A 56,898-nucleotide genomic window follows, 5' to 3' on the forward strand; every position below is an offset into this window, starting at 1 on the left:
CCTCGGTCCGGGGTACCGCCTGGGCGTCCGCGTCGATGGAGCGGCGCAGCGCCTCGTGGAGCCGGGCCGGGGTGAGCACGCCGAGGAAGCGGCCCCGTTCCTCGCGGTCGATCACCGCGATCCAGCCCGCGTCGTGCTGGAGCATCGTGGCGAAGGCCTGCTTGAGGGACGCGCCCACCGGAAGCCAGGCCTCCATGCGCCGGGCGTGCTCGCGGACCGTGCCCTTGCCGGCCCGGGCCTGCTCGGCGGAGATCCAGCCGTGCAGGTTGTCCTCGCGGTCCAGGACGACCGCCCAGCGCGCGATGTCGGCGGGCAGCGGGTCGTCGAGGTGCACCACGGGCGGCTGCTCCAGGTCGCCCTCCTCGATGGGGGTCACCGAAAGGCGCTTGAGCCCCCGGTCGGCGCCGACGAAGTCCGCGACGTACTCGGTGGCGGGGGCGCCGAGCACGGCGGCGGGGGCGTCGAACTGCTCGATGGCGCCCTGCCCGTAGACGGCGATGCGGTCGCCGAGGCGGACCGCCTCCTCGATGTCGTGGGTGACGAACAGGACCGTCTTGCGCACCTGCGACTGGAGCCTGAGGAACTCGTTCTGCAGCCGCTCGCGCACCACCGGGTCGACCGCGCCGAACGGCTCGTCCATCAAGAGCACCGGCGGGTCGGCCGCCAGCGCCCGTGCCACGCCGACCCGTTGGCGCTGGCCGCCGGAGAGCTGCTCCGGGTAGCGCGAGCCGTACGTCGTCGGGTCGAGCCCGACGAGGTCGAGCAGCTCGGCGGCGCGCTTCTGCGCCGCGGCCTTCTTCACGCCGAGCAGATGCGGGACGGTCGCGGTGTTCTCCAGGACCGTCTTGTGCGGGAAGAGACCCACCTGCTGGATCACATAGCCGATACGGCGCCGCAGTTGCACGGGGTCGACGGTCGATATGTCCTCGCCGTCCAGGAAGATCCGCCCGCTGGTCGGCTCGATGAGCCGGTTGACCATTTTCATCGTCGTGGTCTTGCCGCATCCCGACGGGCCGACCAGGGTGACCAGTTCACCTTCGGCCACCTCGAAGGAAAGGTCGTCCACCGCGGTGGTCCCGTCGGCGTACCGCTTGGTGACGTGCTCGAACCGGATCATGGTTCCCCATTTTGAAGGCTGGCTGGCGCGCTTGTGTGAAGCCCATGTTGCTGTACTGCGAAGGCCCGAGGCGATTGTCAGTGGCCGGGGATAGGGTCGTCGGGAACGAATCGAACACCAGGGGGAGGTGGGGGAGTGGCGCAGAACTGTCTGGCGGCGAACGACTGGATCTGCTGGGAGTACGTCAGCTCCCGGAGCCAGGAGCTGACCGACGCGACGGTCCAGCACGTGTGGATCACCGCGGTGTCGGTCCTGATAGGCCTGCTCATCGCCTTCCCCCTCGCGCTGCTCGCGCGCGGGCGCAAGGGCGTGGCGGCCACCGTCCTCGGCTTCACGACCGTGCTCTACACCGTGCCGTCGCTCGCGATGTTCGCCCTGCTGCTCCCGGTGTTCGGCCTCTCGGCGGGCCTGGTGATCACGGGGTTGGTGCTGTACTCGCTGACGATTCTCGTACGGAACATCCTGGCCGGGCTCGAATCGGTGCCCTCCGACGCCCTGGAGGCGGCCCGCGGCATGGGGTACGGGCGGATACGGCTGCTCTTCGAGGTCGAGCTGCCGCTCGCGCTGCCCGCGCTGATGGCCGGCCTCAGGATCGCCACGGTGGCCACCGTCGCGCTGACCACGATCGGCTCGCTCGTCGACCACGGCGGCCTCGGCAACCTCATCGAGCAGGGCCTGCCCACCTTCTTCAAGGCGCAGATCCTCACCGCCTCCGTGCTGTGCGTGGCGCTCGCGATCGCCGCCGACCTGCTGCTCCTCGGGATCCAGTGGCTGCTCACGCCGTGGACCCGGATCCGTACGGCGAAGGCGGTCTGAGCGATGGGAGTCTTCACACAGGCCTGGACGTGGCTGACCACGGGTGCCAACTGGTCCGGGGACGACGGCGCCTGGCACCGGCTCGGTGAGCACGTGTACGTCAGCGCGCTCGCGCTGGTGGTCTCCTGCCTGGTCGCCCTGCCGCTCGCGCTGTGGCTCGGGCACATCGGCAAGGGCGGTGCGCTCGCCGTCAACATCTCCAACGTCGGCCGGGCGATACCCGTCTTCGCGGTGCTCGCCCTGTTCATGGTGACGCCGCTGCGCAACGCGGGCTATCTGCCCACCGTGATCGCCCTGGTTCTCTTCGCGGTGCCGCCGCTGCTCACCAACGCCTACGTCGGCATGCGCGAGGTGGACCGGGCGGCGGTGGAGGCGGCGCGTGGCATGGGGATGTCGGGGCGTCAGCTCTTCCTCCAGGTGGAACTGCCGCTCGCCTACCCGCTGATCATGACCGGGCTCCGCTCGGCGGCGGTCCAGATCATCGCGACCGCGACGATTGCCGCGATGGCCGGGCTCGGCGGGCTCGGCCGGATAGTCACCGAGGGATTCGCGGTGTACAACACCCCCCAGGTGGTGGCGGGGGCGATGCTCGTGGCTGCGCTCGCCCTGCTGGTGGAGGGCGTCCTGGTGGCGGTCGACCGCCTCTTCAGCCCCTTGCGCAAGCGTTCGTGACCCTGTTCGTGACCCTGCGATCCGGCAACTCCCCGATCCCGCAGCACCTGTGATCCCTCAGTACCTGTGATCCCGTGACGTCTCCTGAATGGTGAACCCTCAATGAGCAAGATCCTGCGTACGACCGGCCTGGCCCTCGGCACCCTGGCCCTGGCCGGCACGCTCGCCGCGTGCGGCGGCGACAGCCTGGAGAAGAGCAAGGACAAGAGCGGTTCCGGCGGGTCCGGCAGTACGGGCGGCGGAAAGAAGGGCTCGCTGGTGATCGGCGCGGCGGGCTTCACCGAGTCCGCGGTCCTGGCGGAGCTGTACGCGCAGGTCCTGGCCGACGCCGGTTACTCGACCTCGGTCACCACCGTGAAGAACCGCGAACTGTACGAACCCGCCCTGGAGAAGGGCGAGATCGACGTCGTGCCGGAATACGCGGCCACGCTCACCGAATTCCTCAATGCCAAGGCGAACGGCGCCAACGCCAAGCCGCTGGCCTCCAGCGACGTCGCCGCGACCGTGGGCGAACTGACCAAGCTCGCCGGACCGCGCGGACTGAAGGTTCTGCCCGCCGGTGAGGCGGTGGATCAGAACGCGTTCGCGGTGACCAAGGAATTCGCCGCCAAGAACAACCTCAAGACCCTTTCGGACCTGGGCACTTCCAAGGCCGAGGTGAAGGTCGCGGCCGGTGACGAGTGCAAGATCCGGCCATTCTGCGCGCCGGGTCTGACCTCCAAGTACGGCATCGACGTCACGGGCATCGACCCCAAGGGCGTGGGCACCCCGCAGGCCAAGCAGGCCGTGAAGGACGGGGTGGACCAGCTGGTTCTGACCACCACGACCGACGCGACCCTGGACACCTACGGACTCGTGCTGCTCCAGGACGACAAGAAGCTGCAGAACGCGGACAACGTGCTGCCGGTCGTCAATGCCAAGGACGCGGGCGGCCAGGAGATAGCCGATGCGCTCGGCAAGCTGACCAAGGCTCTGACGACCGCCGATCTGGTCGATCTCAACCGCAAGGTCGATGCCGAGCGGGCCAAGCCGGCCGATGTCGCGAAGGCCTATCTCCAGTCGAAGGGACTGATCAAGAAGTAGCCGAATTTGGCGATTCGAGTAACTACAGGGGAACAGATTGACGGGCGGGGGTCCATATGAGGTCTACGCACGGTAAATTTCAGGCCATGCCACGTGGACGCCACCGTCATTCCCCTCCGCTGCACCGGCTCCTCCAGCCGTCGGCCGTCGCCGGCGTCTCGGTCATATGCGCCGGTGGCGCCTGGCTCTTCGATCAACCCACGGTGCTGCGGGCGTTGGCGGCCGCGGCCGCGGCCGCCTGCGTCACCGGCTCCGTGCTCATGCGCGCCTGGGACCGGGCCGCGGGCCGTCGCGTCGCCGAGCTGACCCGCTCGCGCGCCGCCGACCAGTGGCGCACCGAGGAGCGGATCGCCGAGCTGGAGACCGAGTTGGAGGAGTCGCGCGAGCTGCGCGGCCGCCTCGACGCCAAGCTGCGCACCAAGCGCATGGAGCTGGCCGGTCTGCGCGGCGAGCACGCGGCCCTGCTGCGGCGTTACGCCAACGCCGAGACCGAGCGGGCCAGCGCTCTGGAAGGCCGGCGTCAGCTCGCGCTGGAGGCAGGGCCCAAGGCGCTGATGCCGTCGGGCAGCACGCCGACGCCCGCCTCCTACCTCGCGGCCGCCCGCGCCCTGGAGTCCCTCTCGCTCAACGCCGAACGCCAGGCGAAGGCGCGGGCCGCCGCGTCCCGGGAGGCGGAGGAGCCGCAGGGGAAGCCCGCGGCGGCCCTCGGCAGCGGGGAACACACCCGCCCGGCGGCCGCCCTCACCGCCAAGCCCCGCCAGGCCGAACTGCCCGCGGCCCCCGCGCCGGTGGCCTCCGCGGTGGTGCCCTACCTCGCCCGCCGCGCGGCCCGGCCCGAGGGCCACTTCGACTTCTTCGGCACGGGGGGTGGCGGCGAGCGGAAGGCTGCCGCCGCGATCGAGGCGGTCCAGAACGAGGACCTGGCCGATGTCGTCGGCGCCGAGGCCCTGGCGGACCGTGCCCAGCAGGGCGGCCCGGACAGAACGGTGGGCGAGGTCATCGACCTGACGGCCCATGACGAGACGGAGCAGCTGGACGTGGCGGAACTGAGAACGGCCATCTCGTAGCCCGGGCTGCCCTTGGGGCTCCGCTCCGCCCCACCCCTTCCCGCTGTGACACTCTGCGGCTCCGCCGCGTGGCCTCCGGGGGTCGGGGAGGGTGAAGCCGGGTTTCCCAGGGCTCCTCCCCAGACCCCGTTCGCGCCTGAAGGCCGCTCGTCCTCAAACTCCCCCAAGGCCCCAAGGGCCAGGGGGACCCCCGTGACGGGCTTAGGGGCGCGGGGAACTGCGCGATCAGCCCAAGGCGGCCCGCAGCGAACCGAAGACATCCGGGAGGGGGCAGGGTCCGCAGGCCCCGGGATTGATGGGGGCCGGGGGTGCGACAGCCCCCGGAACGAGGTCTGCGGCCGGTACCGAGGCCGCGCGTCGTGGCGAGTGTCGGTACCGTCCGCAGAGTCCGGATGCACGGGGCAGCCGGCATCCGGGCGGGCTCCTCCCCCGAGTGGGCCCGCGGAAAAGATTGTTGTCGGGAGCCCGCCCTCTTTCCAGGGGGCACGGATGCAGATAATTGCTCCGGCGCCCGCACCGCGCCCCGCGACCGCCCCCACCGACCGCCCCCACTACGGAAGGCGCTCCCCTTGCACCTCGCCGCCCCCGACCGCGATGCCCTGCGGGCGCTGCTCCGGGAGCGGCGCGCGGCCGTCAGCCCCGGATCCGCCGGCTTCCCGCCGCGGCGTCCCGGCCCGGGCCGGCGCGCGGCCGGGCTCAGCCAGGAGCAGATGGACCTGCTGCTCGACCGTACGCCGGGCACGTACAACCGGTTCGAGAACGGCCAACTGGCGACTCCCTCGGCCGAGTTGCTGACCGCTGTCGCCACCCTGCTCAGGTTCGACGAGCAGGAGTGGACGTTCCTGTGGCGGCTCACCCGGCGCGAGGCACCGCCGAACCCGCTGCACCGCGACTCGGGCCTGTCCGTGCCCGGCGAGTGGCGGCGGGCCGTCGACGGCATCAGCGGGGCGCTGGCGTACATCAACGACGCCGAGTGGAACCTGCTCGCCCACAACCAGGAGTTCGCCGCGCTCTTCCCGGGCGGCGAGCCCCCGGCCAACTCCATGCGCTGGATGCTCCTCGACCCCGAGGCGCGCGAGGTGGTCCTCGGGGACTGGGCCAACTCCTGGGCTCCGGTGGTGATGCCGCAGCTCCGGCACGCCGTGGAGCTGCATCCGCAGAACACCGCGCTGGCCCGCCTGGAGGACGACGTACGCCGTGATCCGGTGGCCGGCCCTCTGTACGCGGTGGCCTCGGCGGCGCCCATCGGCTATCCCGACGGAACGGAGCGGCCGATCAACCACGCCCTGTACGGCCCGGGTTGGGTGACGACGTGTGTCGCCGAGCCGGTCACCTCGCCGGGCGCCCGGGTCATGCTCCTGCTCTACACGGCGGGCGACTCCCTCGCGAGCCGCAGCCCGCTCGGCCCGACACCGCCGACGAGTTGACCAAGTTTTTGGATTTGAAGGATTGATTCAAGACATGTGACGTATGGTGATGATCCGCCTGATTTCGATTGGTGAGGGAGATCGTCCGTGCCCGCTCACATAGCCCCTCCCTGTGTCGTTCTGCCGGGGAACGTGGTGACGACCGACGAGATCTGCGCTGACATCCGCCGGGCTCATCCGGAACTTCCGCGTCTGGAAGCCGTGTTGCGGGTCGCCCGGGCGACGACCGTGCGGACCCGGCACTTCACCCGCCCGCTGGCCTCCCCTACTGTGGCCGGAAACGCTCTGGTCGAGGAGCGCAACAGGGCTGCGTACGAGGACGCGTTGGGCCTGGCGGCCGAGGCAGGGCGACGGGCGCTGGCCGCGGCGCGGCTGCGGCCCGCCGACATCGACGCGATCGTCGCCAGCCACACCACGTCCTGGACCGTGCCTTCGCTCGACGTCCACCTGGTCGCCGAGCTCGGCCTGAGGCCCGACGTCCGGCGCCACCCCATGGGCACGGTCGGCTGCGCGGGCGGCGCCCAGGGCCTGGTCCGCGCCCACGAGGACATCGCCGCCCACCCCGGCGCGAACGTCCTCGTCGTCACCTCCGAGTGCCTGTCGGCGGCGACGTACAACCACGAGGACACCAGCCTCGAATCCATGGTCTACAAGGTCCTTTTCGGGGACGGCGCCGCCGCCGCGGTGGTCTGCGAGCGCCCGGGCTGGGACGGGCCGAGCTTCGTCGTCGAGGACACCTTCGAGTACGTGCTGCCCGACAGCGCCGACCGCTACCGGGGCCGGCTGAGCGGCGCCGGGCTGCACTTCGACTCCACCCGGGCCGCGACCGCCGCCTTCAACGACTGCCTGCCGGCGTTGCTGGAATGGCTCGGAAACGACGCGCTCGACTTCGCGGTGGTGCACCCCGGCGGCCCGCGCATCCTGGACGACACGGCGGCGGGCCTCGGCCTCGACGGCGGGGGCGGCGCCCTGCGGCACGCCTGGGAGAGCCTGGCCGCCAACGGAAACCTGGGCGGCTCGGCGGTCCTGGACGTCCTGTCCCGTACGTCCGCCCAGGCCCCGCCCGCCGACGCCGCGGGCCTGATCATCGCGTTCGGCCCGGGCTTCGTCCTGGCGGCGGCGAGAGGGCACTGGTCCGACTAGCCCGACGGGACGGCTACTTGTCGATGTCCCCGACGACGAAGAACAGCGATCCCAGGATCGCCACCATGTCGGCGACGAGCGTCCCCGGCAGCAGCACGGCGAGCGCCTGGATGTTGTTGTACGAGGCCGAGCGCAGCTTCAGCCGGTACGGCGTCTTCTCGCCCTTGCTGACGAGGTAGTAGCCGTTGATGCCGAGCGGGTTCTCGGTCCAGGCGTACGTGTGGCCCTCGGGCGCCTTGAGGACCTTGGGGAGGCGCTGGTTGATCGGGCCGGGGGCGAGGCCGTCCATCCTGTCGAGGCAGGCGTCGGCGAGATCGAGCGCGTTGTGGGTCTGCTCCAGGAGGCACTCGAACCGGGCCAGGCAGTCGCCCTCGGTGCGGGTGACGACCTTCAGGGTGTCCTGCAGCTCCCCGTACGCGAGGTAGGGCTCGTCGCGGCGCAGGTCGAAGTCGACGCCGGAGGCTCGGGCGATGGGCCCGCTCACGCCGTACGCGTGCACCGCCTCGGCGGGCAGCACGCCGACGCCCCTGGTGCGGGCCCGGAAGATCTCGTTGCCGAGCACGAGCCGGTCGTAGACGTCCATGCGCGAACGCACCGAGGCGACGGCGTGCCGGACCCGGCCGAGCCAGCCCAGCGGCAGGTCCTCCTTGAGGCCGCCGACCCGGTTGAACATGTAGTGCATGCGGCCGCCGGAGACCTCCTCCATGACGGCCTGGAGCTCCTCGCGCTCGCGGAAGGCGTGGAAGACGGGGGTGATGCCGCCGAGCTCCAGCGGGTACGAGCCGAGGAACATCAGGTGGTTGAGGACCCGGTTCAGCTCGGCGAGCAGGGTGCGGGTCCACACGGCGCGCTCGGGCACCTCCATGCCGAGCATCCGCTCCACGGCCATGACCACGCCGAGCTCGTTGGAGAACGCGGAGAGCCAGTCGTGGCGGTTGGCCAGCATCACGATCTGGCGGTAGTCGCGGGCCTCGAAGAGTTTCTCGGCGCCGCGGTGCATGTAGCCGATGACCGGTTCGGCGTGCTGGATGCGTTCGCCGTCGAGCACGAGCTTGAGGCGTAGCACTCCGTGGGTGGAGGGGTGCTGGGGGCCGATGTTGAGCACCATGTCGGTGCTCTCCGCCCCGCCCCCGATCCCGACCGTCGTCTCCGTCATGCGGGCCAGTATCCCCTGCGGCGGGGCAGCGGCGGTGCGCTGGGGCTCCGCCCCGGGCCCGGGAGGCCCCTCCCCGCCCCTTCCCGCTGCAACCCACTCTGCGGCTCCACCGCGTGGCCGCCGGGGGCGGGTGGGGTCGGCGCCGGCCGCTGTTCTGCTGCGGACCGTGCGTGGCTGGTCGCGCAGTTCCCCGCGCCCCTGGCAGGACCGACCCCGGCCAGTACCCCTTCGGCAGGGCACCCGCGCCCGGGGCGGGATCCGGCGCCCACCCCGCCGGGTCAAACCCTCTGGATCAGCCACCCGAAGTCCCCCAGCCCGCCCCGCGAGGTGAGTTCGGCCGCCTCACCCGCCGCGGCCAGCGCCCGCACGTACCCCGCCGGGTCGGAGGACGCCAGGGACAGCGGGGGGCGCGCCCCCGAGACCCCGAGGCGGGCCAGCGCCGAGCGCTGCGGAACCAGCTCCGCCCCCGGCAGCGCGCACGCGTCCAGGGCGACATGCGCCGTGATGTCGCAGGACCCGTCCGGCACGGGCGAAACCTCCCGCCCGCCCCGGAACCCGCTCAGCGTCCCGAACGGCGGCCGGGCCCCCGACGCATGCGCATAGTCGACGGCCACGGCGACCCCCGCGTCCAGCGAGCCCACCGCCCCCGCCCACGCCTCGTCCCGCGGCCACCCGATCTCGGCCCGGGAACCCGGCTCGCTCAGCGGCCACCAGCGCGCGAGCCACTCTGCGTCCGCCCCCGACACCGGCGCCCCGAGCGTCTCGGTGCCGTCCGGCCGTACGAGGACGAGCCTGGCCACCCCGTCCGGGTCGGCCTCCGCCACGTCCACCGGCACGTTGTCCAGCCACTCGTTGGCGAAGAGCAGTCCCCGGATGCCCGAAGGGATGGTCCCGCGCCAATTGATCCGGTCGTCGAGACCGGCCGGGCGGGGTGCGCGTTCCACGGCGTACGCCCGGACCGGGAACCCGGCCGGCAGCGCGGCCAGCACCCCGCTCAGGAGCTCCCCGCGTCCCGCGCCGACGTCCACGAGATCGACCGGCCCGGGCCCGAGCCCGGCCGCGACCTCTTCGAGGAGGCGGGCGACAGCCCCCGCGAAGAGCGGCGAGGCATGCACCGACGTGCGGAAATGCCCGGCGGGGCCCTCGGGGCGCAGATAGAAACCGCCCTCGCCGTACAGCGCCCGCTCGGTGGCGGCCCGCCATCCACAAGGGTCCCCGGGGCCGCTCGGACCAGGGGCCTGCTGACACGTCTCATCCGTCACGGGGCCAAGTCTCCACCTTGCGGAGTACGCCGCCGGGGTCAGGATCGCCCCGGCGGTTGACCCCTGCACCTATCCGCTTTCCCTACGCTGGGTTACGTGCAGCGCCTCTATGACTTCATCCGCAGACACCCGACCGGGGTCGACACCTTCTGGGCCGTCATCCTGTTCGGGTTCTCCGGCCTGCAGATCACGGCGGCCGCGCACGACCCGAAGCAGGCCTCCTGGGGCATCCAGGTCCTGGTGGCGCTCGGGATGGCCACGGCCGTGGCGCTGCGCCGCAGGGTGCCCGAGAAGATGCTGCTGCTCGTGATCGCGATGGGCCTGGCGCAGCTCGCGCTGAACGTCCAGCCCCAGATCCAGGACTTCGCGATGCTGGTCATCGTCTACACGGTGGCCTCCGCGGGCGAGCGCTGGGCCTCGCGGGTCGCGTTGGTGGGCGGGCTGTGCGCGGCGCCGCTCGCGCATTTCCGGTGGATGGACACCGGCGGGATCAACACCGCGACGGAGAAGGTCTTCTTCGTCATCATCATGACCGTTCCGTTCGTCCTCGCCTGGGTGCTCGGCGACTCGATGCGTACCCGCAAGGCCTACTTCGCGCAGCTGGAGGAGCGGGCCTCGCGCCTGGAGCGGGAGCGCGAGGCGCAGGCCAAGGTGGCCGTCGCGGCCGAGCGTGCCCGGATCGCCCGCGAGCTGCACGACGTGGTCGCGCACAACGTGTCCGTGATGGTCGTGCAGGCCGACGGCGCGGCATACGTGATGGACACCTCGCCGGACCAGGCGAAGACCGCCCTGGAGACCATCTCGATGACCGGGCGCCAGGCGCTCGCCGAGATGCGCCGGCTGCTCGGCGTGCTGCGCACGGGCGAGCACCAGGAGGCGGGGGAGTACGTGCCGCAGCCGGACGTCCAGCAGATCGAGGACCTGGTCGAGACGGTCCGCGGGGCCGGCCTCACCGTCGACTTCAAGATCGAGGGCACCCCGCGCCCGCTGCCCAGCGGCGTCGAGCTCACGGCGTACCGCATCGTGCAGGAGGCGCTCACCAACACCCGCAAGCACGGCGGCCCGGACGCGGGGGCGAGCGTGCGGCTCGTGTACTTCGACGACGGGCTCGGCCTGCTCGTCGAGGACGACGGCCGCGGCGCCGCCCACGAGATGTACGAGGACGGCGGCGCGGACGGCCAGGGCCACGGCCTGATCGGCATGCGCGAGCGGATCGGCATGGTCGGAGGCACCCTGGACGCGGGCCCGCGCCCGGGCGGCGGCTTCCGCATCAGCGCGCTGCTGCCCCTGAAACCGGCCCACTGATACGGGCCACTGATTTCCTGTACGTACGCGACTACGTACTCGACCAAGTGCTCGATTCGACTCGACTCGACCGCTGTACGCCGTGATGGAGAGGGAACGATGACGATCCGCGTGATGCTCGTCGACGACCAGGTGCTGCTGCGCACCGGGTTCCGGATGGTGCTCGCCGCCCAGCCGGACATGGAGGTCGTCGCGGAGGCGGGCGACGGCGCGGAGGCGATCGACATCCTGCGCGCGACCGCCGTCGACGTCGTCCTGATGGACGTGCGCATGCCGAGGCTGGACGGCGTGGAGGCCACCCGGCGCATCTGCGAGGCGCCGAACCCGCCCAAGGTGCTGATCCTGACCACCTTCGACCTCGACGAGTACGCCTTCTCCGGGCTGAAGGCGGGCGCCAGCGGCTTCATGCTGAAGGACGTGCCGCCCGCCGAACTGCTCGGCGCGATCCGCTCGGTGCACAGCGGCGACGCGGTGGTCGCCCCGTCGACGACGCGGCGGCTGCTCGACCGGTTCGCCCCGATGCTCCCGGCCAGCGGCAAGGAGCCCGAGCACAAGCAGCTGGAGAAGCTGACCGAACGCGAGCGCGAGGTCATGCTCCTGGTCGCGCAGGGCCTGTCCAACGGCGAGATCGCCGCCCGTCTCGTCCTGTCGGAGGCCACGGTCAAGACCCACGTGGGCCGCATCCTGACCAAGCTGGAACTCCGCGACCGCGTCCAGGTCGTGGTCCTGGCCTACGAAACGGGCCTGGTCCGAGCCGGGGGCGGCGCGCTCTGACCCGCCTGGAGCGGCTGCCCGGCCCCGAGCGGCGGCGCCGGGCGCCCTACAGGGGCGCGGGGCCGTGACATCGCGCGGCTCCGCCACGTGAGCATGAGCGACGGTGCGGGGTCACCTACAGGGGCGCGGGGAACTGCGCGAGCACCACGCACGGTCCGCGGCCGAAGGCGGGTTCAGGGGCGCGGGGAACTGCGCAAAGGCGCCCCGACGGCCCGGCGTCGAAAACCCCGGCCCCCCAACCCCCGCGGAGCTATCGCAGCACCCCCTCCAAAAAGTCACTCCCCAGGCGGGCCACGACCGTGAGGTCGAGCTGGTGCAGCACGTACCGCCCCCGGCGGCGCGTCGAGATGAGCCCCGCCCTCTTCAGGGCGGACAGGTGCCGGGACACCTCCGGCGCCGTGATCCCGTGTGAGTCGGCGAGCTCGCTCGTCGTGTACGGGGAGCGAGCCAGGTTGCGGCACAGGCGCATCCGCATGGGGTGGGCCAGCGCCTCCATCCGCAGCTTGAGGATCTCGACCGAGGCGGGCGAGGGCAGTTCGGGCCCGTGCACCGGGTAGTGGATCACCGGGCGCCACCCCGGCGCGTGCAGCACCATCAGATGCGGCCAGCCGAACGAGGTGGGCACGAAGGTGAGCCCCGCCCCGGGCTCGGGGTCCGTCGCGGTCGTACGGCCCTCGGTCAGCTTGTCCACGCTGATCCGCGTCCCGCCCTCGTCCAGGCTGAGCGCGGCCGACACCGAGGCGACGGCCTCGTCGAGCCCCTTGCGGCGGAGGATCTCCGCCTTGTGCCGGGCGTCCGCGGCCAGCTGGACCCGGATCCGCTGCCAGGTGTCCGCGAAGAAGGCCTCCTGGCAGTCCTCGAACAGGCGCCGCAGCCAGGCCCGTATGGAAGCCGGGTCGCTCAACAGGCGCTCGGCGAACTCCACTTGGCGTGGGCCCCGGACCGCCGCCATCTCCAGGGCGCGCGCCCGCATCGCCGGATCGTGCAGCGGGGACGGCGTCTTGACCGAGTACAGGCTGGAGCAGGTGAACTCCAGGGCGGCGGAGGCGAACCGCTCGTCGGGGAGGCGGTCGAGCAGGTCGAGATCCTCGGCGAGCGTGGAGCCGGGCGTGCCGTCCCAGCCGGGTATGCCGGCGAACGGCATGAACACGTCGGAGAACGTGTTGCGCCACAGGAACTCGGCCTCGTGCAGCCGGTCCGCGAGGTCGGGCTTCAGGGAGGCCGCGGTCGCCGTGACCCAGCCGTGCAGGCCCGGGTGGTGGCCGGGCTCGGAGAGCGCGTGCAGGGCCAGGCCCAGCTCGGCAAGCGGCGAGATCGCGAAGCCGATGCGCTCGGGCGGCAGGCCCGTGATGTCGATGGTCACGCTCATGGCCCCATGGTGCACCGCGGCACTGACAAAGCGGCCGCCGATTGACGGTCCCGGTCAATCGGCGGCGCTGGTCAGGGCTTCGGGCGCCCCGGGCTCCCATTTGACGGGGCTCGTCAATCGGCGCGCGGCCCGGCCGGAACGGGTTCACCGTGGAGGCATGGACGTGATGCAGCAGCACATGATCGACAGCTACCGCGCGGCCCGGCTCGGCGCACCCGCCCCTCCGGTGCCGGGCACCCACGACGTGGCGGTCCTGCGCGGGATACGGGACTACCGCCGCTTCGAGGCGGTCCTGGCGGGCCGGCTCGCCACGGGCCGGCTGCGGGCGGCCCTGGCCCGCCTGTTCGCCCCCCACCACCCCCGGAGTCACCCGCCCGCCTGCCGCTGACCCCCGTTACGACAGCAGCCGTACGAACTCCGCGACCGCCGCCCGTACGTCCCCGGCGCTCCACGCGAGGCCCGGGGCGTTCACCGTGACCTCGGTGACGGCCAGGCCCGCCGGACCCGAGGGGTTCGGGAACCAGCGCCGGAACAGGCAGACGCCGCTCTCCTGAGCCTGCCGCAGGGACGCGGCATTGAGGACCTCGGCGTCGTACGGCAGCCACACCTGGAACTGGTGGGTGTGCGGCGGCTCGGGGTGCACCCGGAACCACGGCACGCCCGCTTCGGCGAGGCCCTCCTTCATGGCCGCGGCGACGACCTTGGCGTGGGCCACGTACGAGGGGAGTTCGGGCAGCTCCTTGCGCAGGCCGATGAGGCCGGCGAGGGCGGCGGGGAACTGCTGGAAGAGCTGGCCGCCGTAGCGGTGGCGCCAGGTGCGGGCCTCCGCGATCAGCGACTCGGAGCCCACCAGGACGGCGCCGGACAGGCCGCCCATCGTCTTGTAGAAGGACACGTACACGCTGTCCGCGAGGCCCGCGATCTCCGGCAGGGGGCGGCCGAAGTGGGCGGTGGTCTCCCAGATCCTGGCGCCGTCGAAATGCACCACGGCGTCCCGTTCGCGGGCCGCCTCCACCACGGCCACCAGCTCGTCCCAGGTCGGCAGCACGAACCCGGCGTCGCGCAGCGGGAGCTCCAGCATCAGGGTGCCGAACTGCTCCTCGAAGCCGAGCACCTCCTCCGCGGTGGGCAGCCGGGGCTCGTCCGTCGGGTGGACCGGACGCAGGCCGCTGACCTGGCTGAACGCCTGGCGTTCGTGCACCTCGGGGTGGGCGAGCGGGTGCAGGGCGACCGTCGGGTTCCCGGTGCGGGCCGCCCAGCAGCGCAGCGCGACCTGCTGGGCCATCGTGCCGGTGGGAAAGAAGGCGGCGGCCGGGAAGCCGAGCTCCTCGGCGGTGCGGCGCTCCAGCTCGGTGACCGCGCCGTTGCCGTAGATGTCGGTGAACTCGTCCAGGTCGTAGACCTCGGCGCCGTCCGCCAGGAGGGCCGTCAGGCGCTCCGCGAGGGTGTGGTCGACGCCATGCTCCGCCAGGGTGCGCTTGGCGCCCCTGAAGACGGCCAGGCGGTGTCGCAGGGTCTGTTCCGGGGTTTCCTCCGGCGCCCCGCCCGGGGTGTCGGCGGTGGATTCGGAGGGGGAGTTCCACTGGGTTTCTGGCATGGGGGGATGATCGCCCACACCCTGTGGACAACCAAAGGGGTTTCCAGGGCCTGGGCGTAGCATGACGGGGCCGTTTGATTTTGGTTTGGCGTCCGGTACCCCTCGCGGACTGGAACGGAAGGCCCCCACCGCGTGAACGCACCATCAGAGCACCGCCCCGAGCACAGCCCGGCGGACCGCCCCGCCCGCCTCACCGTGGGCGTCGTCGGCGCGGGCCGGGTCGGCCCCGCGCTCGCCGCGTCCCTCCAGCTGGCCGGGCACCGCCCGGTCGCGGTCTCCGGCGTCTCCGACGCGTCGGTGCGCCGGGCCGCTGCCCTGCTGCCCGACGTGCCGCTGGTCCCGCCCGCCGAGGTCCTCCGGCGCGCCGACCTCGTCCTGCTCACCGTCCCCGACGACACGCTGCCGGGCCTCGTCGAGGGCCTCGCCGAGACCGGCGCGATCCGCCCGGGCCAGCTCCTGGTGCACACCTCCGGGCGGTACGGCACGGCCGTCCTGGACCCGGCCCGGCGGGCCGGCGCACTGCCCCTCGCGCTGCACCCGGCGATGACCTTCACCGGCACGGGCGTGGACGTCCAGCGCCTGGCGGGCTGCTCGTTCGGCGTGACCGCCCCCGAGGAGCTGCGGCTCGCCGCCGAGGCGCTCGTCATCGAGATGGGCGGCGAGCCCGAGTGGATCGAGGAGGCGAAGCGCCCGCTCTACCACGCGGCCCTCGCCCTCGGCGCGAACCACCTGGTCACGCTGGTCGCCCAGTCCATGGAGCTCCTTGGCCAGGCCGGTGTCGCGGCCCCCGACCGCATGCTCGGCCCGCTGCTCGGCGCGGCCCTCGACAACGCCCTGCGCTCGGGGGACGCGGCGCTGACCGGACCGGTCGCGCGCGGCGACGCCGGCACGGTCGCCGCCCACGTGGCCGAGCTGCGCAAGCACGCGCCGGGGACGGTCGCCGGATACCTCGCGATGGCCCGTACGACCGCCGACCGGGCGCTCGCCCACGGACTGCTGAAGCCCGAGCTCGCCCAGGACCTGCTCGGTGTGCTCGCAGAAGGAGAATCCCGATGACAGCGCAGCCAGCGCAGCCCGTCCTGGTGCGTACGGCCGCGGAGCTCGCGGCCCTGGAGCGGACCGGCCGCCGTGCCGTCGTCATGACCATGGGCGCGCTCCACGAGGGCCACGCCACCCTGATCCGTACCGCGCGCCGGCTGGCCGGCCCCGACGGGCAGGTCGTGGTCACGGTGTTCGTCAACCCGCTGCAGTTCGGCGCGGGAGAGGACCTGGACCGCTATCCGCGCACCCTGGACGCGGACCGCGCGATCGCCGAACGCGAGGGCGCCGACGCGGTGTTCGCGCCGTCCGTCGAGGAGGTCTATCCCGGCGGCGAGCCCCAAGTGCGCGTCACCGCGGGCCCCATGGGCGAGCTCCTGGAGGGCGCCGTACGGCCCGGCCACTTCGACGGCATGCTGACCGTCGTCGCCAAGCTGCTCCACCTGAGCGCGCCCGACCTCGCCCTGTACGGGCAGAAGGACGCCCAGCAGCTGGCGCTGATCCGGCGCATGGTGCGCGATCTGAACTTCCCCGTGGAGATCGTCGGCGTGCCGACGGTGCGCGAGGACGACGGGCTCGCCCTGTCCAGCCGCAACCGCTACCTCGACCCGGCGGAGCGCACCGCGGCCCGCGCCCTGTCCCGCGCGCTGTTCGCGGCCCGCGACCGGCTCGCCGCCGAGCACGCCCTGCACGCACGGGCCACCGCCGGCGGCGCGGCCTTGGGCCGGGCCGACGCGCTCACCGCGATCGGCGAGGCCAGGGCCGCGGCCGACGCCCACGCGGTCGCCGCGGCCGCGCCGTCCCCCGCGTCGATCAAGGCCGTCGCCCAGGGCGTGCTCGACGAGGCGGCCAAGGCCGAACCCCCGGTCGTGACCGACTACCTGGCGCTGGTCGACCCGGCGACGTTCACGGACGCCCCCGAGGGGTTCGGGGGCGAGGCGATCCTCGCTGTCGCCGCACGCGTCGGCACCACGCGCCTCATCGACAACATCCCGCTCACGTTCGGAGCACCGGCATGACAAGCACCGGAATACGGCTCGACGCCCCCGCACCCGGCTGGGCCATCGACGCGGACGTCGTGGTCGTCGGCTCCGGCGTCGCGGGCCTGACCGCCGCCCTGCGCTGCACCGCGGCGGGCCTGGCCACCGTCGTCGTCACCAAGGCCCGCCTGGACGACGGCTCTACGCGCTGGGCCCAGGGCGGCATAGCGGCCGCCCTCGGCGAGGGCGACACCCCCGAGCAGCACCTGGACGACACCCTGGTGGCCGGCGCGGGCCTGTGCGACCAGGACGCGGTACGCCTCCTGGTCACCGAAGGCCCGGACGCCGTACGGCGGTTGATCGCCACCGGCGCCCACTTCGACACCGACGAGACGGGCGCGATCTCGCTGACCCGCGAGGGCGGCCACCACCGCCGCCGCATCGCGCACGCGGGCGGGGACGCCACCGGCGCCGAGATCTCCCGCGCGCTCGTCGAGGCCGTCCGCACCCGGGCGGTGCGCACCATCGAGAACGCCCTGGTCCTCGACCTCCTCAAGGACGAGGACGGCCGCACCGCGGGCATCACCCTGCACGTCATGGGCGAGGGCCAGCACGACGGCGTCGGCGCGGTCCGCGCTCCCGCGGTGGTCCTCGCGACCGGCGGCATGGGCCAGGTCTTCTCGGCGACCACCAACCCGTCCGTGTCCACGGGCGACGGCGTGGCCCTCGCGCTGCGGGCCGGCGCCGAGATCTCCGACCTCGAATTCGTCCAGTTCCACCCCACGGTCCTGTTCCTCGGCGCCGACTCGGAGGGCCAGCAGCCGCTGGTCTCCGAGGCCGTACGCGGCGAAGGCGCCCACCTCGTCGACGCGGCCGGCACCCGCTTCATGCTCGGGCAGCACGAGCTGGCGGAGCTCGCCCCGCGCGACATCGTCGCCAAGGCCATCACCCGCCAGATGCAGGCCCAGGGCGCCGAGCACATGTACCTGGACGCCCGGCACTTCGGCGCCGCGATGTGGGAGCAGCGCTTCCCGACGATCCTGGCCGCCTGCCGCTCGCACGGCATCGACCCGGTGACCGAGCCGATCCCGGTCGCCCCCGCCGCGCACTACGCCTCCGGCGGCATCCGCACCGACCGGCACGGCCGCACCACGGTCCCCGGCCTGTACGCGTGCGGCGAGGTCGCCTGCACCGGTGTCCACGGCGCCAACCGGCTGGCCTCCAACTCCCTCCTGGAGGGCCTGGTCTTCGCCGAGAACATCGCGGCGGACATCGCGGCCGGTGCCTCAACTCCCGTACAGGACAAGGCGGTTGAGCCGAGTTCGCCCGCAGGTCCGGACGACGAGCCCGTGCCGCTGCTCGACCCGGCCGCCCGCATCCAGATCCAGCGGATCATGACCGAAGGCGCCGGAGTGCTGCGCTCCGCCGACAGCCTCGCCGAGGCGGCCGGCCGCCTGGAGGCGATCCGCGCGGACGAGCACAAGGCAGCCGTGCCGGGCGTCGAGGCGTGGGAGACCACCAACCTGCTGCTCGTCTCGCGGGTCCTGGTCGCCGCGGCGGCCGCCCGCGAGGAGACCCGCGGCTGCCACTGGCGCGAGGACCGGCCGGACCGCGACGACGCGGCCTGGCAGCGCCACCTCGTCGTCCGCATCACCCCCGAGCGGTCCCTGGACATCCGCCCCACCGCCAGCGCCACCTTCCCCCCGACCGTCGCCGCCACCCCCCTGGAGCCGTAACCGTGAGCACGCCCGAGGAACTCCGTCCCCAGCCGGTGGACGTCCCCCTGATCCAGATCGGTGCGCCCGCCCAGGGCGGCGGCTGCGGCGACGACTGCGGCTGCGGCGGCGAGGAGGTGTACGAGTGCGGGCTCGACCCCGCGCTCGCCGCCCTGCTCGCCGAGTCGGGTCTCGACCCCGTCCAGGTCGAGGACATCGCGCACCTCGCCATCGAGGAGGACCTGGACGGCGGCGTGGACGTCACGTCGGCGGCCACCGTTCCCCAGGACGCCGTCGCCACCGGAGACTTCACGGCCCGCGAGGCCGGCACGGTCGCGGGCCTGCGCGTCGCCGAGGCGATCCTCTCCATCGTCTGCACGGAGGAGTTCGAGGTCGAGCGGCACGTCGCGGACGGCGACCGCGTCGAGGCCGGCCAGAAGCTCATCAGCGTCACGACCCGCACCCGCGACCTGCTGACCGGCGAGCGCAGCGCGCTCAACCTGCTGTGCCGCCTGTCCGGCATCGCGACCGCCACCCGCGCCTGGGCCGACGCCCTCGAAGGCACCGGCGCCAAGGTCCGCGACACCCGCAAGACCACCCCGGGCCTGCGCGCCCTGGAGAAGTACGCGGTCCGCTGCGGCGGCGGCGTCAACCACCGCATGTCCCTGTCGGACGCGGCCCTGGTCAAGGACAACCACGTGGTGGCCGCGGGCGGCGTGGCCGAGGCCTTCAAGGCCGTACGCGACCGCTTCCCGGACCTGGCCATCGAGGTCGAGGTCGACACCCTGGCCCAGGTCACCGAGGTCCTGGACGCCGGGGCCGACCTGATCCTGCTCGACAACTTCACCCCGGCCCGGACGGCCGAGGCGGTCGCCCTGGTCGCGGGCCGCGCGATGCTCGAATCCTCGGGCCGCCTCACCCTGGCCAACGCCGCCGAGTACGCCGCCACCGGCGTCGACTACCTGGCGGTGGGTGCCCTCACCCACTCCTCGCCGATCCTCGACATCGGCCTGGACCTGCGCGAGGCCGGAGAGGGCCGGGCCTGATGCTGCTCACCATCGACGTCGGCAACACCCACACCGTCCTCGGCCTGTTCGACGGCGAGGAAGTCGTCGAGCACTGGCGGATCTCCACCGACGCCCGCCGCACCGCGGACGAGCTGGCCGTGCTGCTCAACGGCCTGATGGGCACCCACCCGATGCTCGGCGCGGAGCTCGGCGACGGCATCGAGGGCATCGCGATCTGCGCGACCGTCCCGTCCGTCCTGCACGAGCTGCGCGAGGTGACCCGCCGCTACTACGGCGACGTACCCGCGATCCTGGTGGAGCCGGGCATCAAGACGGGCGTGCCGGTCCTGACCGACAACCCGAAGGAGGTCGGCGCCGACCGCATCGTCAACTCGATCGCCGCCGTCGAGCTCTACGGCGGCCCGGCGATCGTCGTCGACTTCGGCACGGGCACGACGTTCGACGCGGTCAGCGCGCGCGGCGAGTACATCGGCGGCGTCATCGCCCCCGGCATCGAGATCTCCGTCGACGCGCTCGGCATCAAGGGCGCCCAGCTCCGCAAGATCGAGGTGGCCCGCCCCCGCTCGGTGATCGGCAAGAACACCGTCGAGGCCATGCAGGCCGGCATCGTGTACGGCTTCGCGGGCCAGGTCGACGGCGTCGTCAAGCGCATGAAGCGCGAACTGGTCGGCCCCGACGGCGACCCGGACGACGTCACCGTCATCGCGACCGGGGGCCTCGCCCCGATGGTGCTCGGCGAGGCCGAGGAGATCGACGAGCACGAGCCGTGGCTGACCCTGATCGGCCTGCGCCTCGTGTACGAGCGCAACATCGCGCGCTCCTGAAGCGGCCGCCGGGCGCATCGGGGCCCGCCCCGACACGCGCCCGGCATCGGCCTGTTAAGAGGATTTTGTCCCTGTAGGACGTATCGTCACCGCATGCCCACGCCCTACGGATCCCGAGGCGGCATGGCGTTCGGCGCGGACGAGCTGCGTGTGCTCCGACGCGCCCTGGCCATCGCCCTGCACCCCACCGCCGTCAAGGACCAGGACATCAAGGACTGCCTGCGCCTGGCCGACTCCGTGGACGAGGCCGTCCGCGAGGCGGACCGGCTGCGCGCCTTCCTCCTGGCCGACCTCGCCCGTTACCGTGACGCGCTGCCCGGCTCGCTGCCCGGCTACACCGAGCTGCTCCAGGACGCCCTGGCCGCCGGCTACGACCCCGGGCCCGACGACCTGGCCGCCCTGCGCGCGCTGCGCTCCGACCCGGTCTGCGCGGCCCTCCTGGAGCGCTGCCGCCGGATCGCGGAACGCTCGGTGCGGGCCCGCCTGGCCGGCCGCACGGCCGCCCCGCCGGCCCAGCGCACCCGGCTCCTCACGCTGGTCGACGGGGGCGCCGCGGACAAGGGCAGGGGCAAGGACAAGTCCGCCGAGCCGCGCCCCGCCGCCCCGGCCCGCCCGGCGCCCGCGCACCCCGCGCCGGACCGCCCCGTACCGAAGCCCTCCGAGGTCTTCCCACCGCGCCGCCGGCCCGTGCCCCCGCCGGAGGAGCGGCGAGCGGGCTAGCTACTCTGTCGGTATGGACTACGTTTCCGCGCTTCTGCCCCCCGTGGTGATGGCCATCTTCTTCATCGCGCTCGTCGTGACGATCGTGAAGAGCCAGGGCGGCCCGAACAAGGGCAAGGAGGACGCGGCCGTGGACGGCGCGCTCGCCCGCGCCGAGGCCGCCCGGCAGAAGCCCGCCTCCTCCTGACCGCACCGTCCGGACGGCACACACAGCGGGGGCGCACGGGTATTTCCCCACGTGCGCCCTTTTTGCTGCGCGCTAACTGCAAATAACCAGCCATTCGCGACATCTCCCACTATGGTGCAGATGTGCCCCGCCAATTGGGAGAGCTGGAAGACGCCGTCATGACCCGCGTCTGGCAGTGGAACCGTCCGGTGACCGTCCGGGAAGTCCTCGAAGACCTTCAGCAGGAACGGTCCATCGCGTACACCACGGTCATGACCGTAATGGACAATCTCCATCAGAAGGGCTGGGTCCGCCGGGAAGTCGACGGCCGGGCCTATCGATATACGGCGGTCTCCACACGGGCCGCGTACGCCGCGGCTCTGATGAACGAAGCCTGGTCCCAGAGCGACAACCGCGCGGCCGCACTCGTCGCCTTCTTCGGCATGATGTCCCCCGAGGAGCGCGAAGCGCTGCGTGACGCCGTGCGCATGGTGCAGGAGCCGGAACCCGAACGCGATCGCGAAGCCGAACACGGATCCGAAGAGTCCCAAGAGGGCGATGCGCCCGGGGACAGTGCGGGGCGATAGCGTCCAGGCATGTCTTATCCCGCCGCAAATGCGGTCACCGTCCGCCGGGCCAGGACCGGCGATGTACCGGCCGTGCGAAGCCTTCTCGATGCGTACGTCGGCGACGGGATCCTGCTCGACAAAGCAACGGTCACCCTTTACGAGTCCATCCAGGAGTTCTGGGTGGCGGAACGCGACTCGGACGCCCGGGTGGTGGGCTGCGGGGCGCTGCACGTGATGTGGGAAGACCTCGCCGAAGTGCGCACTCTTGCCGTCGACCCCGAGTTCCACGGCGGCGGCATCGGACATCTCGTACTCGGCAAGCTGCTCCAGACCGCCCGCCGGCTCGGAGTGCGCCGCGTTTTCTGTCTTACCTTCGAGGTCGCGTTCTTCGCGAAGCACGGGTTCACGGAGATCGGGGAGACTCCGGTCGATACCGTCGACACAGATGTCTACAGCGAGCTGCTGCGCTCCTATGACGAGGGCGTCGCCGAGTTCCTCGGTCTCGAACGAGTGAAGCCGAACACCTTGGGCAACACCCGGATGCTTCTGCACCTGTGATCGGGGAAGCGGCAGGAAGCTGTCGGAACCCTATGTCCGAATCGCGTACGTTTCCCTGGAGCCAAGGATCCTGAACCTCTCCAGGGGGTTTGTGTTTTCCAGGCAAAAGCGGTTTCCTTTCCGCGTACTGCATTTTCGATGAAAGGAAATCCGGTGGCACAGAAGGTTCAGGTCCTTCTTGTCGATGACCTCGACGGTGGCGAGGCTGACGAGACCGTGACGTTCGCTCTTGACGGGAAGAGCTTCGAGATCGACCTCACCACCGCCAACGCGGACAAGCTCCGGGGTCTCCTTGAGCCGTACGTGAAGAGCGGCCGGCGCACCGGTGGCCGCGCGGCCGGCGGTCGTGGCAAGGCCCGTGGCGCGCTGCTCGGTACCGGCAACCAGAACACCGCCGAGATCCGCAAGTGGGCCAAGGAGCAGGGTTACAACGTGAACGACCGCGGACGCGTCCCGGCCGAAATCCGTGAGGCCTACGAGAAGCAGAACGGCTGAGTTCCCGCGTTCCCCGCACCACCTGGGGATTTCGCGTGAAACAACCGGGCCCGGTGGCATTCCGTCGCCGCCGCGGCCACCAGCCTCACGAGGCTGAGGCCCGCGGCGCGACCGCCCGGCAGGGTCTCCGGACCCTGGGAAGCGCCCTTTTCGCCGGCACCACCGCACTGAGTGAATCCGGTGAAAGAGGGCAGCCGAGCTTCCACCTCGCACCCGGGCTCGGGGGGCCGCAGCCATACGGCGGCCCCCCGCGAGCCGGCCCATCCCGGCGGCAGGGGTGCGGTGATCCGGCCCCCGGCGCCGACGGCCGTCAGATCGAGGCCGACGCCGCCCCACTCCAGCCAGTCGAGCAGCCCCGGCAGCTCGTCCGCGCTTCCGGCCGCCACGAGCAGCCGCATCCGGTGTCCCACGAGGGCGACCGGACCCGTCCGCTCGTACCGCTTCAGCAGGGCGGATCCGGCGGTCGCCGGGAGTTCCAGGACGTCGAAGCGCAGTCCGGTGAGCAGCTGGACGGGGGGACCCGCGGAAACGGCCCAGCCGAGCTCGCGCTCGTACCACTGCGCGAGCGGGCCATCCAGGGGGACGCGGGGTGCCGGCACGGTGAAGGCCATGCCCGGAGCAACTGGAGAAACGTCGCCGGGTTACGCTGAGTTTCCGGACGGCTGCGCTCCGTTGTTGAATGCGGGGCGCGTGGGGCTGTGGGTGGGCGCAAGGTTGTTCGCCCGTAGCTTACGGAACCGGGGTGCGCCGCATGGAGTGTCGGTCCCGACGGGTAAGACATTCCTAGTGGGGAGGGGCGACACGCTCGTCAGGCGGTCTCACGTTCGCCATCGGCGTACTGGAGACAGGGGTATCTGCCTGGCCTGCGGGAACATCGTCTCGCACCATCGGGTTGGAGCAGTTGTCGGCTGTTCGGGCCGGGAGGCAATGAACGGGTGTCGGCAGTTGGAATGAGCTGTCCCGCCCTGCGGGACTAGCATGCGGAAGGACAGGGAGGGGACCGCCCCCTTACTGCCCGACCGCTCTGAGGAGCGATTAACGATGTTCGAGAGGTTCACCGACCGCGCGCGGCGGGTTGTCGTCCTGGCTCAGGAAGAAGCCCGGATGCTCAACCACAACTACATCGGCACCGAGCACATCCTCCTGGGCCTGATCCACGAGGGTGAGGGTGTCGCCGCTAAGGCCCTGGAGAGCCTCGGGATTTCGCTCGAGGCGGTCCGCCAGCAGGTGGAGGAGATCATCGGCCAGGGCCAGCAGGCCCCGTCCGGGCACATCCCCTTCACGCCCCGTGCCAAGAAGGTCCTGGAGCTGTCGCTCCGCGAGGCCCTCCAGCTCGGCCACAACTACATCGGCACCGAGCACATCCTGCTCGGCCTGATCCGCGAGGGCGAGGGCGTCGCCGCCCAGGTCCTCGTGAAGCTGGGCGCCGATCTCAACCGGGTGCGGCAGCAGGTCATCCAGCTGCTCTCCGGCTACCAGGGCAAGGAAGCCGCCACCGCCGGCGGCCCTGCGGAGGGCACTCCCTCCACGTCCCTGGTGCTCGACCAGTTCGGCCGCAACCTGACGCAGGCCGCTCGCGAATCCAAGCTCGACCCGGTCATCGGGCGCGAGAAGGAGATCGAGCGCGTCATGCAGGTGCTGTCGCGCCGTACCAAGAACAACCCGGTGCTCATCGGCGAGCCCGGCGTCGGCAAGACCGCCGTCGTCGAGGGCCTGGCCCAGGCGATCGTCAAGGGCGAGGTGCCCGAGACGCTCAAGGACAAGCACCTCTACACGCTGGACCTCGGCGCCCTGGTCGCCGGATCCCGCTACCGCGGTGACTTCGAGGAGCGCCTGAAGAAGGTCCTCAAGGAGATCCGCACCCGCGGCGACATCATCCTGTTCATCGACGAGCTCCACACCCTGGTGGGTGCGGGTGCCGCCGAGGGCGCGATCGACGCCGCCTCGATCCTGAAGCCGATGCTGGCCCGCGGTGAGCTCCAGACCATCGGCGCCACCACGCTCGACGAGTACCGCAAGCACCTGGAGAAGGACGCGGCCCTCGAGCGCCGCTTCCAGCCCATCCAGGTCGCCGAGCCGTCGCTGCCGCACACCATCGAGATCCTCAAGGGTCTGCGCGACCGCTACGAGGCCCACCACCGCGTCTCGATCACGGACGAGGCCCTCGTCCAGGCCGCGACGCTGGCCGACCGGTACATCTCGGACCGCTTCCTGCCGGACAAGGCGATCGACCTGATCGACGAGGCCGGCTCCCGGATGCGCATCCGCCGGATGACCGCGCCGCCGGACCTCCGCGAGTTCGACGAGAAGATCGCGGGCGTGCGCCGCGACAAGGAGTCGGCGATCGACTCCCAGGACTTCGAGAAGGCGGCCTCTCTCCGCGACAAGGAGAAGCAGCTGCTCGCCGCGAAGGCCAAGCGCGAGAAGGAGTGGAAGGCCGGCGACATGGACGTCGTCGCCGAGGTCGACGGCGAGCTGATCGCCGAGGTGCTGGCCACGGCCACGGGCATCCCGGTCTTCAAGCTCACCGAGGAGGAGTCCTCGCGGCTGCTCCGCATGGAGGACGAGCTGCACAAGCGCGTCATCGGCCAGAAGGACGCCATCAAGGCGCTCTCGCAGGCCATCCGCCGTACCCGTGCCGGCCTGAAGGACCCGAAGCGCCCCGGCGGTTCGTTCATCTTCGCGGGCCCGTCCGGTGTCGGTAAGACCGAGCTGTCCAAGACGCTCGCCGAATTCCTCTTCGGCGACGAGGACGCACTGATCTCCCTCGACATGTCGGAGTTCAGCGAGAAGCACACGGTTTCCCGCCTCTTCGGTTCGCCCCCCGGTTACGTGGGTTACGAAGAGGGCGGTCAGCTCACCGAGAAGGTGCGCCGCAAGCCGTTCTCCGTCGTCCTCTTCGACGAGGTCGAGAAGGCCCACCCCGATATCTTCAATTCCCTGCTCCAGATTCTGGAAGACGGTCGCCTGACCGACTCCCAGGGCCGGGTCGTGGACTTCAAGAACACGGTCATCATCATGACGACCAACCTCGGGACCCGGGACATCTCCAAGGGCTTCAACCTGGGCTTCGCCGCCCAGGGCGACGTCAAGACCGGTTACGAGCGCATGAAGGCCAAGGTCAACGAGGAGCTGAAGCAGCACTTCCGCCCCGAGTTCCTCAACCGTGTCGACGACACGGTGGTCTTCCACCAGCTCACCGAGGAAGACATCATCGAGATCGTCGACCTCATGATCGCCAAGGTGGACGAGCGCCTCAAGGACCGCGACATGGGCATCGAGCTCAATGCCGAGGCCAAGTCGCTGCTCGCCAAGAAGGGCTACGACCCGATCATGGGCGCCCGGCCGCTGCGCCGGACGATCCAGCGGGAGATCGAGGACATCCTCTCCGAGAAGATCCTCTTCGGTGAGCTGCGCCCCGGTCACATCGTGGTCATCGGCACCGAGGGTGAGGGTGAGGACAAGAAGTTCACCTTTCGCGGCGAGGAGAAGTCGGCCCTGCCCGACGTCCCGCCGATCGAGGACGCGGCCGCAGGCGGCGCCGGTCCGAACCTGAGCAAGGAGGCGTAGTCCTCTTCGGAGGTCTTGCCTGAAGGGGCTGCCCCGGCCCGTACGTCACGTACGGACCGGGGCAGCCCCTTTGTGTGTCGCCCGCCGGGAACTCTTCAACCCGCTTGATTTCTCAGGGGAGTTCGGGCGGTGGCGGCCCGCCGTTGACCGTGACCGTCAGGCCCGGGCGGCGCAGCAGGGCGGCCGGGTTCCAGGAGCCGGCCTGGACGGTGCCCACCGCGAGGTCCACCGTCGTCAGCGCGGGAAACACCGCGAGGACCGCGCCGAGGTCGCCGTCGGAGTTCGCGAGCCACAGGTCGAGGTGGCGCACGCTCGGCAGCGGCGCCACCCCCGCGAGGGCGGCCACCGAGCTGAGCGCGACGCCGAGCCGGGTGATGCCGGGCCGCCCGCGTACGTACGCAAGGAGCCGCCGGGTGGTGGCCGAGGAGGAGGGGGCGAGCTCCAGGTAGCTGAGGGCGGGCCAGCGGCTCAGGGCATCGAAGCCGGCGACCTGGTCGGCCTCCAGATGCAGGGTGGTGACGCCGCTCAGGACCGGCAGCTGGGCGAGGTGCAGGTCGGTGCTGCTGCCGAACAGCAGGGTGCGCAGCGCGGGAAGCTCACCGAGCGGGGACAGGTCGACCTCCTGGGCGGACACGTCGAGCAGCCCGAGCGAGGTCAGCCTGGGCAGCCGGGCGAGCTGGCCGAGGTCGCGCAGGCCCGAACCCCGCAGCACCTCCAGGTCTTCGAGCCGCTCCGTGCTGTCCCGCAGGAACGCCAGGTCGGTGAGGCTCTCGCAGCCGTTCAGGCGCAGGGCCGCGACCTTGCGGCCGCGCAGCGCCGTGTGCAGCTCGTCCGCGGTGAGGTCGGGCGGCACGGTGATCCACAGCCGGCGGGCCTCGGGGACGTGCGGGAGCTGGGCGAGCTGCCAGCGGGTCTCCACGTGCAGCCGGGCCTCGCGCAGGTCGAGGTGGGCGAGGACTTCGCGGGCGTACCGCTCGGCCGGGTAGCGCGACCACTCGGTGGCGAACAGGTCGACGGCGTCCGGGTGGGCGGCGGACCAGGCGCGGGCGTGCTCGATGGACTCCGCGTTGCCGACCCGGTTGATGAGCCCGACGACGTTCGCCAGCGCTTCGGGGGGTGTGTCGCCCGGGGCCGGTAAGTGGGTGAGGACGGACGGGCCGAGCCGGGCCAGGAGCGTGACGGTCTCCAGGTCGCGGGGCGGGAGCAGCGCGCCGATGTGCTCGCGGACCCGGCGGGCGGTCGTCTCGTCCAGGTAGGCGGCGTGCTGGGCGCACCGGGCCGCCAGTACGTGGATCTTGGCCTTGTCCTGGTGGCTGTGGCGGCGGGAGCCCGCGTCGAGCAGGCCGTTGATGAGGACCGGCCGGTCGCGGCGGCCGCAGTGCCCGGCGGCGAGCAGGATCACGTCCTGCCACTGCTGCTCCTCGGAGGCGTGCCGCAGGAGCTCGCCCAGGTGCCCGTCCTCCACGAATTCCTTCGCCGCCAGGAAGTCCTGGAAGGTGCGGTGGGTGAACTGGAAGACGTCGTCGGCGCGTTCCTGGAGCAGCCCGCTGCGGTTGAGCAGATGCCGCAGTACGTCTTCGGGGGTGCCCTGGCCGCGTACGTTCTCCATGCCCGACAGGGCCCGGTCGAGCCGGCGCAGTGCCTGGTCGCGGGAGAACTCCGACTGGCCCTCGCGCACCAGCCACACCGCGATCCGCTGGAGCAGTTCGGTGCACTCGTCGGCGCTGATCTGGATGCCCTCGGGCGCCTCGACCTTCCTCTGCTGGTCCCGGTTGCCGAGCAGCATCCGTAACGCCGCCTCGTACAGCTTCCAGCGGGTGTCGGGCAGGAAGCCCTGGCGCAGCCGGTGCAGGGCGCAGATAACCGCGCACAGCAAGGGGGTACGGGCGAGGCCCCGCAGGGCGCTGTTCTGCTTGAACTGTTCGGACAGGTCGCGCTCCAGCTCGTCCAGGTCCTCGTGCGGGCCGCTGTCGAGCCGGGCCGCGCGGTGCCAGGCGGCGATGAACGCGGTGATGTCCTCGTCGTTCATCGGGAGCAGCCTGAGCTCCTCGAAGCCCGCGTACTTCAGCCAGTCCGGCTCGACCGCCATCGGCCGCACGGTGACCACGCAGCGGGTGCGCGGATAGCGGTCGAGGAGCGCCGCGAGCCAGCGGTGTGCCTCCTCGCGGTCCTCCTGGGGCACCTCGTCGAGGCCGTCCACCAGGAGCAGCGCCTGCCCGGTCTTCAGGACGCGCCCGGCCCAGCCCTCGGGCGCCGCGTCCACCACAAGCCGTGCCGCGGTGGGGAGTTGGGCGGGCAGCGGGAAGGTGGCGCCCTGGGCGCGCAGGGTGCGCAGCGGCACCACGAACGGGACGAGCGCGTTGAGATCGGCGAGCCCCGGGCCGAGCCGCCCGGCCGCCGCGTGCGCCGCGAGCCACCACACCAGGGTGGTCTTGCCGGCGCCCGCCTCGCCCCGGATGAGGACCCGGGGCCGGGAGGCGAGCAGGGCGTCGATGCGCTGCGGCGCGCTGTCCATCAGAGGGCGGCCCGGCTGCGGCGGCTCGGTCGCCTTGGGCCTGGCCTCCAGGCTGAGGTAGGCGGTGTCGAGGTCCCACTCGGAGTCCCGCTTGTTCAGCTCGTCCAGGCCGAAGATCTTCGTCTTGCGGTACGAGGCGCCGATGGCCTCCGCGTACTCGTGCTCGTAGCGCTGGTCCTCCGGGGGTACGCCGGTGACCAGTTCGAGGCTGGTCACCGCGGTCAGCGTCGCGAACGCGGCGCGGAATCCCTCCGAGGCGAAGATGCCCCGCAGCGGCACGCACACCACCCGGCGGTGGCCGCGCCCGCGCGGGATCTCCTTGACCAGGCCGAGCAGCGTCGCCGCCGCGAACAGCGGCGCGCCCGACAGGCCCGCGAGCGGCGAGCTGCCGTCCGCGCGCTCACTGGCCGGGGGCCGGTGCAGCTCGCAGACCAGATCGTCGCGCAGACTGCCCGCGACCGGCAGGACGGTGCCGACGAACTGGTCGTAGTCGAGGTGGTGGTCCGCGCCGTAGCGCTGGATGTCGGGGAAGCCGATGATCTCGCAGCCGGGCAGCGACTGCGCGGTGTCGACGGTGCCGAGCCGCAGAAGACCGGGAAGCAGCTCCTCGTCGCTGTAGATCAGAGCCGCGTCCAACTCGGCGTCCTGCCACAGCACTTGACCGGTGACCTCGCCGATGGAGGGGTGGGCGAGCCGGACCGGCGGGGCGCCCGCCAGGTTGTGCGCACAGGTCAGCACCAGCCAGGGGGACACGATGACCCCGCTGCCCTGGCGCCCGTCGGACAGTACGGCCACGACCCGGTCGGCGGTCGTGGGCAGTGACGTACTCACCGCGGCTCGGTCCCGAAGCCGCCCCCGGGCCGGTCGTTGCCGACCTTCCAGGCGGAGCCGTCGGTCGCGGCGTGCGGCTTCAGGGTGAAGGACACCTTGTGCGTACGTCCCGTACCGCGCCCGGCGTCGGCGCCCGCGTCGACCACCCAGGCCCGGACCTTGAGGCCGCCCTTGAGCTCCCTGCGGAGTTCGAGCGTGAACTCCATCTGGATGTCGCCGAGTTCGAAGACCAGCGGCTGCCCGGTGGCCCGGGCGGCGGCCTCGGTGAGCTGATCGCGTACGGACGCGATGGCGTCGGCCAGCTCGATCCCGTCGAATGCGTGCGTGTCGTCCTCGTATCTGCTGTCGGTACGCCTGTCGTCGCTCATGTCGCGGCCCCCTCGCCTCGCCCCAATTCTGGCTCTGTGGAAGGGAGTTGGGACAGAGTCGTGCGCATGCGACGGGTCGGCTTGGAATATTAGGTTGCTGCCTAATACCCCTAGCATTAGCGTCCTGTGGCATGAAGGCCGTATCCGAGCGGGACATCCGCGCATCGTTCATCAACTGCTCCAAGGGCGAGGCCGCGCGCCTGGCCGTACCGCGCGACCTGGACGCCCTCCCCTGGGACGACCTGGACTTCCTGGGCTGGCGCGAACCGTCGGCCCCGGACCGCGCCAACCTCGTCACCGAACACGCCGGAAGGCTGGTGGGCGTGGCCCTGCGCTACCCGTCCCGCCGGCGTGGCCTGCTGCAACGCAGCATGTGCTCGGTCTGCCTGACGACGCACTCGGGGAGCGGGGTGTCGCTGATGACGGCCCGCCTGGCCGGAAAGGCGGGGCGGGAGGGCAACTCGGTGGGCATCTACATGTGCACGGACCTGGCGTGCTCGCTGTATGTGCGGGGGAAGCGGGTGCCGGAGGGGGTGGGCGGGCGGTTCGAGGAGTCGCTCAGCCTGGAGGAGCAGGTGGGGAGGGCGACCGGCAATCTGGGGGCATTTCTCGCGAAGGTCGGCCTCCCGCGGTGACCCGGACGTCTGGGCCGACGGCCTCGACGGTCCGCGACGCGAAAGCCCCCCGAGGGTTGCGGGGCCTTGGTCCCTCGGGGGGAGGGCTTATGGCCCGGCGGCGGTGACAAGGCGCACAGGGGATTTGGGGCCTACTACGGGACTTAGGAGGTGTTCCGCGGGGGTTTGAGGTATTCCCGGGGTGATCCATACGGCTTTCGCTAGTAGATGGGCGTTTTGGGTGGGGATGGGGGTTCGGGTTACCAAGGTGGTGCGACCCGGTGTGCCGTTCCGCGTGCCGGGTTCTCGCTTGCCGGCCGGACTTGTTCGGCGGCCGCCCCTGTCGTCGTACGGAAGAGCTCCCGCATGCCCCAGCGCACCCCGTTCAAGCCTGCCCGCCCGTCCGCGTTCCGTCTGCGCGCCGCGGCCGTGACCGCCGTCGCCGCGATGGGCGGCGCCGCCTTCCTCGGTACGGGTGTCGCGGTCGCCGACGAGGTGAAGGCCGCTCCGCTCGCGACCGCCTCCACCACCACGAACGCGGTCGCCGGCCAGGCCAAGGCGCAGGCGAAGGCGGCCGCGGCGAAGCAGGCCAAGGCCGCCTCCTGGGTGCACCCGGTCGCGCGCTACACGCTGAGCGCGAGCTTCGGCCTGGGCGGTTCGATGTGGGCGAGCAAGCACTCGGGGCAGGACTTCGCAGTGCCCAGCGGCACGCCCGTCTCCGCCGCGCACGCCGGAACCGTCGTCAAGGCCGGCCCGGTCGGCGCCGGTGACGGCCCCGCGTACGGCAACGCGATAGTGATCAAGCACGCGAACGGCACGTACTCGCAGTACGCCCACCTGTCGCAGATCAAGGTGCGCATCGGCCAGAGCGTGGCCACCGGCGAGCGCATCGCGCTGTCCGGCAGCACCGGCAACTCCAGCGGCCCGCACCTGCACTTCGAGATCCGCAAGACGCCGAACTACGGCTCGGCGATCAACCCGGTCGCCTTCCTGAAGACGGTGGGCGTCACCGTCTGACCGCCTATGCGCGGCTGTTGCGGTGGGCCTGGACGACCAGGTCGTTGGCGACTTCGAGGATGCTGGTGCGCTTCTCCTCGGGGTCGCCTTCCATGTCTTTGAGGACGAACATCCCGGCGTGCATCGAGAACAGCGCCGTGAAGCAGCGGATGCGGTCGGACATGGCGGAGTCCGGGTCCTTGAGCAGGTCGACCATCGCGTGCATCCGCTCCTTGAACATCTCGCCGATGCTCAGCTCGCGCATGGTCGCCTGGTTCTCCTGCATGAACCGGAACAGCGGCTCCGCCCCGATGAGCGCCTCGCTGTAGCGGCGCAGGATCTCCAGCTTCACGTCCAGCGTCTTCGGCTGCGTGCGGCCCCACTCGATCACCTCGTCCATGGGCCTGGTGAGGTCCTGGAAGAGGCTGATGATGATGTCTTCCTTGGTCTTGAAGTGGTAGTAGAGCGCGGCCTTCGTCACCTCGAGCCGCTCGGCGATCTCGCGCAGCGAGGTCTTCTCGTACCCCTGCTCACCGAAGAGCTCCAGGGCAACGTCCTGGATCCGCTGGCGGGTGTTTCCTCTGGCCATGCCTGCTCTCCCGAATGCGTACGGCCGCCGTCCCCCGGCGGCCGTGCCGTTTGTCATTTACTTACTTGACGCCCGGCAAGTTGGGGTCTACCTTCCCCAGTGTAGTGGCAACTAGCCGGGCGACAAGTAAGTGCCTCACCCGGTGGACGGCAGGCTTCAGGGAGTTGGGGACGATGGCGACGGGGATACCGGACGAGACGGCGGCGGAGGCGGGGGTGAGCGACGGGCCACAGCCCCGCAGCGTCCGCGTCGTGCTGCTCGCGCTCATGATCGCGATGCTGCTCGCGATGCTGGACAACATGATCGTGAACACGGCGATGCCGACGATCGTGGGCGAGCTCGGGGGACTGGAGCACCTGTCCTGGGTGGTGACCGCGTACACCCTGGCCACCGCCGCCTCCACGCCGATCTGGGGCAAGCTCGGCGACATGTACGGGCGCAAGGGCGCCTTCCTCACCTCCATCGCGATCTTCCTGCTCGGTTCCGCGCTCAGCGGCATGGCGCAGGACATGTCCCAGCTCATCGGCTTCCGCGCGATCCAGGGCCTCGGCGCGGGCGGCCTCATGGTCGGCGTCATGGCGATCATCGGTGACCTGATTCCGCCCCGGGACCGCGGCAAGTACCAGGGCATGATGGCCGGTGTCATGGCGCTCGCGATGATCGGCGGTCCGCTGGTCGGCGGCGCCATCACCGACCACCTCGGCTGGCGCTGGACGTTCTACATCAACATCCCCCTCGGCGCGGTCGCGCTCGCCATGGTCACCGCCGTACTGCACCTGCCCAAGAAGCGGGCGCGCGGGCGGATCGACTACCTCGGCACGATTCTGCTGACCGTCGGCATCACCTCGATCGTCCTGGTCACCACGTGGGGCGGCTCGCAGTACGCCTGGGGCTCCGCAATCATCATGGAGCTCATCGCGCTCGGTGTGGCCTCGATCGTCGGCTTCCTCTTCGTCGAGACGAAAGCCGCCGAACCGATCGTGCCGCTGCACATCTTCCGCAACCGCAACTTCTCGCTGATGTCCGGGATCGGCTTCCTCACCGGCTTCGTGATGTTCGGCGCGATGCTGTTCCTGCCGCTGTTCCAGCAGTCCGTGCAGGGCGCCTCGGCCACCAACTCCGGCCTGCTGCTGCTTCCGATGCTGCTCTCGATGATGGTCGTCTCGCTGATCGCGGGCCGGGTCACCACCAACAGCGGCAAGTACAAGATCTTCCCGATCCTGGGCGGCGCGCTCGTCGTGGTCGGCCTGTTCCTGCTCTCCACGATGGACGTCACCACGACCCGGCTCATGTCCGGCGTCTACATGGCGGTGCTCGGCGCGGGCATGGGCTTCCTGATGCAGATCACGATGCTGGTCGCGCAGAACAGCGTCGAGATGAAGGACATGGGCGTCGCCTCGTCCTCCACGACCCTCTTCCGTACGCTCGGCTCGTCCTTCGGCGTCTCGATCATGGGCGCGATCTTCACGAACCGGGTGGGCGACGAGATGACGCGGCGCCTCGGCTCGGCGGCGTCCTCGGGTGCCGGGAAGCTGGCCAACGCCCAGTTGGACAAGGCGAGCCTGGACAAGCTGGCGGCTCCGGTGCGTGAGGCGTACCAGTACGCCGTTGCCTCCGGTACGCATGGAACGTTCCTGGTCGGTTCGATCATCGCGGTGGCCATGTTCGTGGCGGCCCTCTTCGTGAAGGAAGTCCCGCTGCGGGGCTCCGCGCCGGCCCCGTCGCCGGACAAGTCCGCCCCGGCGGACGCGGCGGCCCTCTCGGAGCCGGTCGCCTAGGGCCTCCCGGCCCCGGGGCTCCGCCGTCGTATCGGCTGGGCCCGCACCCCGGACCCCGACGCGCTTCCCCACCCCGCCGCCCGTGCGGCGGGGTGGGGAAGCGTTTTTCGTGCGTTTTTCGTGCGGCTCAGGCGGAGGCGCCCTCGTCTCCCGCGAACAGGCTGATGACCCCGGCGGGAGCGTCGGCGCCGAAGATGAAGTCGATGGTGTCGTGGGCGGCCGCAGCGGCCTTGTGGCTCCGGGGGAACATGCGGCTCTCGTAGTCGGCGAGAGCCCGCTCGATGTCGTCGGGGTGGGCCGCGATCGCCGTACCGAGTTCGGCTCCGTCGAGCATCGCGAGATTGGCTCCGTCTCCTCCGGGGACGGTCGCGTGTGCCGCGTCGCCGAGGAGTGTCACGCCGGGGACCCGGTCCCAGCGGTGGTCGTCCGGCAGCTCGTGGATGCTGCGCAGGACGGGTGCGGACTCGCCGTCGGTGATCAGGGCCAGCAGTTCCGGTGCCCAGCCGTCGAACTCGGCCGCCACCCGTGCCCTCGCCGCCGGGGCGTCGGTGAAGTCGATCGCATCGAACCACTCCGCCGGGCGGTGCAGCACGACGTAGGTGTGGACGACGTCACCGGGTTCGCGGTGGGCGAGGAAGCCCTTGCCCGGGACCAGCGCGTACAGGGCGCCGTTCCCGACGAGCCCGGCCACGTGCGGGTGGGCCGTGTCGACGTCGTGGAGGCAGGTGTCGATGTAGCTCATGCCCGAGTACACCGGCCGCTCGTCCGAAAGCAGCGCCCGGACCTTGGACCAGACTCCGTCGGCACCCACGAGGACGTCGGACACGGCCGACGAGCCGTCCGCGAACGACACCCGGTGCCGTCCGTCTCCGACGGGCGTCGCCGAGACGAGCTTCCTGCCCCAGCGCACCGTGCCGGGCGGCAGCGCGTCGAGCAGGATCCGGCGGATGTCGCCGCGCAGGGTTTCCGGCCGGGCCAGGGAGCCGTCGTCCGGCCGGTCGACGACCACGCGCCCCTGCCCGTCGACGACACGTCGTGCCCCGCCGCCCCGGTGGATGACCGAGCGGTACTCCTCGGTGAGCCCGGCCATCTCCAGGGCGAGCTGGCCGTCCTCCTCGTGGAGGTCGAGCTGCCCTCCCTGGGTGCGCACGCCCGCGGACTCCTCCGCCTCGTAGACGGTGGCGGGGATGCCGTGGAGGTGCAGGATCCGGGCGAGCGTGAGTCCGCCGAGGCCGGCGCCGATGATCGAGACCGAGGTCGTCATGGTGATTCCTTTTCGAGTCGGTTCATCTTCCCTGCATAACGAACATTGTTCTATGAGCGATCATTGTTCGTCAACGGGTAGAGTGGCGCCGTGGCAGGACGACGGGCAGCGCGTGACGCAATCTCCCGGGACCAGTGGGCGGCGCTGATCTCGGCCAAGGACGCCGCCCCGGAAGCCGGTGCGCGCAGGGCCTCCGGCCGGGAGAAGGCCCCCATCACGGTGGAGCGCATCATCGATGCCGCGCTCCAGGCCGTCGAGGCGGGCGGCTTCGAGGAACTGACGATGCGTACGGTCGCGGCGAGCCTCGGGACCGGCCCCGCGTCGCTGTACGCGCACGTACGCAACCGGGCGGAGCTCGGCGACCTGCTCATCGGCAGGCTGTGCTCCCGGGTCGCTCTCCCCGAGCCGGACCCCGGGTGCTGGCGGGACCAGTTCATGGACGTGTGCGCCCAGCTGCGCGATCAGTTCCTGCGCTACCCCGGCATCGCGCAGGCCGCCCTCGCCGTGGTGCCCGCCGATCTGGCAACCCTGCGCGTCGGCGAGGGGATGCTCGCCATCCTGCTCGCCAGTGGCGCGCCTGCCCGGCAGGCGGCCTGGACCGGCGACGCGGCCTTCCTCTACATCACGGGCTACTGCCTGGAGGCATCCGCGGCCCGGCGGCAGAGCGAGGACGCGGACGGCCGTGCGATCGACCCCGCCGAGATCGAGGCGCGGCTCCGGATGCTGCCGCCCGACCAGTTCCCCCATACCGTCGCCCATGCGAGGGAGCTCACCGCAGGCACGGGACACGACCGGTTCACGTTCGCCCTCACCCTGATGCTGGAGGGTCTGGTCCCGCCGCCACGGGCGTGAACGGCCAGGACGTCGGTGCAGCGGGTGACGCCAGGCCGGGCCCCGGGCACCTGCCACCCCGGGTGCCCCGGGGTTACCCCGCCTCCTCCAGCCGGCGCCGATGCCCCGGCGCCTCCGCCGCCACCGACAGCCCCAGCAGCAGGGCCGCCCCCGCCAGGACCGCCGAGACCGGGGCCCGGCCCGCCCAGGGGACCAGTCCCGCGATCAGGAGTGCCGTCGCCAGGCGGAGGCGTACCACCGGATCACGTACGCCCGTGAAGGCCGCCCGTACCGCCGCCGTGGACAGCAGGAACAGCGCCACACCGCCCAGGACGCACAGCGCGAGCGGGGTGGTCAGGCGGCTGGCCGAGCCGACGACCGCCGTGCCCACCGCACCCCCCGCCACCGCGAGCCCGAGCTGCACCGGCAGATGGCCCAGAACGTAGATGTGCAACAGGCGCGGGCTGTCCGCGAGTTCGGCGTGCGCGCCCGGCCGGGTCCCGCTCGCGCTGAAGTAGGACCACCACAGGCAGGCGCACAGCGCGAACGCGGCCGCTCCCGTCACCATCGCCGAGCCCGCCGTCCGTGCCTGGATCAGTCCGTTGGTGAAGCCGAGGACCGATTCGCCGAGCACGATGATCGTGAAAAGACCGAAGCGTTCGCGCAGATGCTCGGTGTGGTGCGGGGCTCGCGCGATCCGGCGGCCCGAGAGCAGCGGAACGGCCAGGTCGACCGCCATCCCGCCGGCCCAGATCCCGTACCGCACCGCGCCCGCCGGCGCGAGCAGCGCCCCGCCCGCCCAGAACAGGGCCGAGATCGCCGACCCGGTCATGAAGGAACGCAGCAGCGGAACGAGCCGCCGGTCCCGCCGGGCCTCATGGGCGTACAGCGCCGCCACGCCGAGCCGGGCGCCGAGGTAGGACAGGGCGAAGCCGGTGTCCGCGCTGTCGGAGGTGCCCACGCTGCCCACGAAGACCGCGAGCCCGCACACCGCCACGAGCCCCGCCATCGTGAGCAGCCGGTGCGACGTGACGTCCCGGTCCGCCCGGTTGGCCCGCACCGCGTACAGCACCCACGTCCACCACAGCGGTACGAACAGGGCGGCCGCCGCCGCGACCGAGCCGAGCGTCGGCTCGGAGCTGATGCGGCGGGTGATCTGGCCGACGGCCGCGACGAACACGAGGTCGCAGAACAGCTCGAACCAGGTGGCCCGCCGCTCGGCCTCGGCCGGCTCGGACACCTCGGGCCGGTCCGGCGCGGGTATCGGTACGGAATCGGACGGTGAAGTACGTGAGCCCTCATGCATGGTCAACAGTGTTGCCACTGTTGGCCGTTGACGCTTCCCATATGCGCCCGCGGCGGGCTACACCTGCCGCGCGTCCTTCGTCGGCGGCTGGACCGGGAAGCTGCCCGTGTTCGTCGGCGCGTGTTCGGGAAGCCAGAGCACCGCGATCGCCCCGCCCGTACCCGGCGCGTGCGGCGCGCCCTCGGGGGCCACGTTGCGGAAGGTGAGCCGGGCGCCGAGCACCTTGGCCTGGCCCGCGGCGATCGTCAGGCCGAGCCCGTGCCCGTTGCCCGCCCGGTCGCTCGACCCCGTACGGAACCGGCTCGGGCCCTCGCGAAGGAGCGCCTCGGGGAAGCCGGACCCGTGGTCGCGGACCCGTACGACCCGGCCCTCGACGGTGACCTCCACCGGTCCCTCGCCGTGCTTGGCGGCGTTGCCGAGCAGGTTGCCCAGGATGCGTTCCAGGCGGCGCGGGTCGGTGGAGACCCACGACTCGTGGATGACGCGCACCTTCACCTCGGGGTCGAACACCGCGACCCGCCGGCTCACGAACTCGCCCAGCGCGATGTCCTGCAGCTCGGCCCGCTCGGAGGCGCTGTCGAGCCGGGCGACCTCCAGGACGTCCTCGACCAGCGTGCGCATGGCCTGCGCCCGGTTGCGCACGAGCTCGGTGGGGCGGCCGGGCGGCAGCAGTTCGGCGGCGGTGAGCAGCCCGGTGACCGGGGTGCGCAGCTCGTGCGCGATGTCCGCGGTGACCCGGCGCTCGGCCTCGATGCGCTCCTGGAGCGCGTCGGTGAGCGCGTCCACGGCGCGGGCGAGCTCGTCGGTCTCGTCGCGTACGACACCGCCGATGGCGTCCCGTACCCGTACCTCCGTGTTGCCCTCGGCGACCTTGCCCGCCGCGTCGGCCGCCTTGCGGAGCCTGCGCGAGATCTGGCCGCCGATGAGGATGCCGAGCGCGCAGCCGCCGAAGACGACCGCGACCGAGCCGATGACCAGGGCGCGGTCGAGGTCGGCCATCACGTTGGAGCTGCGGTCGGTGAAGGTGGAGTGCAGCGAGAGCACGTCGCCGTTGCCGACGGGGACGGCGGCCCAGATATCCGGCGGGCCGCTGCCGCGCTCCTGCACGGAGGACACCTTGCGGCCTTGAAGGGCCTTGGACTTCAGCGCGGGAGGCAGCGCGGGATCGTTCAGCTTGGTGCCGAAGCGGACCCGCTTGTTGCTGGTCTCGTAGTAGTTCTGCGCGAAGTTGAGCCGCTCCATCTGCACTTCGCGGGCGTTGTCGAGCATGGAGACGCGAGCCGCGTTGTGCACGACGAGGCTCAGCGCCATCACGGTGAGCGCGCCGACCGCGGTGATGGCGATACTGATCTTCCAGCGGACACCGGTCCGCAGGGCCGGTCGCCTCATGCGACGTGCTCCTGTTCAGCTTCAGCGCGGCTGCGGCCGGGGGTCCGGGGGTTGGCCCCCGGGAGATGCAGCCGGCGGACACCGGTCCGCAGGGCCGGGCGCCTCACTGGCCCATCACGCCTTCAACTTGTAGCCGAAGCCACGGACGGTCTCGATCCGGTCCTGCCCGATCTTGGTGCGAAGCCGCTGGACGTGGACGTCCACGACCCGGGTGTCGCCGCCCCAGCCGTAGTCCCAGACCCGCTCCAGGAGCTTGTCGCGGGACAGTACGGTGCCGGGCGCCGAGGAGAATTCGAGCAGCAGCCGCATCTCGGTCGGGGTCAGCGCGACGGTCTCGCCGCCCTTGCGGACCTCCATGCCCTCGGTGTCGATCTCGATGTCGCCGAAGGCGAGCACCCCGCGCTCGGGCGCCTCCTCGGGCGTCTCGGTGGCGGCGCCGGGCCCGCCCGCGTGCCCGAAGCGGCGCAGCACGGCGCGGATCCGGGCGACCAGGACGGCGCCGTCGAAGGGCTTGGTGACGTAGTCGTCCGCGCCTGCCTCCAGGCCGAGGACGACGTCGATGGAGTCGGCCCGCGCGGACAGCATGATCACCGGCACGGTCGACTCGTCGCGGATCCGGCGGCACAGGCTGACGCCGTCGAGGCCCGGCAGCATCACGTCGAGCAGGGCGATGTCCGGCCGGTCGGCGCGGAACGCCTCCAGGCCGGAGAGCCCGTCGGGCATGGCGGTCACGGTGAAGCCGTCCCGCTCCAGGGCGAGCTGGGTGGCTTCACGGATGACGTCGTCGTCCTCGACGAACAGAACATGGGTTTCGGCCATCGCGCTGCTCTCTCAGTTCTCCGGCGGTCTCTTCCGTCGCCCGGCGGTCTAGCTGGGGCCGGGCGCAGTACCAGTCTGCGGCATGCCCACGGCGACGCGTGCCGACCCGGGCGGGCGGGTCAGGGGGTGGCGGGCACGGGAGCGGCGGTCTCGTTGCCGCCGACCGCCTTGCTGTAGTCGTTCTCCACCTGGTCCTGCTGGGCGAACTTACCGCTCGCCCCGCCCGACCAGCGGTAGGTCGTCACGACCTCGCTGGACGCGAACGCCGGCTTGTCGCCGGCCGCGTACATCTGCCGCGTCACCACCAGGTCGCCCCGGTCGATCTCGGCGTACACGGGGGTTTCCTCGGCGGTGAAGACGTTGTCGTACGAGCTGCCCGAGGCGCGGTACACATACGCGCCGAGGCCGACGGCGTCCGCGCAGTTCATGACGTTCACGACGACGTCCTGGCCGGTCGCGCCGGTCAGGTGGCCGTACGTCACGTCGATCGGGTACTCGTCCTTGGTGCAGGGCTTGAGCTGGGCCTTGACCCGGGAGCTGACCTTCGGGTCCGCCTTGAGCAGCTTCACCGGGTCGACCTTCGTGAACGGCGCCGGGCTGCTCGCGCTCGGCGACGGCGTGGCGTGGGCGACCTTGTCGGACTTCGGGGCCTCGCCCTCGTCCCGGGTGCCGGTGCCGCCGGTGGAACAGCCGGCCATGAGCAGCCCGAGGGCGGAGAGCCCGGCCAGTGCCGTGGTCCCCGCCGTCAAAGCGCCCCCGCTGTGCCTGCTCAGGCCGCGCACCGCTCCCGCCCCTTTACCTCGCCCGTGTAGCCGCGCTCCAGCGCACGGAAGTCCAGCTCGCGGCTCTCCAGCTCCTGGCGGAGCCGGGCCAGCGCCCGGTGCAGCGTGCTCTTGACCGTGCCGGCCGACATGCCGAGGGCCGCGGCCGTCTCCTCGGTGCTCATCTGCTCCCAGTGTCGCAGCACGACGACGCTGCGCTGCTTGGGGGCCAGGACCTTCAGGACGTCCATGAGCAGGGCACGGTCGGCGCGCTGCTCGGAGCCGTCCTCGACGCGGGCGTCGGGCAGCTGCTCGGTGGGCACCTCTTCGAGCTTGCGGGCCCGCCACCACTCGGTCCGGGTGTTGATCATGACCCGGCGGAGGTACGCGTCGGCGAGCGTCTTGTCGGCGATGCCGTCCCAGCGGCCGTAGGTGCGGGCCAGCGCGGTCTGCAGCAGGTCCTGCGCGTCCACCGGGTCCGGGACGAGCCGTCGGGCACTCCGAAGAAGCGCGTCCTGCCGGGTGCGTACGTACTCCTCGAACTCAAGCACCTCGCCCTGCGCCATACCCAACCGCCTCCGTCGTCCCCGTGAGCTGGTCCCGCTCGTCCTGCTGGTCGCTTACCGGAATGAACCTACGGAGGACTTGTCACGGGGCTGTGCGGAGCAGCCGTCGGCAGACGCACGGAGAGCCATCGGTTGTGTAACAGCCGAGGTTTACCGCCGTTTTCCAGGGGTAACGCCGCTGTTTCGGGCGTTACGGACACAGTCGGGCAGGGCGGTGCCAGTCGGTCGGGTCAGGACTGGGGCAGCCGGTAGAAGCCGTTTTCGAGCGGTTCCACGAGACCGTCCGCGACCAGCCCGTCGAGCGCCCGGGCCCGCTGCACCGGATCGTGCCACACCGCGTCGAGCGCCGACTGCGGTACGGATCCGGTGGCCTCGCGCAGTACGGCGAGGAGCCGGCCGCGGACCTGACGGTCGGTGCCCGCGTAGGTCTGGCCGCGCCGGGCGGGACCTTCGTGCGCGGGCTTTCCGGCGAGGCGCCAGGCGCACTGCGCGGCGATCGGGCAGCGCAGGCAGGCCTCGTTCTTCGCCGTGCAGACCAGCGCGCCGAGCTCCATGGAGGCGGCCGCCCACCGGGCCGCGGTGGCCTCGTCCTCGGGCAGCAGCGCGCGGGCCAGGCGCCGCTCGGCCGCGGTGGTCGCGGTCGGCGGGTACTGGACCCCGGTGACGGCGCGGGCGAACACCCGGCGCACATTGGTGTCCAGGACCGCGTGCCGCTGCTCGTACGCGAACGAGGCGACGGCGGCCGCCGTGTACTCGCCGATGCCGGGCAGCGAGAGCAGCTGCCCGTGATCCGCCGGTACGTCGCCGCCGTGCCGTTCCGTTATGGCGACGGCCGCGCCGTGCAGTCGCAGCGCCCGGCGCGGATAGCCGAGGCGGCCCCAGGCGCGTACCGCCTCGCCGGGCGCCTCGGCGGCCAGGTCGGCCGGGCGCGGCCAGCGCGCCAGCCACTGCTCGTACACCGGGAGCACCCGGCTGACGGGGGTCTGCTGGAGCATGAACTCGCTGACCATCACGCCCCAGGCGCCCGCATCGGGGCGTCGCCAGGGCAGGTCGCGGGCGTGCTCGCCGAACCATCCGATGACGGATTCGTGCAGGACGGCGGGCTCGGTCGTCGGGTTCGTCGCGTTCTTCTCGGTCATGGGCATGCTGGGCACGGTCGGCATCGTCGGCAGAATGTTCATCGCAGAGCCGATCCTGGCATGTCCGGCCCCCGAGGTGGGCGCGCGAAGGCGCTCAGCGGCGCGCGTGCTGCCGTGCGTGGAGGCGTGCGCCGGGTCCGGCGAACCAGGCGACGGCCGAGATGTCGCTGGTCCGCATCGACTCGGCCAGCGACCGCACCGGCCGGGTGCCCGCCTTGACGACGAGCAGCGCGACCAGCGTGCCGAGCACCAGGCCGACCGCCACGTCGTGCGGATAGTGCACCCCGACGAAGACCCGCGAGAAGGCCATCGCGAGCGCCATCGGCACGGTGAGCAGCCAGATCCGGGACCATGCCAGCGCCAGCCCGAGGGCGGCGGCGCCCGCGATGGTGGCGTGGTTGGACGGGAACGACCAGTCGCCGTTGGCGGGGCAGGCGATCAGCGAGGTCGCCGCGCCCGCCACCGCCCGGCAGGGCCGTTCCTCGTCGATCAGCGACTTGATCACCTCGCTGCACACATAGGCGACCGCCGTCGCGACGGGCGCGAGCAGGGCGAGGGCGAACGACGTCGTGTCGCGGCGGCGGGCCCGCCACCAGGCGCAGACGAACAGCACGCCGAACAGGAGCAGGCCGAGCTCTGTCCAGACCTCGACGAAGCTCTGCACCCAGGACGGCATGTCGTGGGCGAAGTCGGTGATGTTGCGGTAGAGCTCACTATCCATGGTGACCGACAGTATGAATCATGAACGGGGGCCGACCACGAGCCGCCCACAAGGCGACGCCCACACTGCGGACCGATCCCTTCCGGAATGATGATCTGGAAAACTTGCCCGGAGTGGCGGCGGGTGGGGCGGGAGTTGCCCCCGATCTCTCGTAAGGTTCAGTGCGTGGGATCTCTGCGCAATCCGGTCGGGCCGCTTCCCTCCTCCATCTACTGGCGACGGAGGGCAGTTGCGCTGTCCTTGCTCGCGCTGCTCGCGCTCCTCCTCCTATGGGTCGTCACGTCCGGCGACGGCAAGGGGAACAAGAGCGGCAGCGGCAACAAGGGCCCGAATCCTACGCAGTCGATCACCCCGGGCCCTTCGGGCTCCGGCCCCGCGATCAGCACGGCACCGGGCGGCCGCGACGAGTCGGGCAGTTCGGGCGGCTCCTCCGCATCGGGCGGTTCGGGCGGTTCGGGCGGCTCGGGAGGCTCCAACTCCGGCTCCGGCGGCACGAGTACGGGCTCGGGCGGCTCGGGCGGCTCCAACTCCGGCTCGGGCGGCGGGGGTTCGGGCAGCAGTGGCGACACGGGCACCCGGGTCCCGGCCGACTCCGACCTCCCGACCTGCGCGCCGGGCTCGCTGACCCTGACCCTGCGCAGCACCAAGACGACGTTCGCACCGGGGGAGAAGCCGCGCCTCGAAGTCGTCGTCAAGAACAACTCGGCCTCCACGTGCAAGGCGGACCTGGGGCCGAAGGGGGCGGTGGTGACGGTGACGTCCACCAGGAACGACCGGGTGTGGTCCACGGCGGACTGCCCGGCGGGTGCCGGGGACGTCTTCTTCCAGGTGCCGGGGGCCTCGGCGGTCACCCACACCGTGGAGTGGAACCGCACGCAGTCCGCGCCGGGGTGTGTGACGCCGGGGGCGGGGGTGGTGGCCCCGGGCACGTACCTGGTGGAGGCCCACTTCCCGGGCCTCCCCGTAGCCAGGGCATCCTTCGCCCTGGCCCAGGACTGACCCTGGGGCGGCTGATGTCCTCCCTCTTGGCCGACGGGCTCACGATGCCGGCGCCGGCCAGGATCAACCCCGCCAGGGGCGTGGGGAACTGCGCGACCGGCCACCCACGACTTGCCGCCGAAAACCGGGCGCAGGGGGTCTGGGGCGGAGCCCCGGGAGGGCCCGGGCGGTCCAGCCCTGTGCTTACGGGTGGGCAGACGCCCCCCCCGGGCCCCCACCTACACGTACCGCTCCAGGATCGACGACTCCGCCAACCGCGACAGCCCCTCGCGTACGCTCCGCGCCCGCGCCTCCCCGACCCCGTCGACCGTCTGGAGGTCGTCCACCGAGGCGGCGAGCAGTTTCTGCAGGCCGCCGAAGTGCTCCACCAGGCGCTCGATGATCGCGCCCGGCAGGCGCGGCACCTTCGCCAGGAGCCGGTATCCCCGCGGGGACACCGCCGAGTCCAGCGTCTCGGGGGAGCCGCTGTAGCCCAACGCCCTTGCCACTATGGGCAGTTCGAGCAGCTCCGCGTGCGTGAGGTCGTTGAGCTCGCGCAGGGCCTCGTCGACCGTGCGGGAGCGCTTGGCGGTGGGCTCGGGCACGTAGTCCCGTACGACCAGCTCCCGCTCCGGCTCGACGCCCGCGATCAGCTCGTCCAGTTGCAGGGACAGCAACCGGCCGTCCGTGCCCAGCTCCACCACGTACTCGGCGATTTCCGTCGCGATGCGGCGCACCATCTCCAGACGCTGGGCCACCGCCGTCACGTCCCGGACCGTCACCAGGTCCTCGATCTCCAGGGCGGAGAGGGTGCCGGCCACCTCGTCCAGGCGGAGCTTGTACCGCTCAAGCGTCGCCAGCGCCTGGTTCGCGCGGGACAGGATCGCCGCCGACTCCTCCAGGACCCGCCGCTCCCCGTTCACATACAGCGCGATCAGGCGCATGGACTGGGAGACCGAGACGACCGGGAAGTTGCACTGCTTCGAGACGCGGTCCGCAGTGCGGTGGCGGGTGCCGGTCTCCTCGGTGGGGATGTCCGCGTCCGGCACCAGCTGCACACCGGCCCGGTGGATCTTGGTGATGTCCTTGTCGAGGACCAGCGCGCCGTCGAGCTTGCACAGCTCGCGCAGCCGCGTCGCGGCGAACTCGACGTCCAGGACGAAGCCGCCCGTGCACATCGAGTCGACCGTCTTGTCGAGGCCGAGCACGATGAGACCGCCCGTGTTGCCGCGCAGGATGCGCTCCAGGCCGTCGCGGAGCGCGGTGCCGGGCGCGACGGCGCTCAGCGCGGCGCGCATCAGTGCTTCGTTACCGGAGCCTGTGCCGGACTTTCCGGGTGCTGATGCCCGGTCGTTGGCTGCCACTGCACTCCTCCGGTGTTGCTCATACGGCGTGTACTGCTCGCGTACTGCTCGTACGGACGGGCGAGACCAGGGCAAAGTCTACCGGCGCCGCTACTCCTCCCGTGGGGCCTGTGCACGACGCCCCCGTGGCAGCACCCGGAGCGCGTCACCCATGTCGGCGACTTCCGTGACCTTCATACCGGCCGGGACCTTGCCCGGGTCGGTCGGCACCAGGGCGTGGGTGAAGCCCAGGCGGTGGGCCTCGGCCAGTCTGCGCTGCACGCCCGTGACCCGTCTGACCTCGCCCGCCAGGCCCACCTCGCCGATCGCGACCAGGTTCTTGGGCAGCGGAGTGTCGCTGGCCGCCGATGCCAGGGCCAGCGCGATCGCGAGGTCTGCCGCCGGCTCGGAGAGCTTCACGCCGCCCACCGTCGCGCTGTAGATGTCGCGCTTGCCGAGCGCGGTGATCCGGCCCCGCTGTTCGAGCACCGCGAGCATCATCGAGACGCGGGAGGTCTCCAGGCCCGAGGTGGTGCGGCGCGGGGAGGGGATCTGCGAGTCGACGGTGAGCGCCTGGACCTCGGCGACCAGGGGCCGCCGGCCCTCCAGGGTGACCGTGAGGCACGTGCCGGGCACCGCCACGTCGCGCCGGGTCAGGAACAGGCCGCTGGGGTCGGCGAGCCCGGTGATGCCCTCGTCGTGCAGCTCGAAGCAGCCGACCTCGTCCGTCGCCCCGTACCGGTTCTTGACGCCCCGTACGAGACGCAGGCGCGCGTGCCGGTCGCCCTCGAAGGAGAGCACCACGTCGACGAGGTGCTCCAGGAGGCGGGGGCCCGCGATCGCGCCGTCCTTGGTGACGTGGCCGACCAGGAGCGTGGACATGCCGCGCTCCTTGGAGGCGCGGATCAGCGCGCCCGCCACCTCGCGGACCTGGGCCATGCCGCCGGGAGCGCCGTCGATCTCGGGCGAGGCGACGGTCTGGACGGAGTCGAGGACCAGCAGGGACGGCTTCACCGCGTCGAGGTGGCCGAGGACGGCGGACAGGTCCGTCTCGGCGGCCAGGTAGAGGTGGTCGTTGAGCGCCTTGATGCGGTCGGCCCGCAGCCTCACCTGGCTCGCCGACTCCTCGCCCGTGATGTACAGCGTGCGGTGGTCGTCACTGGCCGCCTTGGCCGCCACGTCCAGGAGCAGCGTGGACTTGCCGACGCCGGGCTCTCCGGCGAGCAGCACCACCGCGCCCGGCACGAGCCCGCCGCCGAGCACCCGGTCGAGCTCGTCGACGCCGGTCGTGCGGGCCGTCGCCTGGCGGCCGTCCACCTGGCCGATGGGCAGCGCGGCCGTGGAGACCCGGCCCGCCGCCGTGGTGCGCACCGCGGGCGCGCCGTACTCCTCGACCGTCCCCCAGGCCTGGCACTCGGGGCAACGGCCGAGCCACTTGGCGGTCGTCCAGCCGCATTCGGTGCAGCGGTAGGACGGCCGGTCCTTCGCGGATTTCGTACGGGCAGCCATGGCGTCACCGTATAGGGGGCCACTGACAATCCCGTACGGGCCGGGGGAAGCGGGCTCTCGGCGGCAGGGGAAGCGGGCCGTCACCGTCCGGGAAAGCGGTCCGGACCCGCCGGACGAGCGGCACCTGGGCACGAGGCCGGTTTTCCGCGCCCCGCCGTTCGGGTGGACGCGGCCGGGCGCGCGTCGCCCCGACCGGTTGCGTCCGGTTGAACAGTGCGTAGCGGATCTGCCATGGAATGCCATGGAACTCCCGATTCCTGTCCCCTTTTGAGGGATACGTTCACCCGTAAGGATTAAATGTGTTCAACCGGTACGAAGAAGTCCTGATGCTCCGCCTACGGTCGCTCGCGTGACGAGCAGCAGACCGGATCAACCAGCGCACAACACCGGCGCACACCGGGCGCAGAGCCGCGCGCCCCGCACGTTGGCCCAGCGCCCGCCCGCGCGTTACGAGGCCTACCTGGACGGCCTGTTCACGTACTGCCTGTCCGTCCTGTGCGACCACGACGAGGCGACCGCCGCCCTAGGCGACGTACTCGCCGTCTCCGAGCGCCAGTACGCGCGCTGCCCCTCGGCCGAGGCCGAACGCAAGGCATGGCTGTACGCACTCGCCCGCTGGGCCTGTCTGCGCAAGCTGGCCGAGCGCAAGAGGAACCGGCAGGGCGCCCACACCGGACGCACCGCCGAAGAGGCCCCCACGATCGAGGTCTGCGAGGAGGAGCAGGAGCGGCGCCGGCGCGAACTCGCCCTGCTCGCCTGGCCCGAGGCCGCCGGCACCACCCCCGAGCAGCGCGAGGCCCTCGAACTCGCGGTCCGCCATCAGCTCGGCGCCCGCGAGGTCGCCTCGGTGCTCGGCATGAACTACCCGGCCGCCCGCGAACTGCTCGCCGCGGGCGCCTGCGAGGTCGAGCGGACCCGCGCCGCGCTCGCCGTCGTCGAGATGGGCGGCTGCCCCACCGTCGCCCAGCTCACCGGCGACCACCAGGTGCTGCTCTCCGCGGCGCTGCGCCGCGAACTGGTCCGGCACGTCGACGACTGCCCCCGCTGCCGCCGCGCCGCCGAGCGCGCGGGCGCGTCCGGGCCCTGGCCCGGGGTGACGGTCACCCCGGCCGCGCTGCCGCTGGCCGAGGCGCCGCGGGCCGCGGCCCAGGCCGCGATGCTGCATGTGCCGCGCTCGCGCGGCGGGGCCCCGCGCTTCGACCGCTCCGGCTTCCCGATGGACCCGAAGGACCGGGCCGCCCGCCGCGACCGGCTGCGGGCCAGGGCCGTGACCACCACCGTCGTCGCGACCGTCGTCGCGGCCCCCGTCTTCGCACTGTGGGCGGCCTACCGCGGCGCCCCCGCGACCGGCGAGCCCGACGGCGGCGCCAAGGTCACCGCCAGCGAGGCCGACAATCCCGGCGGCCTGAACGGGCATCCGTACGACCGTTACGAGAACGCGGGCAACGCGCGCAGCGAGCCCGACACCCGCTTCACCGCGGGCAGCCGCGCCCCCGACGTGTCCGTCGAGGTCATCAGCCCCACGACCGCCCCGGCCGGCCCCGCCCGGCTCGCGGTCACGGCGAGTTCGGCCGGCGACACGACCGTGCTCACGCTCACCTCGACCGGCGGCGCGCCCGTCGACTGGTCGCTGCGCACCCACGCCCGCTGGCTCACCTTCAGCCAGAGCGCGGGCAGGCTCGCGCCGGGGCAGAGCGTCACCGTGTACATCACCGTCGACCACGCCCAGGAGCCGCACCACGCCTGGTCGGTACGGGTCGAGGTGGCGCCTTCGGGCGCGGTGGTACGCATCGCGGGCGACGGCACGCCCATCGCGACGCCGTCCTCGCCCGACCCCGGCGGGCCGGGCCACCCCGGCCCGGGCGGATCCAGCACACCCGCTCCGACCNACCCCGGCCCGGGCGGATCCAGCACACCCGCTCCGACCCCGCCGACGCAGAGCCCGGGCAGCCCGACGCCCACGCCGACCCCGACGCCGCCGAGCCAGAGCCCCACCCCGACGGCGACGCCCACCCCGACCGGGACCCCGCCGTCACCGACCCCGAGCAGCTAGCAACTTCCGTACGGGATGGGGGAGTTACCGCTTCGGGTCGGCCGGGTGGGGGGCGACGAGCGGCAGCTGCGAGGCGAGCCGCGCCTCGCACTGCTCGACGAGGACGTCGTACGCCTCCTTGCCCATCAGCTCGGTCAGCTCCGGCTTGTACGTCACGTACACCGGCTCGCCCGCGCCGTGCGCGGAGGTCGCCGAGGTGCACCACCAGTGCAGGTCGTGGCCGCCGGGACCCCAGCCGCGGCGGTCGTACTCGCCGATCGAGATCTGCAGCACCTTGGTGTCGTCGGGCCGCTCGATCCAGTCGTACGTCCGGCGCACCGGCAGCTGCCAGCAGACGTCCGGCTTGGTCTCCAGCGGCTCCTTGCCCTCCTTGAGAGCGAGGATGTGCAGCGAGCAGCCGGCGCCGCCCGCGAAGCCCGGCCGGTTCTGGAAAATGCACGAGCCGTTCCAGCGGCGGGTCTGGCGGTCGCCGTCCTCGTCGGTCTGGACCCAGCCCGACTCGGTGCCGACGTCGTGGAACTGCCACAGCTCCGGGGTGAGCCGCGCCACGTGCCCGGCCACCCGCTTCTCGTCGTCCTTGTCGGAGAAGTGGGCGCCGAGCGTGCAGCAGCCGTCGTCGGCCCGGCCCGCCTCGATGCCCTGGCAGCCGCTGCCGAAGATGCAGGTCCACCGCGAGGTGAGCCAGGTCAGGTCGCAGCGGAAGACCTGCTCGTCGTCGGCGGGGTCGGGGAACTCGACCCAGGCGCGCGGGAAGTCGATCCCCTGCTCGTCCTGAGCCCTGTTCACGGGGTTCTTCGGGGCCTTGGCTTTGCCCGGCTTCGCCTTTTTCGTCTTTGGCACACCTCCAGCGTATGTCCGAGGGCATGTCCGGACGCGCAGTAGCGTTCAGTCCATGAGACTCGGAGTCCTCGATGTGGGGTCGAACACGGTTCATCTGCTGGTGGTGGACGCGCACGCCGGTGCCGCGCCGCTGCCCGCGCACTCGCACAAGGCCGAGCTGCGGCTCGCCGAACTCCTCGACGAGGACGGTGCGATCGGACCGGAAGGCATCGACCGGCTGATCGCCACGATCAGTGGCGCGCTGCTCTCGGCCGAGGACAAGGGCGTCCAGGAACTGCTCCCCTTCGCGACCTCCGCCGTGCGCGAGGCCAGCAACGTGGACGAGGTGATCGCCCGGGTCCGCGCCCAGACCGGGGTCGACCTGGTGGTGCTCTCCGGCGAGGAGGAGGCCCGCCTCACCTTTCTCGCGGCGCGCCGCTGGTACGGCTGGTCGGCCGGAAAGCTGCTGCTGCTCGACATCGGCGGGGGCTCCCTGGAAGTCGCGTACGGGATCGACGAGGAGCCGGACGCGGCGGTCTCGCTGCCGCTGGGGGCAGGGCGGCTGACCGCGGGCTGGCTGCCGGGCGACCCGCCGGACGCGGCCGACGTACGGGCGCTCCGCCGTCATGTACGGGCCCAAATCGCGGGCACGGTGGGGGAGTTCACCCGCTCGGGGCGGCCCGACCACGTGGTCGCCACGTCGAAGACGTTCAAGCAGCTTGCGCGGATCGCGGGGGCCGCACGGTCGAGCGAGGGCGCCTACGTCCAGCGCACTCTGAGTCGTAAATCACTGGAGGAGTGGGTGCCCAAGCTCGCCGCCATGACGACCGAGCAGCGCACCACGCTGCCCGGCGTCTCGGAGGGCCGGGCGCCGCAGCTGCTCGCGGGGGCGCTCGTCGCGGAGGGCGCGATGGACCTGTTCGCCGTCGATGAGCTGGAGGTCTGTCCCTGGGCACTGCGCGAGGGCGTGATCCTGCGCCACCTCGACCACCTGCCGGTGGGCTGACGGGGCCACCGGGCGGTGCGGGCGCGGGGAGGGCGGGGCGCGGAGTTACCGGCGAGTGTGACGTTCGTCGGGCTCGCGGGACCGCCTCCCCCGTCGGCGGTGGCGGCCCGTACCCTGTCTGCGTGGCAGAACCAGTGGTGCGCATCCCGGATGCGAAGGTCGCCCTGTCCACGGCCTCGGTCTATCCGGAGTCGACGGCGACGGCCTTCGAGATCGCCGCGCGCCTGGGCTACGACGGCGTCGAGGTCATGGTCTGGACCGACCCCGTGAGCCAGGACATCGAAGCCCTGCGGCGGCTCTCCGACTACCACCAGGTGCCGATCCTGGCCGTCCACGCGCCCTGTCTGCTGATCACGCAGCGGGTCTGGTCGACCGATCCCTGGGTGAAGCTGCAGCGGGCGCGGGCGGCGGCGGAGAAGCTCGGCGCGTCGGCGGTGGTGGTCCATCCGCCGTTCCGCTGGCAGCGCCAGTACTCCCGCGACTTCGTGAACGGCATCTGGCGGATGGCGGACGAGACCGACGTCAGATTCGCCGTCGAGAACATGTACCCGTGGCGCTACCGGGACCGCGAGATGCTGGCGTACGCCCCCGACTGGGACGTGACGAAGGACGACTACCGTCACTTCACCGTCGACCTCTCCCACGCCGCGACCTCCCGTACGGACGCCATGGCCATGGTCGACCGGATGGGCGACCGGCTCGCCCACGTCCACCTCGCGGACGGGCGCGGCTCGGCGAAGGACGAGCACCTCGTGCCGGGCCGCGGTACGCAGCCGTGCGCGGAACTCCTGGAGCGCCTGGCCCTGACCGGCTTCGACGGACACGTCGTCATCGAGGTGAACACCCGCCGGGCGATGTCGGCCGCCGAGCGCGAGGCGGACCTCGCGGAGGCCCTCGCCTTCACCCGGCTGCACCTGGCGTCCGCGCCGGCCCGCCGCGCATGACGGAGCCCGCCCCGCGCCGACGCGGCCGTCCGCCGCGGGCCGCCGCCGAAGCGGGCCCGGGCGCCCGCGAACGCATCCTGTCCGCCGCCCGTACGGAGTTCTCCGACCGGGGTTACGAGAGGACATCCATCCGGGGCATCGCCAAGGCGGCGGGGGTGGACGCGGCGCTGGTCCACCACTACTTCGGAACGAAGGACGAGGTGTTCGCGGCGGCCATCGAGGTCGACTTCGAACCGGCGCTGACCGTGGCCGCGATCCTCGGCGACTCCCTCGACGGGGTGGGCGAACGCCTGGCCCGCCACTTCCTCGCCATCTGGGAAAACCCGGCGACCCGCACCCCCCTGATCGCCGTACTCCGCTCGGCCCTCACGCACGACGCGGCGGCGAAGGTGCTGCGGGGTTTCGTCCTGCGCCGCCTCCTTGAGCGGGTGGCGGGCGAACTCCGGGTCCCCGACCCCCGCCTCCGCGCGGAACTGGCGGCGTCGCACATGATGGGCATCGTGATCATGCGGTACGTGCTGGAGGTGGAGCCGCTGGCCTCCGCGCCGGCGGAGCGCATCGTGGACCTGGTGGGGCCGACGCTGCAGCGGTACCTGACGGAGGGGTAGGGGGCTCTCCCACCCGGGGGGCGGCACCCCCTGGGGCTGGGCCCCAGACCCCCGGCGGGGACTTCGTCCCCTGCGCCCCTTCCGGGGGCTCCGCCCCCGGACCCCCGTATCGCGCCTGAAGGGCGCTCGTGCTCAAACGGACAGGCTGAAATGCTGGCCAGCACCAGTACCGCCAGGGGCGCGGGGAACTGCGCGACCAGCCACCCACGGCCCGCAGCCGAACCACCCACCCCCGGAGGGTTTGGGGAAGGGGCGGGGAGGGGCCTCCCGGGTTCTGGAGCAGAGCCCCAGCGCACCCTGCCGAGCCGCCCCCTCGACGGGGCTCACATGGCGAACCCCGGATCCCGCCATCCGGACACCCTGTCCAGATGGCGGAGCATCGGCGTAGGCTCACACCCAGGCAGACCCATCCCCCCCGGCGCCGGAGGCGCAAGGGGAGGCCCCGCATTAGGAGACGAGCGACGATGCCCGAGCTGAGGTCCCGCACAGTCACCCACGGCCGCAACATGGCGGGCGCCCGCGCCCTTATGCGGGCCTCCGGTGTAGCGAGCGAGGACATCGGCAAGCCGATCATCGCCGTGGCGAACAGCTTCACCGAGTTCGTCCCGGGCCACACCCACCTCGCCCCGGTGGGCCGGATCGTCAGCGAGGCGATCAAGGCGGCCGGCGCCGTCCCGCGCGAGTTCAACACCATCGCCGTGGACGACGGCATCGCGATGGGCCACGGCGGCATGCTCTACAGCCTCCCCTCCCGCGACCTCATCGCGGACAGCGTGGAGTACATGGTCGAAGCGCACTGCGCCGACGCCCTGATCTGCATCTCCAACTGCGACAAGATCACCCCCGGCATGCTGATGGCGGCGCTCCGCCTCAACATCCCCACCGTCTTCGTCTCCGGCGGCCCGATGGAGTCGGGCAAGGCGACCCTGGTCGACGGCACGGTCCGTACGCTCGACCTGGTCGACGCGATCTCGGACGCGGTGAACGACAAGATCTCCGACGAGGACATCCTCCGCATCGAGGAGAACGCCTGTCCCACCTGCGGCTCCTGCTCCGGCATGTTCACGGCCAACTCCATGAACTGCCTGACCGAGGCCATCGGCCTGAGCCTGCCCGGCAACGGCTCGGTCCTGGCGACCCACACCGCCCGCCGCGCCCTGTACGAGAACGCGGCCCGCACGGTCGTGGAGATCACCAAGCGGCACTACGAGGACGACGACCACTCCGTCCTGCCCCGTTCCATCGCGACCCGCGCCGCGTTCGAGAACGCGATGGCGCTCGACATCGCCATGGGCGGCTCCACCAACACGATCCTGCACCTGCTCGCCGCCGCCCAGGAGGCCGAGCTCGACTACGGCCTCAGCGACATGGACGCCATCAGCCGCCGCGTCCCGTGCCTGGCCAAGGTCGCCCCGAACGTCGCCAAGAACCGTACGTACTACATGGAGGACGTGCACCGCGCCGGCGGCATCCCCGCGATCCTGGGCGAGCTGTACCGCGCGGGCCTGCTCAACGAGGACGTGCACACCGTCCACTCCCGCTCCATCAAGGAGTGGCTGGACACCTGGGACGTGCGCGGCGGCTCCCCGTCCGAGGAAGCGGTCGAGCTGTGGCACGCGGCCCCCGGCTGCGTCCGCTCGGCGACCGCCTTCTCGCAGTCCGAGCGCTGGGACACCCTGGACACCGACGCCGCCGAGGGCTGCATCCGGGACGCGGCCCACGCGTACAGCAAGGACGGCGGACTCGCGGTCCTGCACGGCAACCTCGCCGAGGACGGCTGCGTCGTGAAGACGGCCGGCGTCGACGAGTCGATCTGGACCTTCGAGGGCCCGGCGGTCGTCTGCGAGTCGCAGGACGAGGCCGTCGACAAGATCCTCCGCAAGGAGATCACCCACGGCGACGTGGTCGTGATCCGTTACGAGGGCCCCAAGGGCGGCCCCGGCATGCAGGAGATGCTGTACCCGACGTCGTTCCTCAAGGGCCGCGGCCTCGGCAAGACCTGCGCGCTGATCACCGACGGCCGCTTCTCCGGCGGCACTTCGGGCCTCTCCATCGGCCACGCCTCGCCCGAGGCGGCGTCCGGCGGCACGATCGCGCTGGTCGAGGACGGCGACCGCATCCGGATCGACATCCCCAACCGTACGATCGAACTCCTCGTCCCCGAGGCCGAGTTGGCGACCCGCCGCGAGGCGCTGGGCGGGGTGTACGCCCCGAAGAACCGCGAGCGCAAGGTCTCGGCCGCGCTGCGCGCCTACGCGGCGATGGCGACCAGCGCCGACCGGGGCGCGGTCCGCGACGTGACGAAGCTGGGCTGACGCCACAGCACGTGATGTACGAGGCCGGCCCGGCGGATCGTCACCAGCTGCCGACATCTCCCGGATCGACCCCGAACACCGACCCGTCGGGGGAGGCGGCATACACCCGCCCCCCGGCGGCGAGCGGTGCCGGGAGGGCGGGCGTGAAGGTGTAACGCCCGTTGTTCATGCGGGGGCTGGTCTGCCCGGCGAGTGCACCCTTGGCCGCGTCGAAGGCGAGCAGGCGACCGTCCGCGCCGGTCAGATACACCTGGCCGCCCGAGGCGACGGGCCGCGAGGCGCGGGCCACCCCCGTGTCGAGCCGCCACTTCTCGCCGCCCCGTACGGAGTCGACCGCCACCAGCGCCCCGCCCGCCCCGAACAGGTAGACCGTGTCCCCGTCGACCCCGGCCTGCGCCTGGTCGAGCGGTGCCGTGAGCGCGGTGCGGCGGACGGCGTGGGTGGCGGTGTCGAGGCGTACGACCGCCGAGGTGAATCCGCCGGCGTCGGTGGCCAGCAGGAACACGGCCTGGCCGTCGGCCGCGACGGGGCGGAGCCGTCCGTCGGCCCGGGCCTGTCGGCGTACGGCTCCGGTGGCGGGATCGAGGGCGGCGACGGAGGTCGAGCGCCCGTCGGCGGAGGGCGTGACGACGAAGGCCGGCCCTTTGCCGTCGACCGGCACGACCCACTGGGACCGAGGTCCGCCAACCGCCGACTTCCGCCAACTCTCCTTCCCCGTGGCGGAGTTGAGCGCGGTGACGTGCCCGTCCGCCGTGGCGAGCAGTACGGTGGGGCCCGCGGGATGCACCCCGGAGTACGCCGATACGTCGGCGGACCACACCGGCTTCCCGTTCCCGGCGTCGTACGCCCGCAAGGATCCGCCCCCGGGGGCCCGCACAAGGACCCTCCCGTCGGCCACGACGGGAGCGAGGTCGTCGGAGAGCAGCTGCCCGCCGTCCCCCGCGACCGACCAGAGGACCTTCCCGCCGAGGGCGTCGAGCCGGGCGACGGCGACCCCGGGCGCGGCGCAGTACAGGGCGCCGCCGGCCGCGTCCGCCGAGCAGAAGGCCGTACGGTTCCCGTCCCCCTTGGCCGCCAACTGCACGTTCCACGGCCGGAATTGCGCAGCCGCGTGCTGCTCGGGAGCGGCGACGGCCCCGGTGCCGTCGGGCAGCGCATGGACGGCGGCCACGCCCCCGCCGACGACCCCGATGAGCACGAGCGCGGCGACGAGCCGGCGGGTGCGCCGGGGCGAGGGGGAATCGTCAGTGGTCTCGGCCCGGACCGGATTGCGGAACAGCTGCGTAGGAATCTGGGCCTCGGACCCGTACGCCGCGGACCGCAGCGCGGACATCAGCTCGTCCGGAGTGGGCCGGTCGCCCGGATCCTTGGCGAGACAGCGCCGCAGCACGGGCACGAGATCCTCGGGAACCCCGTCCAAGTCGGGTTCGTTGTGGACGACTTGGTACGCGACGACGTACGGCGAATCGGAGTCGAAGGGCCCGCTCCCGGTGGCGGCGTGCACGAGCACGGCCCCCATGGCGAACACGTCCGCGGCGGGCCCCACCTCGCGGGGCCGCTGGAACTGCTCGGGCGCCATGAAGGGCGGCGTGCCGATGAGCTTGCCGGTCTCGGTCCGCAGATCGCTGTCGTACGGGCGCGAGATCCCGAAGTCGATGACCTTGGGCCCGTCGGCGGCGAGCAGCACGTTGCTCGGCTTGAGGTCGCGGTGCACGACCCCGGCCCGGTGGATGTCGCGCAGCGCCTCGGCGAGCCCGGCCCCGAGCCGGCGCACCTCGGCGGCAGCCAGCGGCCCGCTGTCCTTGACGCGTTCGGCGAGGGTGGGCCCGGGGATGTGGACGGTGGCCATCCAGGGCCGGTCGGCATCGGGATCGGCGTCGACGACGGAGGCGGTGAAGGCCCCGCTGACGCGCCGGGCCGCCGACACCTCCTGCCGGAAGCGGGCCCGGAACTCCGGATCGGCGGCGTGCTGGGCGTGCACGACCTTGACGGCGAGCCGCATGCCGGAGGGAGAGGTGGCCAGGTGCACCACACCCATCCCGCCCGAGCCGAGCACGGATTCGAGCCCGTACGCCCCGACGGATTCCGGATCCGCGGCGCCCTCCGCCCCGAAGCCGACACTGCGCGGCGACGCCATGGTGCACCCCCGGTGTCCGTTGTACGCACGCGTCCGACGGAGCCTAGTCGATGGGGCGTACGGGCCCGATGGGGCTTGCTAGCCTGCGTGTTGCACGCAGAGTGAAACCAATGGGGGAGCTTCACATGGCAGCAGAATCCGCAGAATCCATGGCGTCCACGTCCTCGCTCGGGACCCAGCGCTACCCGGTGGCCCCCGGCTGCGAACTGAACGTCCGCAGCGGCCCGGGCACGGGCTACTCGATCATC

52 protein-coding genes (2 of these 52 cut by a window edge) are annotated in these 56,898 nt (G+C 72.0%); 31 read left to right on the top strand and 21 right to left on the bottom strand.

Features of this window, described 5'->3' with window-relative positions; translation table 11 throughout:
- Positions 1–1,117: the 5' portion of an ABC transporter ATP-binding protein gene (locus ABD346_RS06500; RefSeq protein WP_344372702.1), read on the bottom strand. It extends 29 nt beyond the left edge of the window; the window shows 1,117 of its 1,146 coding nt (coding positions 1–1,117); the start codon lies at positions 1,115–1,117; its stop codon lies off the left edge, out of view.
- Positions 1,118–1,252: 135 nt separating this feature from the next.
- Here ABD346_RS06500 and ABD346_RS06505 point away from each other — a divergent pair, with 135 nt between their 5' ends.
- From ABD346_RS06505 to ABD346_RS06530, 6 genes are all read left to right on the top strand, one after another.
- Positions 1,253–1,933 carry an ABC transporter permease gene (locus tag ABD346_RS06505; protein WP_344372704.1) on the top strand — a complete coding sequence of 227 codons (681 nt, stop codon included), beginning with the start codon at positions 1,253–1,255 and terminating at the stop codon, positions 1,931–1,933.
- A 3-nt stretch (positions 1,934–1,936) separates the two neighbouring features.
- Positions 1,937–2,605 carry an ABC transporter permease gene (locus tag ABD346_RS06510; RefSeq protein ID WP_344372707.1) on the top strand — a complete coding sequence of 223 codons (669 nt, stop codon included), beginning with the start codon at positions 1,937–1,939 and terminating at the stop codon, positions 2,603–2,605.
- A 102-nt stretch (positions 2,606–2,707) separates the two neighbouring features.
- Complete coding sequence (locus tag ABD346_RS06515) at positions 2,708–3,688, top strand: ABC transporter substrate-binding protein (protein ID WP_344372709.1); 981 nt, start codon at positions 2,708–2,710, stop codon at positions 3,686–3,688.
- Between the two features lie 86 nt (positions 3,689–3,774).
- Positions 3,775–4,755 (top strand): hypothetical protein, encoded by a 981-nt coding sequence (locus ABD346_RS06520; protein WP_344372711.1) that lies wholly within the window; start codon positions 3,775–3,777, stop codon positions 4,753–4,755.
- Positions 4,756–5,324: 569 nt separating this feature from the next.
- Entirely contained in the window at positions 5,325–6,182 is an 858-nt protein-coding gene (locus tag ABD346_RS06525; RefSeq protein WP_344372714.1) for an MmyB family transcriptional regulator, read from the top strand.
- Between the two features lie 87 nt (positions 6,183–6,269).
- Positions 6,270–7,325, top strand: coding sequence for a PhlD (locus ABD346_RS06530; RefSeq protein WP_344372716.1), 1,056 nt, complete (start codon positions 6,270–6,272; stop codon positions 7,323–7,325).
- Between the two features lie 13 nt (positions 7,326–7,338).
- On the opposite strand, the gene ABD346_RS06535 is transcribed toward ABD346_RS06530, so the two are convergent.
- Positions 7,339–8,481, bottom strand: coding sequence for an NADH-quinone oxidoreductase subunit D (locus ABD346_RS06535; protein WP_344372719.1), 1,143 nt, complete (start codon positions 8,479–8,481; stop codon positions 7,339–7,341).
- A gap of 278 nt (positions 8,482–8,759) precedes the next feature.
- Positions 8,760–9,743 (bottom strand): SAM-dependent methyltransferase, encoded by a 984-nt coding sequence (locus ABD346_RS06540; protein WP_344372722.1) that lies wholly within the window; start codon positions 9,741–9,743, stop codon positions 8,760–8,762.
- A gap of 96 nt (positions 9,744–9,839) precedes the next feature.
- Between ABD346_RS06540 and ABD346_RS06545 the strand changes: the two genes are divergently transcribed.
- Both ABD346_RS06545 and ABD346_RS06550 read left to right on the top strand, forming a co-directional pair.
- On the top strand, positions 9,840–11,048 hold the full coding sequence (locus ABD346_RS06545) for a sensor histidine kinase (RefSeq protein WP_344372724.1): 1,209 nt from the start codon (positions 9,840–9,842) through the stop codon (positions 11,046–11,048).
- Between the two features lie 99 nt (positions 11,049–11,147).
- A complete protein-coding gene (locus ABD346_RS06550; protein ID WP_344372727.1) occupies positions 11,148–11,822 on the top strand; it encodes a response regulator in 675 nt (224 codons plus the stop codon).
- Positions 11,823–12,072: 250 nt separating this feature from the next.
- Here the strand turns inward: ABD346_RS06550 and ABD346_RS06555 are convergent, their stop codons facing one another.
- Positions 12,073–13,185, bottom strand: coding sequence for a DUF5937 family protein (locus tag ABD346_RS06555; protein WP_344372879.1), 1,113 nt, complete (start codon positions 13,183–13,185; stop codon positions 12,073–12,075).
- Positions 13,186–13,348: 163 nt separating this feature from the next.
- Between ABD346_RS06555 and ABD346_RS06560 the strand changes: the two genes are divergently transcribed.
- On the top strand, positions 13,349–13,579 hold the full coding sequence (locus tag ABD346_RS06560) for a hypothetical protein (protein WP_344372730.1): 231 nt from the start codon (positions 13,349–13,351) through the stop codon (positions 13,577–13,579).
- Positions 13,580–13,585: 6 nt separating this feature from the next.
- Here the strand turns inward: ABD346_RS06560 and ABD346_RS06565 are convergent, their stop codons facing one another.
- Positions 13,586–14,788 (bottom strand): threonine aldolase family protein, encoded by a 1,203-nt coding sequence (locus ABD346_RS06565; protein ID WP_344372733.1) that lies wholly within the window; start codon positions 14,786–14,788, stop codon positions 13,586–13,588.
- Positions 14,789–14,920: 132 nt separating this feature from the next.
- Here ABD346_RS06565 and ABD346_RS06570 point away from each other — a divergent pair, with 132 nt between their 5' ends.
- From ABD346_RS06570 to ABD346_RS06615, 10 genes are all read left to right on the top strand, one after another.
- Positions 14,921–15,844, top strand: coding sequence for a Rossmann-like and DUF2520 domain-containing protein (locus ABD346_RS06570; RefSeq protein WP_344372736.1), 924 nt, complete (start codon positions 14,921–14,923; stop codon positions 15,842–15,844).
- Positions 15,841–16,845 (top strand): pantoate--beta-alanine ligase, encoded by a 1,005-nt coding sequence (gene panC / locus ABD346_RS06575; RefSeq protein ID WP_344372739.1) that lies wholly within the window; start codon positions 15,841–15,843, stop codon positions 16,843–16,845. The genes ABD346_RS06570 and panC overlap by 4 nt, the downstream gene beginning before the upstream one ends.
- Entirely contained in the window at positions 16,842–18,542 is a 1,701-nt protein-coding gene (locus ABD346_RS06580; protein WP_344372741.1) for an L-aspartate oxidase, read from the top strand. Before panC ends, ABD346_RS06580 begins: the two co-directional genes overlap by 4 nt.
- A 2-nt stretch (positions 18,543–18,544) precedes the next feature.
- A complete protein-coding gene (gene nadC / locus ABD346_RS06585) occupies positions 18,545–19,567 on the top strand; it encodes a carboxylating nicotinate-nucleotide diphosphorylase (RefSeq protein WP_344372744.1) in 1,023 nt (340 codons plus the stop codon).
- Positions 19,567–20,373, top strand: a complete 807-nt coding sequence (locus ABD346_RS06590) for a type III pantothenate kinase (protein WP_344372747.1) — start codon at positions 19,567–19,569, stop codon at positions 20,371–20,373. Before nadC ends, ABD346_RS06590 begins: the two co-directional genes overlap by 1 nt.
- 123 nt (positions 20,374–20,496) lie before the next feature.
- The gene (locus ABD346_RS06595; RefSeq protein WP_344372882.1) at positions 20,497–21,093 is read left to right on the top strand and encodes a hypothetical protein; all 597 of its coding nucleotides are present in this window, start codon (positions 20,497–20,499) and stop codon (positions 21,091–21,093) included.
- A gap of 13 nt (positions 21,094–21,106) precedes the next feature.
- Positions 21,107–21,280, top strand: a complete 174-nt coding sequence (locus ABD346_RS06600; protein WP_189970753.1) for a hypothetical protein — start codon at positions 21,107–21,109, stop codon at positions 21,278–21,280.
- Positions 21,281–21,402: 122 nt separating this feature from the next.
- Positions 21,403–21,846, top strand: coding sequence for a BlaI/MecI/CopY family transcriptional regulator (locus ABD346_RS06605; protein WP_344372754.1), 444 nt, complete (start codon positions 21,403–21,405; stop codon positions 21,844–21,846).
- Between the two features lie 9 nt (positions 21,847–21,855).
- Entirely contained in the window at positions 21,856–22,386 is a 531-nt protein-coding gene (locus tag ABD346_RS06610) for an amino-acid N-acetyltransferase (RefSeq protein ID WP_344372757.1), read from the top strand.
- A gap of 153 nt (positions 22,387–22,539) precedes the next feature.
- Positions 22,540–22,881, top strand: coding sequence for a histone-like nucleoid-structuring protein Lsr2 (locus tag ABD346_RS06615; RefSeq protein WP_053729112.1), 342 nt, complete (start codon positions 22,540–22,542; stop codon positions 22,879–22,881).
- On the opposite strand, the gene ABD346_RS06620 is transcribed toward ABD346_RS06615, so the two are convergent.
- Entirely contained in the window at positions 22,860–23,492 is a 633-nt protein-coding gene (locus ABD346_RS06620; protein ID WP_344372761.1) for an SCO3374 family protein, read from the bottom strand. The genes ABD346_RS06615 and ABD346_RS06620 overlap by 22 nt on opposite strands.
- A gap of 430 nt (positions 23,493–23,922) precedes the next feature.
- Between ABD346_RS06620 and ABD346_RS06625 the strand changes: the two genes are divergently transcribed.
- Positions 23,923–26,451, top strand: coding sequence for an ATP-dependent Clp protease ATP-binding subunit (locus ABD346_RS06625; RefSeq protein ID WP_114041382.1), 2,529 nt, complete (start codon positions 23,923–23,925; stop codon positions 26,449–26,451).
- 112 nt (positions 26,452–26,563) lie between these two features.
- Here ABD346_RS06625 and ABD346_RS06630 read toward each other — a convergent pair whose 3' ends face one another.
- The gene (locus ABD346_RS06630; protein WP_344372766.1) at positions 26,564–29,797 is read right to left on the bottom strand and encodes an NACHT domain-containing protein; all 3,234 of its coding nucleotides are present in this window, start codon (positions 29,795–29,797) and stop codon (positions 26,564–26,566) included.
- A complete protein-coding gene (locus ABD346_RS06635; RefSeq protein WP_344372768.1) occupies positions 29,794–30,165 on the bottom strand; it encodes a trypco2 family protein in 372 nt (123 codons plus the stop codon). Before ABD346_RS06635 ends, ABD346_RS06630 begins: the two co-directional genes overlap by 4 nt.
- 131 nt (positions 30,166–30,296) lie before the next feature.
- Here ABD346_RS06635 and ABD346_RS06640 point away from each other — a divergent pair, with 131 nt between their 5' ends.
- Complete coding sequence (locus ABD346_RS06640; protein ID WP_344372771.1) at positions 30,297–30,800, top strand: FBP domain-containing protein; 504 nt, start codon at positions 30,297–30,299, stop codon at positions 30,798–30,800.
- Positions 30,801–31,145: 345 nt separating this feature from the next.
- Entirely contained in the window at positions 31,146–31,796 is a 651-nt protein-coding gene (locus ABD346_RS06645; protein WP_344372774.1) for a M23 family metallopeptidase, read from the top strand.
- Positions 31,797–31,800: 4 nt separating this feature from the next.
- Here the strand turns inward: ABD346_RS06645 and ABD346_RS06650 are convergent, their stop codons facing one another.
- On the bottom strand, positions 31,801–32,364 hold the full coding sequence (locus tag ABD346_RS06650) for a TetR/AcrR family transcriptional regulator (protein ID WP_344372777.1): 564 nt from the start codon (positions 32,362–32,364) through the stop codon (positions 31,801–31,803).
- Between the two features lie 173 nt (positions 32,365–32,537).
- On the opposite strand from ABD346_RS06650, the gene ABD346_RS06655 reads away from it, so the two are divergent.
- The gene (locus tag ABD346_RS06655) at positions 32,538–34,142 is read left to right on the top strand and encodes an MDR family MFS transporter (RefSeq protein WP_344372780.1); all 1,605 of its coding nucleotides are present in this window, start codon (positions 32,538–32,540) and stop codon (positions 34,140–34,142) included.
- A gap of 127 nt (positions 34,143–34,269) precedes the next feature.
- Here the strand turns inward: ABD346_RS06655 and ABD346_RS06660 are convergent, their stop codons facing one another.
- Positions 34,270–35,406 (bottom strand): FAD-dependent oxidoreductase, encoded by a 1,137-nt coding sequence (locus ABD346_RS06660; RefSeq protein ID WP_344372783.1) that lies wholly within the window; start codon positions 35,404–35,406, stop codon positions 34,270–34,272.
- Between the two features lie 90 nt (positions 35,407–35,496).
- On the opposite strand from ABD346_RS06660, the gene ABD346_RS06665 reads away from it, so the two are divergent.
- Positions 35,497–36,258, top strand: coding sequence for a TetR/AcrR family transcriptional regulator (locus tag ABD346_RS06665; protein ID WP_344372786.1), 762 nt, complete (start codon positions 35,497–35,499; stop codon positions 36,256–36,258).
- A gap of 73 nt (positions 36,259–36,331) precedes the next feature.
- Here the strand turns inward: ABD346_RS06665 and ABD346_RS06670 are convergent, their stop codons facing one another.
- The 7 genes from ABD346_RS06670 to ABD346_RS06700 form a co-directional block, all read right to left on the bottom strand.
- Positions 36,332–37,543 carry a low temperature requirement protein A gene (locus tag ABD346_RS06670; protein ID WP_344372788.1) on the bottom strand — a complete coding sequence of 404 codons (1,212 nt, stop codon included), beginning with the start codon at positions 37,541–37,543 and terminating at the stop codon, positions 36,332–36,334.
- Positions 37,544–37,600: 57 nt separating this feature from the next.
- On the bottom strand, positions 37,601–38,932 hold the full coding sequence (gene cseC, locus ABD346_RS06675; protein ID WP_344372791.1) for a two-component system sensor histidine kinase CseC: 1,332 nt from the start codon (positions 38,930–38,932) through the stop codon (positions 37,601–37,603).
- Between the two features lie 114 nt (positions 38,933–39,046).
- Entirely contained in the window at positions 39,047–39,751 is a 705-nt protein-coding gene (cseB, locus tag ABD346_RS06680; protein WP_344372794.1) for a two-component system response regulator CseB, read from the bottom strand.
- Between the two features lie 119 nt (positions 39,752–39,870).
- Positions 39,871–40,533 (bottom strand): hypothetical protein, encoded by a 663-nt coding sequence (locus ABD346_RS06685; protein WP_344372796.1) that lies wholly within the window; start codon positions 40,531–40,533, stop codon positions 39,871–39,873.
- Positions 40,521–41,078, bottom strand: coding sequence for a SigE family RNA polymerase sigma factor (locus tag ABD346_RS06690; RefSeq protein WP_053729102.1), 558 nt, complete (start codon positions 41,076–41,078; stop codon positions 40,521–40,523). The genes ABD346_RS06685 and ABD346_RS06690 overlap by 13 nt, the downstream gene beginning before the upstream one ends.
- A gap of 230 nt (positions 41,079–41,308) precedes the next feature.
- Positions 41,309–42,223 carry an HhH-GPD family protein gene (locus tag ABD346_RS06695; RefSeq protein ID WP_381224986.1) on the bottom strand — a complete coding sequence of 305 codons (915 nt, stop codon included), beginning with the start codon at positions 42,221–42,223 and terminating at the stop codon, positions 41,309–41,311.
- A gap of 88 nt (positions 42,224–42,311) precedes the next feature.
- On the bottom strand, positions 42,312–42,938 hold the full coding sequence (locus ABD346_RS06700) for a phosphatase PAP2 family protein (protein WP_344372801.1): 627 nt from the start codon (positions 42,936–42,938) through the stop codon (positions 42,312–42,314).
- 165 nt (positions 42,939–43,103) lie between these two features.
- Between ABD346_RS06700 and ABD346_RS06705 the strand changes: the two genes are divergently transcribed.
- Positions 43,104–43,937, top strand: a complete 834-nt coding sequence (locus ABD346_RS06705) for a hypothetical protein (protein WP_344372803.1) — start codon at positions 43,104–43,106, stop codon at positions 43,935–43,937.
- Between the two features lie 218 nt (positions 43,938–44,155).
- Here ABD346_RS06705 and disA read toward each other — a convergent pair whose 3' ends face one another.
- Entirely contained in the window at positions 44,156–45,280 is a 1,125-nt protein-coding gene (disA, locus tag ABD346_RS06710) for a DNA integrity scanning diadenylate cyclase DisA (protein ID WP_114041367.1), read from the bottom strand.
- Positions 45,281–45,370: 90 nt separating this feature from the next.
- On the bottom strand, positions 45,371–46,768 hold the full coding sequence (gene radA, locus ABD346_RS06715; RefSeq protein ID WP_344372806.1) for a DNA repair protein RadA: 1,398 nt from the start codon (positions 46,766–46,768) through the stop codon (positions 45,371–45,373).
- A gap of 1,216 nt (positions 46,769–47,984) precedes the next feature.
- On the opposite strand from radA, the gene ABD346_RS38605 reads away from it, so the two are divergent.
- The gene (locus ABD346_RS38605) at positions 47,985–48,821 is read left to right on the top strand and encodes a BACON domain-containing protein (protein WP_425582962.1); all 837 of its coding nucleotides are present in this window, start codon (positions 47,985–47,987) and stop codon (positions 48,819–48,821) included.
- 24 nt (positions 48,822–48,845) lie between these two features.
- On the opposite strand, the gene ABD346_RS06725 is transcribed toward ABD346_RS38605, so the two are convergent.
- Positions 48,846–49,661, bottom strand: a complete 816-nt coding sequence (locus tag ABD346_RS06725; RefSeq protein ID WP_381224770.1) for a DUF3109 family protein — start codon at positions 49,659–49,661, stop codon at positions 48,846–48,848.
- 52 nt (positions 49,662–49,713) lie between these two features.
- On the opposite strand from ABD346_RS06725, the gene ABD346_RS06730 reads away from it, so the two are divergent.
- From ABD346_RS06730 to ilvD, 4 genes are all read left to right on the top strand, one after another.
- On the top strand, positions 49,714–50,646 hold the full coding sequence (locus ABD346_RS06730; protein WP_344372811.1) for a Ppx/GppA family phosphatase: 933 nt from the start codon (positions 49,714–49,716) through the stop codon (positions 50,644–50,646).
- Positions 50,647–50,768: 122 nt separating this feature from the next.
- Positions 50,769–51,590: a sugar phosphate isomerase/epimerase family protein gene (locus tag ABD346_RS06735; RefSeq protein ID WP_078966775.1), complete on the top strand. Its 822-nt coding sequence runs from the start codon at positions 50,769–50,771 to the stop codon at positions 51,588–51,590.
- The gene (locus ABD346_RS06740) at positions 51,587–52,198 is read left to right on the top strand and encodes a TetR/AcrR family transcriptional regulator (protein WP_344372815.1); all 612 of its coding nucleotides are present in this window, start codon (positions 51,587–51,589) and stop codon (positions 52,196–52,198) included. Before ABD346_RS06735 ends, ABD346_RS06740 begins: the two co-directional genes overlap by 4 nt.
- A gap of 464 nt (positions 52,199–52,662) precedes the next feature.
- Positions 52,663–54,513, top strand: a complete 1,851-nt coding sequence (gene ilvD / locus ABD346_RS06745; protein ID WP_344372818.1) for a dihydroxy-acid dehydratase — start codon at positions 52,663–52,665, stop codon at positions 54,511–54,513.
- Between the two features lie 40 nt (positions 54,514–54,553).
- On the opposite strand, the gene ABD346_RS06750 is transcribed toward ilvD, so the two are convergent.
- Positions 54,554–56,650, bottom strand: coding sequence for a protein kinase domain-containing protein (locus ABD346_RS06750; protein WP_344372821.1), 2,097 nt, complete (start codon positions 56,648–56,650; stop codon positions 54,554–54,556).
- A gap of 125 nt (positions 56,651–56,775) precedes the next feature.
- Here ABD346_RS06750 and ABD346_RS06755 point away from each other — a divergent pair, with 125 nt between their 5' ends.
- Positions 56,776–56,898, top strand: partial view of an SH3 domain-containing protein gene (locus ABD346_RS06755; protein ID WP_344372824.1) — the beginning only. It continues 174 nt past the right edge of the window; the window shows 123 of its 297 coding nt (coding positions 1–123); it begins with the start codon at positions 56,776–56,778; its stop codon lies beyond the right edge, outside the window.

The organism is Streptomyces mauvecolor (genome assembly GCF_039532965.1).
Taxonomy (GTDB): domain Bacteria; phylum Actinomycetota; class Actinomycetes; order Streptomycetales; family Streptomycetaceae; genus Streptomyces; species Streptomyces violascens.

Excerpts from the sequence above, each read along its gene's own strand:
- ABD346_RS06635 (WP_344372768.1), bottom strand. The coding sequence starts at position 30,165 with ATGAGCGACGACAGGCGTACCGACAGCAGATACGAGGACGACACGCAC.
- ABD346_RS06510 (WP_344372707.1), top strand. The coding sequence starts at position 1,937 with ATGGGAGTCTTCACACAGGCCTGGACGTGGCTGACCACGGGTGCCAAC.
- cseC (WP_344372791.1), bottom strand. The coding sequence starts at position 38,932 with ATGAGGCGACCGGCCCTGCGGACCGGTGTCCGCTGGAAGATCAGTATC.
- cseB (WP_344372794.1), bottom strand. The coding sequence starts at position 39,751 with ATGGCCGAAACCCATGTTCTGTTCGTCGAGGACGACGACGTCATCCGT.
- ABD346_RS06650 (WP_344372777.1), bottom strand. The coding sequence starts at position 32,364 with ATGGCCAGAGGAAACACCCGCCAGCGGATCCAGGACGTTGCCCTGGAG.
- ABD346_RS06750 (WP_344372821.1), bottom strand. The coding sequence starts at position 56,650 with ATGGCGTCGCCGCGCAGTGTCGGCTTCGGGGCGGAGGGCGCCGCGGAT.
- ABD346_RS06730 (WP_344372811.1), top strand. The coding sequence starts at position 49,714 with ATGAGACTCGGAGTCCTCGATGTGGGGTCGAACACGGTTCATCTGCTG.
- ABD346_RS06640 (WP_344372771.1), top strand. The coding sequence starts at position 30,297 with ATGAAGGCCGTATCCGAGCGGGACATCCGCGCATCGTTCATCAACTGC.
- ABD346_RS06595 (WP_344372882.1), top strand. The coding sequence starts at position 20,497 with ATGGCGTTCGGCGCGGACGAGCTGCGTGTGCTCCGACGCGCCCTGGCC.
- ABD346_RS06590 (WP_344372747.1), top strand. The coding sequence starts at position 19,567 with ATGCTGCTCACCATCGACGTCGGCAACACCCACACCGTCCTCGGCCTG.
- ABD346_RS06560 (WP_344372730.1), top strand. The coding sequence starts at position 13,349 with ATGGACGTGATGCAGCAGCACATGATCGACAGCTACCGCGCGGCCCGG.
- ABD346_RS06695 (WP_381224986.1), bottom strand. The coding sequence starts at position 42,223 with ATGCCCATGACCGAGAAGAACGCGACGAACCCGACGACCGAGCCCGCC.
- ABD346_RS06700 (WP_344372801.1), bottom strand. The coding sequence starts at position 42,938 with ATGGATAGTGAGCTCTACCGCAACATCACCGACTTCGCCCACGACATG.
- ABD346_RS06520 (WP_344372711.1), top strand. The coding sequence starts at position 3,775 with ATGCCACGTGGACGCCACCGTCATTCCCCTCCGCTGCACCGGCTCCTC.
- ABD346_RS06670 (WP_344372788.1), bottom strand. The coding sequence starts at position 37,543 with ATGCATGAGGGCTCACGTACTTCACCGTCCGATTCCGTACCGATACCC.
- ABD346_RS06690 (WP_053729102.1), bottom strand. The coding sequence starts at position 41,078 with ATGGCGCAGGGCGAGGTGCTTGAGTTCGAGGAGTACGTACGCACCCGG.
- ilvD (WP_344372818.1), top strand. The coding sequence starts at position 52,663 with ATGCCCGAGCTGAGGTCCCGCACAGTCACCCACGGCCGCAACATGGCG.
- ABD346_RS06740 (WP_344372815.1), top strand. The coding sequence starts at position 51,587 with ATGACGGAGCCCGCCCCGCGCCGACGCGGCCGTCCGCCGCGGGCCGCC.
- panC (WP_344372739.1), top strand. The coding sequence starts at position 15,841 with ATGACAGCGCAGCCAGCGCAGCCCGTCCTGGTGCGTACGGCCGCGGAG.
- ABD346_RS06565 (WP_344372733.1), bottom strand. The coding sequence starts at position 14,788 with ATGCCAGAAACCCAGTGGAACTCCCCCTCCGAATCCACCGCCGACACC.
- radA (WP_344372806.1), bottom strand. The coding sequence starts at position 46,768 with ATGGCTGCCCGTACGAAATCCGCGAAGGACCGGCCGTCCTACCGCTGC.
- ABD346_RS06660 (WP_344372783.1), bottom strand. The coding sequence starts at position 35,406 with ATGACGACCTCGGTCTCGATCATCGGCGCCGGCCTCGGCGGACTCACG.
- ABD346_RS06610 (WP_344372757.1), top strand. The coding sequence starts at position 21,856 with ATGTCTTATCCCGCCGCAAATGCGGTCACCGTCCGCCGGGCCAGGACC.
- ABD346_RS06535 (WP_344372719.1), bottom strand. The coding sequence starts at position 8,481 with ATGACGGAGACGACGGTCGGGATCGGGGGCGGGGCGGAGAGCACCGAC.
- ABD346_RS06515 (WP_344372709.1), top strand. The coding sequence starts at position 2,708 with ATGAGCAAGATCCTGCGTACGACCGGCCTGGCCCTCGGCACCCTGGCC.
- ABD346_RS06625 (WP_114041382.1), top strand. The coding sequence starts at position 23,923 with ATGTTCGAGAGGTTCACCGACCGCGCGCGGCGGGTTGTCGTCCTGGCT.
- ABD346_RS06645 (WP_344372774.1), top strand. The coding sequence starts at position 31,146 with ATGCCCCAGCGCACCCCGTTCAAGCCTGCCCGCCCGTCCGCGTTCCGT.
- ABD346_RS06655 (WP_344372780.1), top strand. The coding sequence starts at position 32,538 with ATGGCGACGGGGATACCGGACGAGACGGCGGCGGAGGCGGGGGTGAGC.
- ABD346_RS06580 (WP_344372741.1), top strand. The coding sequence starts at position 16,842 with ATGACAAGCACCGGAATACGGCTCGACGCCCCCGCACCCGGCTGGGCC.
- ABD346_RS06620 (WP_344372761.1), bottom strand. The coding sequence starts at position 23,492 with ATGGCCTTCACCGTGCCGGCACCCCGCGTCCCCCTGGATGGCCCGCTC.
- ABD346_RS06600 (WP_189970753.1), top strand. The coding sequence starts at position 21,107 with ATGGACTACGTTTCCGCGCTTCTGCCCCCCGTGGTGATGGCCATCTTC.
- ABD346_RS06550 (WP_344372727.1), top strand. The coding sequence starts at position 11,148 with ATGACGATCCGCGTGATGCTCGTCGACGACCAGGTGCTGCTGCGCACC.